This is a genomic window from Aquibacillus saliphilus (assembly GCF_020404745.1).
In the GTDB taxonomy this organism is placed as follows: Bacteria; Bacillota; Bacilli; order Bacillales; family Amphibacillaceae; genus Aquibacillus; species Aquibacillus saliphilus.
In genome coordinates, this window is sequence record NZ_JAIZAP010000012.1 from 1 (window position 1) to 57,671 (window position 57,671).

The following is a 57,671-nucleotide window of genomic DNA, read 5'->3' on the forward strand; positions in this document are numbered from 1 at the left end:
AGTACCTTCTGCCACTAATTATAAGGGTTTTTTTGATTTAATGAATACTATAATCTCCCATAATTTCCATTTAATTGAATTAAATGAACACTTGACATTGTCGTTATCTTTTAATGCAACACTAGTGCGGAAATTATAAAATGGACTGCTGTGGATAAATAATTCCTAAGTTAGCCACGTCCAGCTCCGGCGCCTACCACCTCGAGGTCTTAAGTCAATCCTCTCTGTGGAAAAGAACGCCACGCCGAGGCTTGTCTTAAGCTTGTCGGTGGTGAGCAAGGCGCCTTCGCTTTTGTTCTTAATACTACAAACTACCATTACGAATAATATTCTCCATCATTTCTGTATTCGGGTACCTTACTTCGTTATATTTTTCTATCGTTTTTTCAAAGTCATAACTTACCCGTTCAATGGATGTGCTCATGCTTTTCTTAGTTAGATTAACAATGGCGTAGGAGGCTTTCGTTTGTCCGTCGAATGGCAAACCAACACTACCTAAGTTGATAACTGTTTTCCCATTAATGTAGCGGACATATGGTTTGTGAATATGACCATAAAGGTAAACATCAGCCGATTTTTCGGCCATAAGCTTCGTTTCGATATCTTTGTCTTCTACATCTGGCAAGACGACATCAAACAAACTGGTTGGTGTAGCATGAAAGATGTGAAATGCAGTACCTTCTTCTTCAAATGTAGCTTCTGTAGGCAGGCTTGATAAATAATCAATATCGGATTGTTCTAATTGTGAAGTGGCGAAGTCTCGTTCTTGATTCATTAAATCAAGTGCTTGGTCTGGTACTTCTCCTTTTTGAACGCCTCGTACAATCCATTCGTCTGCGTTCCCCTTCACTACTGTTGTTTTCAAGTTTCGCACCAATTCAATGGAACGTTTTGGTTCTGGACCACGATAGGCAATGTCACCTAATACATAAATTTTATCAATATTCTTTTTGCTTATGTCGTCAAGTACGGCATCTAAAGCATGTGCGTTGCCATGAATATCGGAAATAAACGCTATTTTCATTGTATCTCTCCTTGTCTGCTGTTTTTTTTATCATATCATTTTTTTATGGGCGGGGTTAAGTTAGAAGGGATAATAGAGGGTGATTAACACTTATGAGTATGGAGGTAACAGTTTCTGTCCATTGAACTATTTTCGGGTTAAACGGAGTTCACTGGACAGAAACTCTTATCAAAATTATACCACTTGCTTCTTTGCTTTTATCAATAACACGACATATAACACCATCGACAAAAATACGGATATTGCTGAACCAAGGTAAATGTAACTATAACCAAAAAGATAAGCAACTTGACCAAATGTGATTGCGCCAACACCTACGCCAAGATCGAAAAATGAGAAAAATGTTGCATTCGCCATTCCTTTTCGATTAGACTCAGCTTTTTCTACTGCCCAAGCTTGTAATGCAGGTTGTACGCTACCAAAACCTAAGCCGTACAAAGCTGCTGCTATAAATAAAATCAAAGAATTTGGTAGCCACATTAATAGAAGCATAGCGATAAATATCAACGCTGTACCAGGTAAAAAGACAAAGATATGTCCTTTTACGTCATATATTTTACCCGCGAAAGTTCTAGAAACCATTAAAAATATTGCGAAAATCAGAAAATACATTTCGATTCCACTAATACCTTTAACTGCTGTATAGAGCGGAAGAAATGATGCTAGCCCGCCAAATGTTACTGTAATAAAGAATAATAGGAATGCTGGCTGAATAGCGGTTTTTTCAAAGATATCGAATCTAGGATTAACTGATTTATGTGCAGGCGGCTCTACTTTTTTGTATTTAATAAGTGAAGATAAAATTAGAGCAACTGCTCCAAGTGCGGAACAAATCAAGAAAAGTTGGGGGAAGGATATGTATCCTACTAGTGTCAATCCTAATGCAGGACCAAAAGCTAGTGCTAGGTTACCGGATAATCCAAAGTATCCCATCCCCTCACCGCGACGCTTAGGTGGAATTAAGTCGGTTGCAATTGTTCCTGTAGCTGTTGTTGAGAATCCCCATCCAATACCTTGAACGATACGCATCATAAATAAGAAAGCAATGCTGGGAATGATTGCATAGGATCCAACAGAGATAACGAAAATAGATAACCCTAACATGTAAACAAACTGTCTCCCCTTGGATTCTAAGGAATGTCCAGCATATGGACGAAAAATCAAAGCAGAAAAAGTGAAGATACCTGTAATAACTCCTATTATTTGATCACTGCCTCCTAATTGTTGAACAAATAACGGGATAGTTGGCAATGTCATTTGGAATCCTAAGAAAATAAAAAAGTTTGCCATACAGATGAGGGCAAAGTCTTTTGTCCATATTTTTTCAATTATATAGGGTTTTGCTAATTCTTTTTCCATTATGTAGCGCCCCTTCTCCCTTCGTTACTCGAAGTATATTATACAAAAAATTCCGACTATTGTCATCTAAGGTAGCTTATAAAAAAGAAAGTGCTTTCATCAAATGTTTATTAAAACCCTAATCATAGCTATGTGAGCGAGTCATAATCGTTCTTTAATAATAATAAAATGCTTAAACGTTAGTTATTTTAAAATAGATGAGTAAAAAGGTTGGTAATGAGGTATACGTTTAATAAAGCTTATTAAAAATTAGCACAAAGAGAACAATTGATTAATCTACGAGGAGGTACTGCATGAAATTAAATGTAACTGAGAAGATAATTAAGGAACATTTACTATCTGGCGAAATGTCAGCTGGAAGTGAAATCGGACTTAAAATTGATCAAACACTAACACAAGATGCTACGGGTACGATGGTGATGTTGGAGCTCGAAGCAATGGATTTAGACTATGCAAAAACAGAGGTCTCAGCCCAATATGTTGATCATAATCTGATTCAAGTTGATAGTAAAAATCCAGATGATCACTTATTTTTACAAAGTGCAGCGAAGCGGTTTGGTCTTTATTATAGTCGTCCAGGTAATGGAGTTAGTCATCCTGTACATATGCAAAGATTGGCTAAGCCTGGCAAAACGCTACTTGGTTCTGACAGTCATACATGTGCGAATGGTTCAATGGGAATGTTAGCGATGGGAGCAGGTGGTATTGACGTAGCAATGGCAATTGCAGGTGAACCCTTTTATGTGAAAATGCCGGAAGTTTGGGGTGTGAAGTTAACTGGAGAATTGCCAGATTGGGTAGGAGCAAAGGACGTTATTTTTGAATTGCTACGCCGTCATGATGTAAAGGGTGGTGTTGGTAAGGTAATTGAATATTACGGGCCTGGTTTGAACGATTTGAATGCGATGGATCGACATGTGATTGCTAATATGGGGGCAGAGCTTGGCGCAACAGGAACTGTTTTTCCTTCTGATAAAGAAGTTCGGCGTTTTCTGAAGGAACAAGGCCGAGAAGAAGATTGGATTAAATTGAAAGCTGACAGAGGTGCGAGCTATGCTATCGAAGAAGAAATTAACTTATCAGAATTAGAACCCCTTGTAGCCAAACCGTCCAGTCCTGGAAATGTCGTTCCAGTATCTGAGGTTGCGGGTGAACCAATCTATCAATCTTATATTGGATCGTCTGCCAATCCTGGATTCTTAGACTTTGCAATGGTTGCTGAAATTGTAAAAGGAAAACAAGTTGCAGATGGCGTGTCACTTGATGTTAATCCTACTTCACGACAGATGTTGACTAATTTGGTGCAAGCTGGACATATGGCTAGTTTACTTCAAGCAGGATCACGACTACACCAAGCCGGTTGCAATGGCTGTATCGGTATGGGGCAAGCGCCAGCAACTGGTCGGAATAGCTTAAGGACAACACCACGTAATTTTCCAGGACGTTCTGGGACAAAAGAAGATAGTGTTTTTCTATCTGGACCTGAGGTTGCGGCTGCTTCTGCTTTAACAGGTGTGATTACTGATCCACGAACACTTGAGATGGAATATCCAAAAGTCAAAAGCCCAAGGAATCCAAAGATTGATAATAATCTATTAGATGAACCATTACCACCAGAAGAAGCGAGAAAGGTAGAGTTATATAAAGGGCCAAATATTGCATCTATTCCAGAGATGGATGAACTACCAAATCGTTTAGAAGTACCGATCCTGTTAAAAATGGGAAACAACATATCAACGGATGAAATCTTAGCTGGTGGCGCACGTGTTCTTCCTTTCAGGAGCAATCTACCTGAGATTAGTAAGTTTACTTTCGAGAATATTGATGAAACATACTACGATAAGGGAATGGATACAAAAGACTTAGGTGGTCACGCACTAGTCGGTGGTTTTAACTATGGTCAAGGTTCGAGCCGTGAGCATGCTGCATTAGCACCAAGATTTCTTGGGTTACGTATTGCTTTAGTCAAGGACTTCGCTAGAATCCATTGGCAAAATCTTGTTAATTTTGGCATCTTACCTGTAACATTTATCAATGAAGAAGATTATGACAAATTAGAGCAAGGTGATGTCCTTGAGTTAACTAATTTACGAGAGAAAATTAAGCAAGGTAATCAATTCACTATTACCATTAAAAATAAAGGTGAAAAGATAAATGTCCGCCATGCACTTTCCGGTAGACAAGTTGATATGATGTTGCATGGGGGATTAATTAACTGGATCAAGGAACGTCAGGTTTAAACTGTTGAACAAGAAAGCATCCACTTTGTGATTGTCAAAGTGGATGCTTTCTCAAAAAAAGTATTTAATTTGATTTCTGGTTAATTTTTTCAGCAACCTTATAGGCGTCAACCATTCCCCAAATCCATAAAATAGGAGTAGTAATGAAACCAATAAGAATGAACATCATAGCCCAAGAAATAGCATAAACAATAATAAACCCGATACCTTTACCAATTTGTCCATTGTATATTTGACCTAGTCCAGTAACAAAAAAAGATAAAACCGCTGCTAAGCCGGCACTTTTCATATAGAAACACCTCTTCATCTAAAATAACTTCACATGTATAGTATAGTCCTGAATTTATAATAATTAAAGAGAAGAAATGTTAACTATCGCTTGTATAAAACCAAGGCATAGTTAAATTAGTAATTATTGTTCAGAAGTATTATTAATTTAGTGATTTTTATCACTTTTATAATTAGCGATCTCATTTAAAATAAATGAGAACGAATCTCAAGTAGATTTTAGAAAAGTTTATAAAAATTTCAGCAACAATTTAAAGGAGAATTTACTGATGAAAAAACAAAATTTGAGTGAATATATTGAATTTAGTGAAGAAAGATTTACCAAGCGCGTTGTATTTAAGGAAGGGCAAAGCACAGTTTTTCTACTGAATTTCAAACCTGGACAATCTTTACCTGCTCATAAGCATCCAGGAACGAATGTCTATTTACAACTATTACAGGGAGAGGGCACGTTTACTTTTGATGGTGAGAAAGTTGCAGTTACAAAAGACGATATCCTAGTCGCTGGTGGAGATGAAGAGCTTTCTTTTGCTAACGATGGATCATCAAATGTAAGTCTTTATGTTATGTTAAATAAAATTCCAGATGACAGCTATGCAAAAGATGTTTAAAATAAGCCAATAAAAAAGTGCAAAACGGTTAACTTGTTATTACAAGTTAACCGTTTTTTTGCGTTCATCAAAACCACTGTTAATCCCCTAAAAGTGTTTAATGTATAAAACTGGATGTCATATTGAGGTTTTAAATTTCATATAATTGAAGGCGTGTACAAATGATAACAGTCGGCATAAATGAATTCATTTACAAAAAATAACTTTTAAAGGGGTGGCAGTATGGAGGGTTATGGTCTTATTCTTGTTATTGTTTTTGGGGTTTTATTTGTTATTTTCGCAACTGCTAAGTTAAGGCTTCATCCGTTTATTTCTTTAATAATCGCTTCATTTGCAATCGGGATCATAGCAGGGTTACCGCTTGCGGATGTTGTTGAAGCAGTAAATGGTGGTTTTGGCGGGTTAATGAGTAGCATCGGTCTTGTGATTATCTTTGGTACAATTATTGGAGTTATCCTGGAAAAATCAGGTGCGGCGCTTCGAATGGCGGAGGTTGTACTCCGTTTAGTAGGTGAAAAACGGCCACAACTGGCGATGAGTTTAATTGGTGGAATAGTCAGCATTCCAGTATTCTGTGATTCTGGCTATGTCATTTTGTCATCTTTAAAAAAAGCGCTTGCAAAAAAAGCGAAAGTAACCATTGCCTCGATGGCAATAGCTTTGTCTACAGGCTTATTTGCGACCCATACATTAGTTCCACCAACACCAGGACCGATAGCAGCGGCAGGGAATATCGGGGCTGAAAATTACCTGGGTACGGTTATTTTAATGGGGTTAATTGTTGTTATTCCGGTAATTTTTGCAGGGTATTTATGGGCGATGAAAGTAGGTACTAAAATAAAAGTGGAAGGTGAAGGTGAAGAGGGTACAGGTTTTAGTTACGAAGAGATTGTTAAACAATTTGGCGCAATGCCTACAGCATCAAAGTCATTTGCACCAATTGTTGTCCCGATATTGTTAATTGCGTTCAGCTCTTTTTTAACCTTTATGGAGTTAGTGGGACCGCTAGTTAATGTTTTCTTGTTCTTAGGTTCACCTGTAGTAGCCCTACTAATTGGTGTGTTATTCGCCTTTTTATTGATGCCATCCTATGATGAAGAAACACTTACCAATTGGATAGGTGTCGGTATAAAAGAAGCTGCTCCAATTCTATTAATTACTGGGGCTGGGGGAGCGTTTGGATCGGTTATCAAGGCAACTCCAGTTGCGGAATTTATCCAAGGATTTGCAGACAGTGGTATATTTACTGGAGCGTTGTTCATCTTCATTCCATTCCTGATTGCAGCAGCACTAAAAACTGCACAAGGGTCATCAACTGCAGCACTTGTAATTACGTCAACATTAGTTGCGCCTTTACTGATACAAGTAGGTATAGATGGTGCAGTACCGCTTGCTTTGGTAGTTATGTCTATCGGAGCTGGTGCAATGGTTGTTTCGCATGTTAATGATAGTTATTTCTGGGTTGTTAAAGAATTTAGTGGAATGTCAGTGACGCAAGCATATAAGGCACAAACTGCTGGAACACTTGTTCAAGGCTTAGTTGCGATTATTGTAACGTTCTTACTATGGATGATTTTTGTTTAAAAATAATAAGTAAAAAGAAGACGAACACTGCCTAGTTAAAAAGGTAGTGTTCGTCTGTTTGGAGTCATTCTATTTCTTCTGAAATTAGTCAAACAACACGCTTACTGATTGTTGTTCATAAACACGGATAAGAGCATCACTTAATAGTGGGGCAACTGTAAGTTGCGTAATCTTATCTATTTGTTTTTCTTTGGTCAAAGGGATGCTGTTCGTAACAATTAATTCTTTTAATTGTGATTTTTGAAGTTTTTCGATTGCAAGTCCTGATAACACCGGGTGCGTGCTACAGGCATATACTTCTTTTGCACCATTTTCTAAGAGTGCCCTTGTTCCTGTTGTCACCCTTGTCCCAGTGTCGATAATATCATCAATTAGAATAGCTGTCTTTCCTTCAATTTCACCAACAATATTTATTTCACCAGCAAAATTCTCAGTTGGACTTCGTTTATCAATGATAGCGATAGTCGATTTTAGACGGTCTGCCATTTGGCGAGCACGTTTAACACTACCATGATCGGGAGCGACAACTACGATGTCATCAAAATTCTTTTGAATTAAATAATCAGATAAAAGAGGAATACCAACTAACTGATCGACGGGTATGTTGAAAAATCCTTGAATTTGAGTTGCGTGTAAATCTAATGTAATTACCCGATTAGCACCAGCTGTTTCAATTAAGTCAGCGATTAGCTTGGCTGTAATGGGTTCCCTTGAACGAGCTTTTCTGTCTTGGCGAGCATAACCATAATATGGAATAACAACGTTGATTGTTTCTACTGAAGCGCGTTTTAATGCATCAATCATGATTAATAGTTCCATAATATTTTGATTAACTGGCTCGCTTGTCGATTGAATAACGAATACTTCACAACCACGAACACTTTCTTCGATATTGATCTGTATCTCGCCATCACTAAATGTCTGCACTGAAGATTTCCCAAGCGCAAGTCCCATGTTCGAAGCAATTTCCTCTGCCAGTGCTGGGTTAGAGCTTAATGTGAAGACTTTTAATTTAGAACTTTTATAGTTGTTTGACACGAACAAATCCCTCCAATGTAGCTTGAAAAACTACCTTATCTATTATATTTAGGATAGCATAACTAACGTATTTATGCCCAATCTAATTGTGCAATATTGTGCTATCATCTCAAAAAAAGGTATCCACTTGCAAGTTTTGAAGGAAATCGACGGATTAAAATTTGATGTTAAATTTTTTTACAATGTATTTTAAAACTAAATGTTTTTATTTAATTTGGATTGGGTATTTGTATTATATGTTTAGGAATACTCATTAAGATTTTGTATAGGCTTTTATTAGAAGTTAAATTGAAAGGAAGTGTTATAAATGGGACTTATTATGTATTTAATTGTTGGTGGTTTAATAGGTTGGCTAGCAGGCGTTATTCTTGGAAAGGATCTTCCTGCTGGAATTATCGGAAACATTATTGCTGGTATCATCGGTGCCTGGATAGGTGGAGAGTTACTTGGAAGTATCGGACCGGTACTTGCGGGTATTGCAATTATTCCAGCGTTAATCGGGGCGGTTATTTTTGTTTTCTTACTAAGTCTTGTTGTAAAAGCGATAAAATAATGCGATACGAACCTAAATACTAAAGGCAAGCACTCTGTTGAGGGGTGCTTTTTATTTTTTAGCTATGATTTTTACTTTTGGGAAAATATAAAAATTCATTCAATAATTGATCTAATTCCTGTGACACTTTGACAACTTCTTCATATTGATTTTCTTGGTAATACTGGTACATCTTTAAACGTAGTTTTTCTATTTTGTTTTCTTCATGTTTGACTTCTACCAAGATAAACACTCCAATGCATCTTTTTATCACTCCGGCAACTAATTCCAATAATGATGGTTTAAATTAGTAATCTTTTTAGATATTGTGATTACAACTAATTTAATTAATTTTTAAATCAACTATATGTCCGGACATATTTGTGTGATATTATTCTCGCGTAGTATTTACTAGTTTATACAGTTTAGCACCATGTGTAAACAGACGAAATTCTTCTGTTTTTGTCGAATCATGAGAAATAAACAATGTAACTGTTGCCAAGTTGTAATAAATGTCAATAAAAGAACCCTATCTCCTATAAATTAGGAGATAAGGTTCTTTTATTTTTAGCTTAGGAAATTATAAAATTGGTTTCGTGTGGATAATTTTTTGACAATGTTAGCCGCGTCCAGCTCCGGCGCCTAGCCGGAAATAAGCGGTTTGCTTATTTCGAATGCACACCTCGAGGTCTTAAGTCAATCCTCTCTGTGGCAAAGAACGTCACGCCGAGGCTTGTCTTAAGCTTGTCGGTGGTGAGCAAGGCGCCCTGCGCTTTTGTTCAGTTAGTCGATAAGATTTAATTCTTTTTTGGACCTTGTTCTTTTAAATCTACACTATAGTCAAAAGGTATCGACTGGTTACTTCCTTCTGGAGCAGCGTACCATGTTGTCATATAGTTTGTTCCGCTTTTAAATAGATTTTTTAAGTTTAATGCTTCCTCTTCTGTAATATTGAACGGGTCGATATGCTCTACCTTATATTTACCTTGTTTATTTTCATTTACAAAAGTAACAGAGTAATTTACATATTCTTGTAGTAACTCAGCTTTCGACTGAAGTCCAACTAAAGAAGAACCATCATAATTTATTCCAATTTCCAGAATTTCAATATTATCAACAAACCAGCCAGATTCCGTTGTCCCCCAGTCGGTTAAATAGCGGAATGAAATATGGATTTCCTGACCGGCGTACTCGGAGAGATCGAAGCTTTCTTCTTGCCAGTCTTCAAAGTGTCCAGTGAATCCAGGAACATTTTCTTTGATTTTTGGATATCCTTCGTCAACGACATCGGATCTTGTATTTTCATTTTCTAAACTTGTCCATGATTTACCATCATCAGTAGAAACTTGAACCATACCGAAATCCCATTGTTCTTCAATATCGATAAAATTGTCAAATTGAAGTGTTGCTTCTGAAACACTAGTTAAATCAGCGCTAAAGATTAGATTATTATCAACCTCATCACCATTACCACCCCAATATACTTGGTTGTCAGTGCCTAATGGGTCTTGAACAGATTCCCAGTTAATAGGTAAAGAGCCAATTCCATCAAATGAAATGTTATCAATTTTCTGTTCGAAATCTAGCACTTTATAGTCGGCACCCCATGCTGGAACCCCGTCTTTTTCATATTGCTTTGCTTGTTCAAAGTTAACTGTCGTGCCACGAACTTCTCCGTTTTCAACAGGAAGCTCACGCAAGTTGATTGTATTGAATCCATAAATACCTTTTTTAGCTTTAACATTTTCTGTATCATCAATAAGCAATGCCGTTACAAACTTCTCGTAGACGCTTTGGAAGTCTTCTTTAATGCCAAAGGATTGATAAGCAGCATTATAGCTATCAATTCCATTTAACTCACTCGTAGCCACTTGTCTTATAAATTCTTGTCCAAATTGTTCATAGTTATAAAGAGTGAACAGGTAAACAAGTCCATAATCAGCAATCGTTTCCGGTCCTGTCTCTGCACCAACATGCTCATCCCAATTTACCAGTGAGTTTTCCGGATGATCAAGCAGGAAGTTAATTGAACCAGCATCATGACCATAGCCACCTAAATACTCAGAAAATGTCGACATGCCTTCGTTTAACCATGTTGTTTCATCAGCATCATTATCTGAATGGATTAAGTGTTGTAATTCGTGCATGGTTGTTGAGTAAAAAGTATTTTCTAAGCGTTCTTCCCAGTTATTTGTGTCAATTGTAACTATATTACGATCAATATACATTTCTAGTGTGCTCCAGAAAAATCCAGCTACAAAAAATGGATAGTCAGGATTCGTGTAGTTATCATCCTTAATGTTATCTACTAGCATAATCACTTTGTCGCTACCTTCGTAATAACCAGTCGGCAGTCCAACCATTCCAGGTAGTGGAGATTGGCTACCATCAAGAGAATCAGGAGTACCAAAAAAGGCAGTAGTTTTAGGATAGATGTTTGTATCAAATTCTTCTGTAAGCTTGTCCACTTGTTCTTGAGTTACAACATGTGCAGGTCGTTCGTCACCATCTGGAAAGCTTAAGTCATTGGCAACCCATATTTCTACGTTTTCACCTTCACTACGTAGAGTGAATTCTTTAAAAGCTAAATCTCTATCTAAAAAGAGCTTCGAACCACCATCATAAGTAAATGTACTATCTTCATCCTGACTGTCAGCATCTTCTTGTTCATCAAAATTTACCTCTGAAGCGGCATCTTTGATTCTATTAGCTGCTTGTTTTTGAAACTCCTCATTACTCGATTGTTTATTTAATTCTGCAGTGATATCAAGCTCATCACCATAACGTTCAACATTCCATTTCTCACTTTCTTTTGCTTCTACTTGATAACTTATAGAAGGAGAGAGAAGAGAAAATGATAGAACACTGATAGACGCTAGTGTTACGATCTTTTTTTTCAAAATGTAGACCTCCCAAATTTTTTTCTTTTTAATAGTAAGGCGCGCACCTTACTATTAATTCTATAAGTATTCAGAAAATTAACAATAGTCTAATGGTAATTAATTTACAGATTTATTTTCACTGATATAGGTAAATATAATTATTAATCTAAAAAGGCATTACGTGTATATAGTTGGAGTACGTATATGTTTTTCTCTTGACAGGATATGTTTAGCATCAATTAATTTAGTAGTATTTGATAAGTTTTAACAACTACTAAGGACATTCACCTACTTAACAATCGTTTCATAGAATAGTTTAGATGAACGAACAAAGGGGTTTTTTGTAGTGACTGAAAAGGTAATTAATTATTTTTGTGGTGGAAATACAGCAAAGGGATTCTACGGATTATATGAGTCCAACATGCAAGGGTTGGAGACTATCTATCTCTTAAAGGGTGGACCTGGAACAGGCAAATCAACACTTATTAAAAGGGTTGCAAATGAATGGGGGGAAAAGGGTTATCATTTAGAACTAATACATTGTTCTACGGATAATGATTCGTTAGAGGCCTTGATTATTCCAGAGCTAAAGTTTGGGGTTTTCGATAGTACTTCACCGCATGTGTTAGAACCAACTGCACCTGGAGCTATTGAGCAGTACGTTAATCTTGGATCAGCTTGGGATATAGCTAAATTAAAGGATAAACGGCAAGAAATTATCAATTATCAACAATCTATTCAGGAGATCTATCAAAAATCCTACGCATCTTTCAAAAATGGACTGCAAATACATGATGACCTAGAAGAAATTTATATCCGTGAAATGGATTTTGCTAAAGCGAATCAAGTAACAGTTGACTTAATTGATCAAATTTTTGTTGGTAAACGAAGTAGTGGTCAGGAACAAATCACACGTCATCGTTTCTTTGGAGCTTCGACCCCGGATGGAGTTGTTGATTTTATTCCAAATATTACTGAAGGGCTATTAAAACGGTATTTTATCAAAGGGCGCGCTGGTACGGGAAAATCAACATTACTTAAAAAGGTTGCAACTGCTGGGGAGGAACGAGGCTTTGATGTGGAGATGTATCATTGTGGTTTTGATCCAGATAGCATTGATATGGTCATTATCCGTGAGCTAGGGGTATCCGTATTCGATAGTACAGATCCGCATGAATATTTTCCTGATCGTCACGGAGATGAAATTGTGGATTTATATCAAAAAACGGTTACACCTGGGACAGACGAGAAATATCAAGCTGAGATAACAGATGTTACTAAACGTTATAAACAACGGATGAAGGAAGGTATTTTATATCTACAGGAAGCTAAGAGCCTCCATGATCAATTGGAAAAAATCTATGTTGATGCGGTTAACTTTTCTGTTATAGATGGTTTTTATGAGGATATTAATAAGGCGGTTGAGCAGCAAGAAAAGGAAGTATGATCGGTTCATTCATTGTTGGAAAGGGCTTTTCATAAGTGTTGATGTTTTTAAATGTTCGGAGTTGATAGAAATTGCGACGTAACTTAAATCCTGGTGAGTGCATAATACCTGCCCCGGAAATACACTCAAAAGGACCTTCATAATGCTTATGAAAGTTTAATTTCATCATTTTCACTATCAAAAGGACCTTCATAGTGCTCATGAAAGTTTAAATTCATCATTTTCACTATCAAAATGACCTTCATAACGCTCATGAAAGTCTCTTTTCATCACTTTCACTATTAAAATGACTTTCATAGTGTTTATGAACGTCTCTTTTCATCACTTTCATTATCAAAATGACCTTCATAACGCTGATGAAGGTCTTATTTCATCTCTTTCACACTCAAAAGGACCTTCATACTCGATAAACAGCTTATGGATCACTTTGATTCATTATCCAAGTGTATTTCTCAGTCACCTTGTAAACAACCTCTCTGGGTACCCGCCACGTACTTTCCAGTATGACGTGGTATGTTACGTCGGAGTCTATAGGTTTTGTGTCTTAAACTATTGTTCTACATGAGTAGTAAATCTCGAGTAACTTCGATACAATTAATGGGGAAAAAATTTAAAAGGGGTTGTCGGATAAAATGAACACTAATAAATGGATAGATATATCTCAACCACTGACAAACCAGGTTGCGCATTGGCCTGAAGATACGCCTTTTACTTATCAATTAACAGCATCAATGGCAGAAACAGGATCAGTTAATATTGGACAGATGACAACAAGTCTACATATAGGGACACACGTTGATGCACCTTTTCACTTTTTAGATAACGGAAAAAAGATAGTCGATATTGATGTCAATTATTATGTTGGACGAGCAAAGGTGATTGATGTATCAGATAAGGATGTAATTGACCGCAGCGTTTTAAGTGAATTTTCGCTAGTTGGCGTGGAACGGTTGCTGCTAAAGACGTCGCTACCTAGTAATCCAGAGCAATTTCCGAATGAAATTACTAAATTAGATTCAGAAATAGCTGTCTATTTGGCTGAAAATGGTATCAAGCTACTTGGAGTGAATATGCCTTCTGTCGATCCACTCGATAGTAAAAAGCTATTGACTCATCATTCGTTACATCAGCATGGTATTCATATATTAGAAAATGTTGTCTTAGATGAAATTGCTGAGGGAGATTATAATTTAATAGCTCTGCCACTTAAAATTGTTGAAGGGGATGGCAGTCCGGTCAGAGCAGTCATTCAACCATTATAGAATTGTGATGTAACTCTCCGGCGGATAGTAGATACTCTTTGTCCATAATAAAGTAATTTGTGATTTATTATGGCTTAGTCTCCTTTTAGGATATTTGTACTATCTACAATTTTCACTTTAAGCAACTATCGATTGAAAACTAACTTTGAGGAAATTATTTCATATAAGTAAAGTCACACCTCTTTCGTGATTTATCTCACGTTGTGATCAGTTGAATCGCAGTATAGTTAAGTTACAACTTAAGGAGGTAAATAAAAATGACTACTTTTACTATAAATGATACACCGGCAGATATTGTTAAGGTTTTCCCGAAATCTAGTGATTTGTTTAAGAAAAATAGGATTGATTTTTGTTGCGGAGGAGATAAACCACTTGTCGAGGTGTTTTCTGAAAAAAATATAAGCGATGATCTAATCATGAGTGAACTAAATGAATCCTATCAAGATTGGAAAAATAAAGGTAATGTGGAAACAAACTGGGACAAAATCTCAAACACAGAATTGGTTGATCACGTTGTTCATACACATCATGCCTACTTAAATGAAGAATTGCCTGCATTAGGTCAATTTGTTACGAAGATTTATCGTGTACATGGTGGCAGTCATCCACATTTAGTCAATCTTCACAAGCTTTATAATACGTTCAAAATGGAACTGGAATCACATATGGTCAAAGAAGAACTAGACTTGTTCCCGTTAATTAAAGAATATGATATTAATCCGAGTCCGGAATTATTGGAGAAAATTCAGGCAGTAAATAGTGCAATGGAAGACGAGCACGATTCAGCAGGAGACCTTCTTAAGCAAATGCATGATATTACAGATGGTTTCGAACCACCAGCTGATGCGTGTAATTCATATCGAATTACATACGCCCGTCTAACCGAATTAGAATCAGACACTTTCCAGCACATTCATTTAGAAAACAATATTCTATTTAAAAAATTAGCTTAATCATTTCAAAATAGCTATTTCCGCCATTAGGGTATAGCTTGATATTATGAAATTGACTCAGCAAAATTAATCTATTACAGAAGGTTACTGGCAACGTGCTAGTAACCTTTTGTTTTGGTGTTTAATGATTTATTTGTTCGTTCAAACTAGAAATACTCTATATGAAAGTAAAGCATATTTTTTCTAAACTAAAGCCAAATTAAGTAAATAGAAAAAAGCTTGAGGAGGCAATGATATGGATTTGAATGTAACACAAAAATTGATCAAGGATCATTTAGTCTATGGTGAGATGACCCCTGGGGAAGAGATTGGACTAAAAATCGATCAAACATTAACTCAGGATGCGACAGGTACGATGGTCATGTTAGAACTAGAAGCAATGGAATTAGACTATGCCAAAACAGAAGCATCTGCGCAATATGTCGACCATAACTTAATTCAAGTAGATAGTAAAAATCCAGATGATCATTTATTTTTGCAAAGTGCTACACGGCGTTTCGGCCTACACTATAGCCGTCCTGGTAATGGTGTTAGTCATCCTGTTCACATGCAACGGTTAGCTAAGCCTGGCAAGACATTACTTGGTTCTGACAGCCATACGTGTGCAAATGGTTGTATGGGAATGCTAGCAATGGGAGCTGGTGGAATTGATGTAGCGATGGCGATAGCCGGTGAACCATTTTACGTTAAAATGCCTAAAGTATGGGGCGTGAAATTAAGTGGTGAAATGCCAGATTGGGTTAGCGCTAAAGATGTCATTTTTGAATTACTCCGTCGTCACGATGTAAAAGGTGGTGTCGGGCGCGTAATTGAATATTATGGTCCTGGTTTAGAGAATTTAACGGCGATGGACCGTCATGTGATTGCAAATATGGGGGCAGAACTTGGTGCAACAGGAACAGTCTTTCCTTCTGATAAGGAAATAAAACGATTTTTAAAGGATCAAGACAGAGAAGACGATTGGACAGAATTAAAGGCAGACAGAGGGGCGAAATATGATTTAGAAGAAGAAATAAACTTATCAAAGCTTGAGCCACTGGTTGCTAAACCTTCTAGTCCAGGTAATGTTGTTCCAGTAAGCGAGCTTTCGGGTGAACCTATTTATCAATCCTATGTTGGATCATCAGCCAATCCAGGTTACCGTGATTTTGCGATAGCTGCTGAAATTGTAAAAGGAAAGATGATTGCTGATGGCCTTTCTTTTGATATTAATCCGACATCACGTCAGATGTTGACTGATTTGGTGAAGGAAGGACATATTGCTAGTCTTTTACAAGCTGGAGCCAGGTTGCATCAAGCAGGTTGCAATGGGTGTATTGGTATGGGACAGGCGCCTGCGACTGGTCGTAATAGTCTGCGGACAACACCGCGCAACTTTCCTGGACGTTCAGGAACAAAAGAAGACAGTGTTTTTTTGTGTAGCCCTGAGACTGCAGCAGCTTCTGCGTTGAGGGGAGTAATCACAGATCCACGTACACTAGATATGGATTATCCTAAAATAAAGAACCCAAACAAACCAACAATTGATGTGAATTTATTGGAAGAGCCGTTACCACTTGAAAGAGCTCGTGAAGTCGAGTTATATAAAGGCCCAAATATTGCATCCATTCCTGACATGGATGAACTACCGGATAGACTCGAGGTGCCGATTTTACTTAAAATGGGGGATAACATTTCTACAGACGAAATATTAGCTGGAGGTGCACGTGTGCTACCTTTTAGGAGTAATTTACCTGAAATTAGTAAGTTTACCTTCGAAATTATAGATGAGAATTATTATGATAAAGGAATGGCTAGTCGCAACTTGGGTGGACATGCTGTTGTTGGTGGTTTTAATTATGGACAAGGATCGAGTCGTGAACACGCGGCTCTTGCACCAAGATATCTTGGTTTACGTGTTGCTTTGGTGAAAGACTTTGCACGTATTCATTGGCAAAACCTAGTTAATTTTGGGATTTTGCCAATAACTTTTGTAAATGAAGGGGGTTACTCAAAACTAGATCAAGGTGATGTGTTAGTGTTCACGGACCTTAGAAAGAAAATCCAGCAAGGCAACGAATTTACTATTAGTGTGCAAGGGAAAAATCAAGAAATAACAGTCAAACACGCGCTATCGGGAAGACAGATTGAAATGGTATTAAAAGGCGGATTAATTAACTGGGTGAAGGACCGTCAAAAAAATCGTGCTTAAATTGTAAGTCGCCTCTGACTCAGGGGGGCAGGACTAATTTAAAAAAGGAGAAAACTTAAAATGGTGGATCGCAATAACGTATGTATTGCATGTGAGGGAACTGGAATGCTTGCTGATGATGAGGAATGGCAATATAAATGTACCATTTGCAAAGGAGATGGACATTTTTATCCAGGAGACAGTCCAGAGCCAGCTAGTCCTATCAATGTAGACGAAAACAACCGGTTATTAGATTAAGTAGTAAAAAGGAAGAGGCTAAACGATAAGTTTTGGCCTCTTTTAGTGAATAGAATCTAATTACCTGGTTTCAATAACTTATATGAAGTTTTCCATATCGTAATTGCAAAAATAACAGGAGGAAGAGGATATCGTATTGCGTTAAATAAAGATACTTCAGGGCACGCACTGGATGGTACCTCTTCTTGGATAAGTGGAATATTAATTGCTTATGCTGGATACACAGGATCTTCGTTAACAGCATTACTATTATTTTTTCTATTATATCAAGGGTTCATTTGAGGAGTGTAAGGAACAACCAGACAAGCAATAGGTACTGTTGTAGTCAAATTCAACTGTATTCTAGTAAGAGTAGAACTTATTAGCGCACGGAAAAAAGCTAATCTGCTTTTCTTCGCCTCTGTTGTGTAGGACGTATGTAGTAAATATTAAAGTTGTTAAACTAAAGTATAAATAAACTAGTGAAGAAATAGGCAAATGCCGTGTCCAGTAAATCTCTTTCTCATATGGTAAAAGTGTCTACCATAAAAGGAGTGAATAAAATTGACTAACAATCAATTGCATGCCAGTCGAGGAGATAAAACACTTGATACACTGCCACCTGGAGTGTATGTATATACGAGTGAATTGCCAGAAATGATCGAAGAAAAACAACCAAGTTATTCAATTCAGATGGAACCGGTTTGGTTGAATCATTTATTAATGCACTTAGATGAAAATCTTCAAGTCGTGACTGTTAATGGAGCACTTGAGGGAACGTTAACTGGTGCTGCAATAGATCACCTTCAGTTAACAATCCAAGGAATAGACTATCATATTAGGTATCCACATATTATTTATTTTAGAAAAGCCTAGTACGGGATAATCAAAGTAGCTAGAAATCGTATGTAACGTTCGACTTCTAGCTACTTTGATTATCAAAAAAATAAAATAAAAATCTGATTTATCGACGGTGGAACCGGATACATATTAATGGTTTAATAATAGTAACTACTAGTTTAAAAGGAGTGCTACTATGAATATCGTTATTGCACCAGATTCATATAAAGGAAGTCTTACTTCCATTGATGCAGCAACTATAATGAAGCGAGCTGTCTCTGAAGTGGGGGGGCATAACGGGGTAATTAAACCAATGGCAGATGGTGGGGAAGGTACTGTCGAATCCCTGTTAGTTGCATCGCCTAGCGGAGTTCGTGTACCTATCCAATGTACAGGTCCACTTGGTAATAAAATAGAAACCTACTATGCAACTATTGACAAGACAACTGCTCTGATTGAATGCGCAAATATAGCGGGATTAGTTCAAGTACCAAGAGAAAAAAGAAACCCTGATCTAACGACTTCCTACGGACTAGGTGAAGTGATAATTGATGCAATTAATAATGGTTGTACCTCGATTATCATTGGTTTAGGAGGAAGTGCTACCAATGATGGCGGACAAGGCATGCTTCAAGCGCTAGGTATGAAAGCTTGGGACAAGTCGGGAATAGAAATTGGCCCTTTTGGTCGTGATCTATTATCTATGAGTAAAGTTAGCTTTAAAAATTTACACTCTAAACTGTCTAAAATAAATATCCGTGTTGCATGCGATGTTGAAAATCCGTTATCTGGCCAGGAAGGTGCAAGTGCAATCTATGGTCCTCAAAAGGGAGCAACAGAGCAACAAATTCTAATGTATGATGAAGCTTTAGACAACTTTAGTAATCTAGTTGAAAAAGAAATTGGTAGAGACGATAAACAAGTGCCAGGAGCGGGCGCAGCTGGTGGTCTAGGTTTTGCCTTATTAACACTTGGAGCAAAGTTAGAGTCAGGCGCAAAACTTATAGCAGATGCTATGGATTTGGAGCAATCTATTATAAATGCAGATTTAGTAATTACGGGTGAAGGGCAAAGCGATGAACAAACTTTATTTGGTAAGGCCCCGAGCTATGTAGCAAGTTTAGCAAATAAACACCAGGTTCCAGTAATTCTGATTTCTGGAAGTCTAGGTGGAAATAGTGATCAACTTAGAGAAGTATTTGCAGGTTGTTTTTCTATTATTGATCGACCTCTTTCCTTACAACAGTGTATCGATCAAGCGGATGAATTACTTTATGACAAGACAAAACACGTGATTCATTTGATTGATTCAGTGTCTAATTTTAACTAGTTACGGATATATTGAAAATCTACTTCTAGTACAACTAGTACTGGGGTAGATTTTTTTTACTATAAAAGTGTAATAAATAAAAATTCTTGTTCGTAAACTGTATGGTGATAGCTTTCTCCTAAGAATGTACGTCATGATTGTAAGCGATTACACTATTTGCGAGGAGGAATGTTTATGAAGTATGAGGCACCTAACCAACCGGGGGCAGTTGTAGAATTTAGGGAACAGTATGATAATTTTATCGGTGGGGAATGGGTAGCACCAGTAAATGGACGCTATTTTGATAATGTTAGTCCTGTAACTGGACAGGTGTTTTGTCAGGTTGCTAGATCATCTAAAGAGGATGTGGAACTAGCACTTGATGCTGCTCATGATGCAAAACAAAGCTGGGGTAAAACTTCACCTACAGAAAGAGCGATTATCTTAAATAAAATCGCTGATCGGATGGAGGAAAACCTAGAACTCCTAGCTGTTGCCGAAACGTGGGATAACGGTAAAGCTGTCCGCGAGACTTTGAATGCGGATATTCCATTAGCAATTGATCATTTTCGCTATTTTGCTGGTGCCATTCGTGCCCAAGAAGGCAGTCTAAGTCAGTTAGATGACGATACTGTTGCGTATCATTTTCATGAACCATTAGGTGTTGTTGGGCAAATTATTCCATGGAATTTCCCGATATTAATGGCAACATGGAAATTAGCACCTGCATTAGCAGCTGGAAATGCGGTCGTGTTAAAACCAGCAGAGCAAACACCTGCATCTATTCATGTGTTAATGGAGCTAATTGCTGATTTAGTTCCAAAAGGAGTATTAAACATTGTAAATGGCTTTGGTCTTGAGGCAGGTAAACCATTGGCATCTAGTAGCCGTGTAGCAAAAATTGCATTCACAGGTGAAACAACAACAGGTCGCTTAATTATGCAATATGCATCCGAAAATATCATTCCAGTAACATTAGAGCTCGGAGGAAAGTCGCCAAATATCTTTTTCAAGGATGTAATGGACCAAGATGATGACTTCTTAGATAAAGCGATTGAAGGCTTTGTTATGTTTGCTTTAAATCAAGGGGAAGTCTGTACGTGTCCTTCTCGTGCTTTAATTCATGAATCAATCTATGATGAATTTATTGAAAGAGCAATCCAGCGAGTCGAACAGATTAAAATTGGAAACCCGCTTGATACAGATACGATGATGGGGGCGCAAGCTTCATTAGAGCAGATGGAGAAAATCACTTCGTATTTAGACATCGGGAAACAAGAAGGTGCAGAGGTTTTAATTGGTGGGGGAAGAAATAGTCTTGAGGGTGACTTGCAGAATGGATATTATGTAAAACCTACTATTTTTAAAGGAACGAATGAGATGAGGATTTTTCAAGAAGAAATATTCGGACCAGTTCTCTCGGTAACTACGTTTAAAGATGATCAAGATGCGCTTGCTATCGCCAATGATACACTATATGGTCTTGGTGCAGGTGTATGGTCAAGAAGTGTTCATACTGCTTACCGGTTCGGAAGAGAAATAGAGGTTGGCAGAGTATGGACCAATTGTTATCATGCATATCCTGCACATGCAGCTTTTGGAGGTTATAAAAAATCTGGTATTGGTAGGGAGAATCATCTAATGATGCTATCTCATTATCAACAAACGAAAAACTTACTTGTCAGTTATGGTACCGATGCGATGGGATTCTTTTAAGTACTCAAGTTAATACGGAACTTGAAAGGGTGTGTGAGATGGTTGAAAGAGTTACTGTAACCGGCGAAGCCATTCAATTAATCGAACACTTAAAACAGATACATGGCCAATTAATGTTTCATCAATCAGGAGGCTGCTGTGATGGCAGCTCACCAATGTGTTATCCAAGAAAGGAATTTAGAGTTGGAGACTCAGATGTTTTGTTAGGATGGATATCAGAGACCCCTTTTTATATGTCTAAGGATCAGTATCAATACTGGAAACATACACAATTGATTATTGATGTGGTTGATGGTAGAGGAGGAATGTTTTCGTTAGAAGGTCCAGAGGGTAAACGATTTTTGACGAGATCTAGGGTATTCACCGATGAAGAAAAAGAATGGCTTGCTGAAAAAGAATAAATGGTACCGGAGTTAGGTTTCTAGCCTGACTCCTTTTTAATTAATTTTTCTATCATTCTTAAGAACTATACTATTTCTATTATTTAACAGTTTTTTTTATAAAACCGTCCAATTTTATTGTTAATCTGTTAAAATGTATATATTGTTTTATATATTAAACATATATTGTAAACGCATACATTAGTTTGGAGGTTAGAAATATGTCTAATCATTTGCGAGGGAATCTTGGTATATTTAGAACTCTAGCATTTATTCTCCTTATTGTGATATTAATAGGGCTTTTTTTATTGGTTGATTCAACAGACGAAAAAGAGGAGGAGCAACCAATTGAATCTTCTTCGGGTATAGATATTATTTATTGATACTTCTAGTGTAAAATCAATCGCTTTAACTTTTTAAAATGATTGATTACAATGATAAGTAAGAAATTTAATTGGCAATGGAGGGGAAGTTATGTTTGATTCCTTGAAGAAGTTATTCAGCCCTAAAAAATGTCATATCTGTCATGAAAAAGCGGTGAAGCCCGAGCCTTATATAGATGATCAAGGGAATAATGTGGTTGTTTGTTATAAATGCGTACCGTATGCGGAGAGACGTGCGCTAAGAAAAAATAATTAATGAAAAATAAAACCCCCTTCTACATTTAATTAGCAGAAGGGGGTTTTTGTTTGTCTAGGATATTATAAAATGGTCTGCTCTGTGGATAATTAATTACTAAGTTAGCCACGTCCAGCTCCAGCGCCAAGCCCCTCGAGGTCCCTGAGTCAAGCATCTTTGTGGCAAAAATCGCCACATAGATGCTTGACTTAAGCTTGTCGGGGCTAACAAGGCGCCTGCGCTTTTGTTCGTAATTACTTTATCAACCAGTATTACGCAAACCTGCTGCGATACCATTAATTGTAAGTAAAACTTCTTTCAATAGTTCCTCAGACTTTTCGTCTTTTTCAGTCATTTGGCGTAGCTCAGTGATAAGCTCTGCCTGGAACAAGTTTAATGGATCAACAAAAGGATTACGAAGCCTAACAGACTCTTTGATTGCTGGCTTGTTGTCTAGTAATTCAGATTGACCAGTTATTTTTAAAACTACTTCTTTTGTTAAATAATACTCTTCAGTAATTTGGCCGAAAATCCGGTCTCTAATTGTTTCATCCTGAACCATCATTGCGTATTCCTTAGCGGTAGCTAAGTCGGCTTTTGTTAAAGCCATCTGTAAATTGTTAATGGTTGATTGGAAGAAAGGCCATGATTCATACATATCTTGAAATAACTTCCAGTCTCCGTGTTTATCAGCAAATTTCTGTAAGCCAGTTCCGGCTGCGAACCATGCTGGTAATAATTGTCTACTCTGGGTCCACGCAAATACCCATGGAATTGCCCGTAAATCTTCAAACTTACTACTACCTTTTCTACTCATCGGCCTTGAACCAATGTTTAGATCGCCTAGTTCATGAAGCGGAGTAGCTTCATTAAAGTAAGTTATAAATCCTGGATCTTCAAAAATAAGTGATTGATATTTCTCTAAAGCATAATCAGAAACCTCATCCATTGCCTTTTCAGCACCTGAAGTTGGCTGTTTCTTATCGTCTGAATCGTTCGTTATTCCCATAATTGCGGTCATCATCGTTGTTGTTGCTTGCTCTAAACTACGATAGGCAATGTCAGGTAACAAGTATCTAGAAGAGAGTACTTCACCTTGTTCGGTAATTTTCACACCATCACCTAGAGTGACAGGTGGTTGCGATAGCAGACTAGTATATAACGGACCGCCACCGCGACCTAATGATCCACCACGACCATGGAAATATTTTAGTTTAATACCATGACGAGATGCGATATCGTGTATCTTTTCCTGGGCTGTGTATAATTCCCAATTTGCTGTTAATGCTCCTCCATCTTTACTACTGTCTGAATAACCAAGCATGATTTCTTGTAAATCTTTGCGAGCAGACAAATGTTTACGATAAAGTGGAATATTAAATAATTTTTCAATCATTTCTGGACCGTTTTTCAAATCTTCAATTGTTTCAAGAAGTGGTGCAACATGTATCTTACTCTTGACTGTTCCATCTGGATAGACGCGATATAAGCCAGCTTCTTTTGCAAGTACAAGCACTTCTAATAAATCACTGACAGACCGTGTCATACTAATTAGATATACTTCAATGGCTCGCTCTCCAAATGTGTCATGAGCTCTTTTAATCATGCGGAACGTATTCATTAATTCCTGGGTATCATCTGAAAATTTATCGTAAATAGAAATCATTGGTCTTGGATCGTCTAGAACCGATGTTAAGACTTCAATTTTTTCATCTTCAGTTAAGCTCTTATAGTCTGGCACAATATTAACTGAATGGAGCACCTCAGTGAGTGCGGATTCATGTTCTCCACTATGATTACGTATGTCTAGAGATGCTAAATGGAATCCAAATAATTCTACTTGACGGATAATTTTTCTGAGTAGTTTAATTGGATTTTGTACAGGGTGATGGTTTGCGATACTATTTTGTATCATATAAAGATCAGCTAAAAGTTCTTCAGCAGTCTGATAACCTTTACTTGAATCACTTGTTGCAAACTCAAGTTTCTTAAGCATAAAGGTTAACTTCGTTCGATAAGGCTCATCTTCTTTCTTTAACGTTTCTATATTCAACAATTTCTTTTCACTTTCAATTGATTTTAAAAGCTCATCACTAACTTGAACCGCTTTTGAAGAATGGCTTAATAGGCCTTTTAATTTCTCTAAGGATTCCTTGTATTTCTTTAAAACTAATTCCCTATGTGTTTCTAATGTCTCCCATGTTGTAGTAGCTTTTACATTTGGGTTACCATCACGGTCCCCGCCAATCCATGAGCCGAAACTTAGGAATGAAGGAACGTTGAAACGTTGCTGATATTTCTCGAATAAAAGATCTTCTAAATCTTGATGGATTCTAGGTAAAACATCAAACAATACTTTGTCAAAATAATATAGTCCGTTTGAGACTTCCTTCATAACGGAGGGCTTTTTCTCTCTAATTTCAGCAGTTTGCCAAAGAATAGTAATTTCATTTGCGATTGTTTCATCAATAACTTTCTTTTCATACCTTGTATAGGCATAATCATATGATTTTAACAAGCCGGCAATGCGTTGGTGCATTTGTAAAATGGTCCGTCTCGTTGCTTCTGTAGGGTGTGCAGTAATCACTAGCTCTAAAGATAGAGTTTCAAGTAATTCAGTAACCTTTTCAGGTGTAATGTTATTTTCAAGTAACTGGGTCACACCGGCTTCTAGTGATCCCGGTTGAATAAGTGTTGTGTCCTGTGCTTGGTATTCTCTACGGCGCCGACTACGATAGTTTTGTTCTGCAATATTTACTAAGTGTAAATAAACAGAGAACGCTCTAATCACATCTTGTCTAATTGGAGGTTCAATCAAATCTATTTCCGTTTGTATTTGCTTATAAGCATCTGGATCATTCGTTTCTCTAATTGTTTGAGAGAGCACTCGAACCTTTTTAACCTTTTCTACTAAAAATTCTCCACCTTGTTCAAGTAGTACGCTATCTAGCAGTTGTCCTAGGTATTCCATGTCTCTATGAAGTGATAAGTTTGTATTTGTTTCTTCAATTTTTGTATCCAAATTGAGCCACATCCTTTCAAATTTCTATCATATTAGATTTGTAGATTTAAGTAATCACTTTAAAATCACATGGATCGAAAAAAGATGATTAGGCCGTTATCGGTGTAGTCGGTTTTTAGACTATCATCTTGAGAAACTTATTTCATCTTAACATGTTTTAGAATTTTTAATAAACTTTTTGATGTTAATTATCTCGATGTTATATTGATGACCATTGATTAATGCCAAATAGATATAATTTAGTTGCTGTTAGTAGTCCAGTCTCTGGAAGTAGTATTTTCGGAAAATAGGTTTAAAAGAGGAGTAAAGTCCTTATATCATAGGTTTGCTGGTATTGTAGTTAGATATGTATGAGAAAATCACTTGTTTATTTTACCAAGTTTAATTTTTCAACGTTATATTTCGGGTTGAGGTGAATAATTATTAAAATAAGGTGAATTTTGTCGGATTTGGGTAGAATAAATCTAAAATTGGGGTGAATAACTGGAAATTTGAGGCGAATAAAACCAAAATTGGTCAGAATTAACAAGTCTATAACCTTTAGAATAAAAATTCTAGACTGGTAAATGCTAAAAGTACTAAGTTTAGGAGGTGCTTCGATGGTTAAAAAGAAAAGAAATCAAAGTGAAGCGTATTATGATCATTATTCTGATCCAAAGAAACCAAAAGAGACTGCGGATGCTAAAGAATTATCGAAATTTTATAATAAGAATACTACAATTCCAATTGATGTTTCTAAATTTGATAAGTAATTGCAAAAACCCTCGAGGTATTAACCTTGAGGGTTTTTTACCTTCGCAGTACTTAAAGAACAAAGTTCATAAAAAAAGGCCTGAATTAGACCTTTTCAGTAGGTGGTAGCCCATGAGTATGGATTATCTCAACCAATCAGAAAACGTACCTGTGCCTTGGCAACTGGGACATTGGAAGGAGTGATTGTAGAAGTGTTCATACGCAAAAGTTTCTATTCCTCTCCCGTTGCAATCAGGACACTTTCCTTGGCCTCGCATTTTTTCAACTTTTTTCTCATATCTACTATTTGACCACTCATTTAGAGAATTTAAAATGCCCATAACGCGAAACTCACCTCGTTTCATTTTTCCTTATTATGTGAAAAATAAAACGATCTATACAAAAAGCTTTGCGGTTTTATAGAAAACCGTATTAAGTGATTACTTATTAACACTTTGAGGGTGTACGCTAGATACAATGTCTAACTCAGCAGCTCTTGCATTCAATTGCACCTGTTCTGGATTTTTACAACCGGGAATTACACTGGTAACTGCGGAATGTTTTAAACACCAGGCTAGTGACCAGGATGCCATTTTAACACCTTCTGGTACTTCGTTCTGAGCTATTTCTTCAACTAATTGTAACTTCCTCCGTGTTTCATCAGAATTATGTCTCGACCTTACGTCATTCTCATTAAAGACTGCCCCAGGCTTGTACTTGCCGGTTAAATAACCACTTGCTAGTGGTACTCGAGCTAAGACGCCAAGGTTTTGTTGTTGGGCTGATGGAAATACAGCTTCTTCAGGTGTAAGATCTAAACGATTGTACACTACTTGAATAGCTTTAACATTTATCTCGCTTGATTTATCTGTTTGATAAACGTAATCATTGCCTTTAAGTGAAATCCCTAAGTGACGGATTTTCCCCGCTTGCACTTGCTTATCTAGCATTGTCCATAGTGCGTCATTATTGAATTCTTCATCGGTACAAGAGTGCGCTTGATAGAGGTCGATGTAATCAGTTTGGAGTGTTTTTAGAGATTTATCTAATTGTTTTAGAACTTTGTTTTCGTTCCAATGCCTCGTTCGTTCAAAATTATCATGGAAATGATGTCCGAATTTCGTTGCGACAATCCAATCTTCTCTATTATTCCGGTTTAAATAGTCTCCAATAAATGCCTCTGATAAATGATCGCCGTAGCACTCAGCTGTATCAATCAAATTTATGCCTTCATTTTTTGCCATATCTAAAATTTCATCTACTTGTTTTTGAGTAAAGTCTTTGCCCCATTCACCGCCAAATTGCCAAGTTCCTAGACCTACCACGGAAACATCTAAATCTGTCTTGCCAAGTTTCCTATATTTCATTTGAATCACCTCAGAGATTGCATATTTTGTGTGTTATTACTCTATTCATGTAGTTTGTCCCGATATACAAGAATCATTTATGGGTAATAATAGTAATTCTAATCATAATACAGAGCATCCCAGCAAGAGCTTTTTACTATTGACACATAACTGTCAGAACTTTATTGCGAAATTGTGAAATGATGAACAATATACTTTTTAAACATAATAAACGTGTTATTCTGTAAATGTAGAAAAGATAGTAAAGAAATCAAACTAAACTTGTGAATCAATGAACAAACAAAATATAAAAAAACAGGGAGTGGATGAACATGTTTGTAAATTATCTTCGTAACAACAATGTGGTGGCAGGTATCTTGGCAATTATTAGAATATATATAGGTTATTCTTGGTTAACATCTGGATGGGGTAAGGTTACCGGTGGATTTGATGCAAGTGGATTTATTCAAGGTTCGATTGCAAAAGCAAGTGGGGAACACCCTGCAGTACAAGGTTGGTGGGCAGCGTTTTTAGAAAGTGTTGCATTACCAGGAGCAGGAGTCTTTAGTTTCTTAGTAGCATATGGAGAAGTACTTGTAGGGATTGCACTTATTCTTGGACTATTTACTAACTTCGCAGCTTTGATGGGTATTGCAATGAATTTCGCATTTTTGTTCAGTGGTACTGTTAGCACAAATGGTCAAATGATTCTTTTAACAGCGTTCTTACTAGTGGCAGGTTATAACGCCGGGAAATTTGGTTTAGATAGATATGTAATCCCATTTTTACGCAAGCAAATAGGTAATAGAAAAGAGACAACTAGAACTATCCCGAAAGAGGCATGAAAAGAGGAGCTCGACAATCATTGATTGTCGAGCTTTTTCGTATCTATAGAGTTCAGTCCGGACTATTTCTGAAAATAAAAAGTGAGCATCCATATTGAATGCTCAGAAGGGGGGACAATCTATTAATCAGTTTCCTTACTGATATTAGAGTTATCCAATATCGAGTAATTGTTCCATACCTTGAGTGTAACATTATATTGACAACTTTGTAATCGTTTTCATTATATAATACTATATAAGAGAAATATATCCTACTAAAGTACTAATTAAATTTTTTAGATCAATAATATAAATTGAATAATTTCGTGGAGGAATATTGTTACCACTATATGAAACTTTTAATCAAATTTGACTGTTTACTAATAAATTGTTAGCTAGTCTCATATTTTAAGAATATAAGACTAGCTAAGAAAGTCAGGTGGTACCTTGAATAAACAAAAAGTTATAGCGATTATATTTGTAATTGTAATTATTACCTGTACGGTTTTCATTTTTAGTATGATTTTCTTTTCACCAGCTCAACGAGCAAAAGGTATCATCGATGATTTTTATCAGTATGAACAAGAAGGTATGTTTGCGAAATCATGGGACCTTTTTCATTCAGAAATGAAGAGGAAATTTGATAAAAGTGATTACCTTCAAGATCGACCACACGTTTTTATGAATCATTTTGGAGTTACTACGTTTTCATTTGTGCTTAGTGATGTTGATAAATTGAGTAATTGGAAGGTAGAAAAAGATGCAAAGCCATTAACGACCGTTTATAAAGTGGCGGTAACGCAAACTTATAAAGGTAAATATGGGAATTTTCAGTTAACACAGGAAGTTTTTGCTACGAAGGAGGAGGGAGACTGGAAGGTGTTGTGGAATTATAATAAGTAAAGGCTTGTTTGTAGATCAGTAACTGTAAGAATATTTTAAAACTTGAACTTATAAGTATAGTAAAATTTTGAATAGGCTTACATAAATGGTGTTGAAGTGTATTTAAGTTGCAAAAGGAGTAATCATATATATTCAGATAACCTATCGTCAATGGTTTATCTGAACGAACGCATGGAATAATCATTTATTTTACTTATTTATTTTGTTTTTTTATCAAAAAGAAAATAAACGAAAGTAAATGTTGAAAAAAGCCAAAAAATATAATAAAATGAAAGTTGTTCATCAAAACGTATGCCTGTAGAAATAGAAAGGGGATTTGCATAAATGAAAATAGGTATCGGTAGTGACCACAATGGATTTGAATTTAAAGAAGAGATAAAGAGGTTTGTAGAAGAGTATGGTCACGAAGTTGTAGATTATGGATGCCATTCTTGTGAGGCGGTTGATTATCCAGATGTAGCATTTGATGTTGCGGATGCGATAAGTAAGGAAAAAATAGAACGAGGTATTTTAATTTGTGGAACTGGTATTGGAGTAGCAATTGCGGCTGGAAAATATCCAGGAATCCGAGCGGCACTAACTCATGATACTTATTCAGCAGAAAGAGCCCAACTTAGTAATCATGCTCAAATCATTACAATGGGCGCCCAAATCATTGGTACTGAAGTTGGAAAAAAAGTAGTAGAAGCTTACTTGAATTCTCATTGGACGGGTGGATCTGAACGGAAGGTTAATAAAATTATCCAAAAAGAAAATGAATTTATCGATAAATAATAACAATAGAACCAATTTCAGAATTACCTTATGCAGCAATTGTCATCAGTATTATAAATTGACTAAAAAACATAGAAAATAAGTGTAGTTAATAAGTGAATATCTATATCAATGATTGTTTCCGTAACGATTGTGGTAGGGGGTTGGAGAGCTGATTAACACCGCTTATTTCGAATAAAAATCAAGCACCACACGGACTCGTTCCTTCGTATTAATGGTAGCTTGATTTTCATTTTTTGATTTTTTAACTAAGAAGATGCGTTGATAACATTAATATCTAGTGTGGAAAGTTCAGAGGAAATACCGCTCTTTATTGCAGTGTCAGTTATAATTGTATTAACTTGATTCGTTTTCGCAAAAATCGCACTAGAAATGGTGCCGATTTTGGTATGATCAATCAATGCGATCACAACTTTAGCTTTTTTAATTAATTCCTTTTTTAACTGTACTTCGTATAAATTAAAATCGGTAAATCCTGCATCAGGCGTAAAACCATTTGCGGATGTAAACATTAAGTCGATATTGACTTGTTCTAATATACTTAGTCCTAATGTACCTTCGAGAGAGGATGAACCTTTTGTCAGCATTCCTCCAATGAGGATGACAGTGATATTGGGATTTTCGTTCAATTCTAATGCTGTTTTCACGCCACTAGTTATTACTGTTAATCGAATGTTTTTTTGTCTTAATAGATAGGCTAATTCCATAGTTGTAGAACTTGCGTCGAGTAAGATACATTGTTTCTCTTCAATAAAACTTAAAGCTTTTTCTGCGATCAGTCGCTTTTCTTGTTGATTTCTTCTGGCGCGAGCTGAATAACTTGTTTCGTTGTTTGCGTCATTAAGAATTGCTCCACCATGCGTTCTAGTTAAAAGTCCCTCTTCTTCCATTTGATTAAGGTCTGAACGTAATGTGGCTTCTGATACTCCGATATTTGAAGCTAGTTCCTTGACAGTTAAGCGTTGCTTATCGTGTAATAGATTCATTATTTTGCTTCTTCTTTCTGAAACAAACATTTTCATTTATTTGCACATCCTTATATATTGTGTTTTATCTTAATATAGAACAGTTATAGGTCATTATCAACACATTTTGGAAAAACAATCAACTTATTTGACTATAATTGCTGTTATTCTTCTTCCTATATTACTCGGACTCAACAATGTATATTTTCGAAATGAAAATATTGTTGACAAAATGCAAGTAAATGATAAAATTAAAATGTAAAATGACAGATTCAAGTTTTTAACGGAAAAGTAAATTGTGAACAATTGATCATGAATGTTTAAATTTTGAAAGCGTTATTATAGTGGTTATTATAGTGGTTATTATACTTAAGGGGGAATTAACATGACAATTAAGTTTGGATGTCAAGGATCAACTTGGGTTTTAGATTACGATGTTGAAGCTGATATGTTGGACAAAATTATGGATGATATTGATAAAGGTGGTTTTAAAGGGCTCGATATGCAAGTTTCTTTATTAGGTAGATATAGAGATTCGCCAGAACGTCTAAAAGAAGAGCTGGATAAGCGAGGATTAGAATTAGCATCCTTAACTTTGCCGTTCAGTTTCGAAGGTGGTAAAGAATCGCCGAAAGAAAGAGAAGATGCAGATTATTATATGAATTTTTTAAAAAAATTCCCAGGTGCTAAAATGAATGTGCCTTCACGAGTCGGGCAAAACCGAGATAATTTATTGCGAAGACAAAAAGAAATAATTAAAGGTGCTAATGAGCTTGGAAAAAGAGCACATGAGAATGGAATTATTACTTCGCTCCATCCTATTTCATACAAAACTTCTTATTGGAGATTTAGAGAAGACTATGAATTACTTCTGGACGGATTAGATCCTAAATATATGGGATACACACCTGATGTTGGGCATATAATTTTTGGTGGAATGGATCCTGTTGAGATTATAAAAGAATATTTACCGCTTATCAAACATGTTCACTTTAAAGATGCGACAAAAAACTGTGAGTGGATGAAGATGGGTGAAGGGGATATCGATTTTAGAGGATGTGTACAGGCACTTGTTGATGGTGGCTATGATGATTGGATTATGGTTGAAGAAGAAACGCCGGAAGCACAGTCAAATACGACGCATGTTATTTCTGAAATTGGTGGATATGTGAAGAAGAATTTGAATCCGATTATTGGTAAGTAATATAGCTACTAAAAGGAGTGTAACGATTGAAAAAGTTAATAAATAGTCCGGAAAATGTAGTTGAAGAAATGATTGAGGGTTATGTTAAAGCGCATCCGTCTCATGTGAGGCGACTGGCTGAAAATGATCGAGCGTTAGTTACGGCAAAAGAAACAGCTGAAGGAAAAGTTGGAATACTAATCGGCGGTGGTTCAGGGCATGAACCTGCTTTTATGGGCTATGTTGGTGATGGTATGGCTGACGGTGTTGCCGTTGGTAATATTTTTGCATCACCACCACCAGCACCAATATTAGAAGTGACAAAAGCAGTAAATAAAGGTGCGGGCGTACTCTACCTTTATGGGAATTACGCTGGCGATGTCATGAACTTTGGTATGGCTTCGGATTTGGCTGATATGGAGGATATTCAAGTTGAAATGGTGCTTGCATCAGATGATGTAGCGTCAGCACCTAAGGCGGAGAAAGAAAAACGTCGCGGGATTGCTGGGGAATTCTTCGTATATAAAACTGCCGGTGCAGCAGCGGATTTCGGATATAATTTAGAAGACGTTGCGAATATAGCTAAAAAAACAAATGAAAACACACGTTCAATGGGTGTTGGGCTTAGTCCTTGTTCATTACCACAAACGGGTGAACCAAGCTTTGAACTAGGTGAAAATGAGATGGAAGTTGGTTTAGGTCACCACGGGGAACCGGGACTTAGAAAAGCTCCAATCGATACTGCAGACAATGTTGCAGACGAACTTCTTAACAGTATTCTTCTTGATATTGAATTAAATGAAGGTGATGATGTAGCGGTTCTTGTCAATGGACTAGGATCAACGCCGCGTATGGAACTTTACATTATGTTTAGAAGAGTTGAGCAAGTTTTAAAGGAAAAAGGAATTAATATCTATCGTTCTTATGTTGGTGATTATATTACATCACTTGAAATGGGTGGAGCATCAATAACGCTTACTAAATTAGATGACGAAATGAAAAAAATGATTGATCATCCTGTAGATTGTCCTATGTTCGTTCAGAAATAAGGGGGATACAAATGAATTTTACAGCAAAAGAATTAATAAATTATTTTAAACAAGTAGTCGAAGTAATGGAGAATGAAAAAAATTACCTGTGTGAGCTTGATCGCAAATTAGGTGATGGTGATCATGGAGTTACGATGTCAATCGGTTGGCAAGCAGTCAATAAAAAGTTAACGAACGAATTAGAAAATGAGACGGATTGCGGAAAGATAAGTTCTGAGGTAGGAATGACATTTTTGAATGCAGTCGGCTCTTCGGTTGGTCCTCTATATGCAACGGGATTAATAAAAGGGGCGAAAGTCGTTAAAGGTAAATCTGTCCTCAATGATTCAGATCTTGCTGAGTTCTGGATTGCCTTTGCCAATGGGATCAAGGAGCGCGGAAAAGCGGAAGTTGGCGACAAAACAATTGTTGATACACTGGCTCCTGCAGCAAAAACATTAGAAGAAAATTTTGCTGAATCTGGAGATTTTCTAAGTGCATTTAATGAAGCAGTTAAATCTGGTGAAGAAGGAATGAAATCTACTACAGATCTTATTTCTAGACTGGGTCGTTCGAGTCGTTTAGGTGAGAGGTCAAAGGGTGCACAGGATCCAGGTGCTACGTCTGCATACATGATGTTGTCTACGTTTCTTACCGTAGTAAAGATGCGTTCCGAGTAATATTCTAAAGCAGTATGCTATTGATTATTTTTAATTTAAATAATAATAGGTTGTCTTAAGGTTGAATGTTGACTTGGGGCGGCCTTTTTCTGTTACTCTTAAAGGATGACGGATATCGCTTAATTGATGGGTAACTGATTAGTATTGAAAGATTATGTCAAACAAATCGTCTCACTTCTGCTTATATTAAAAAAACAGCCGTCTACAAAGTAAGGGTCTTTGTAAACGGCTGTTTTAATATACATCCCTTATTTTCTTACAGTTTTCCGCCTTTAGGTGTTTGGTGATTAGCCATTCTTTCAAAAAAGTCAATGATAAAAGAATGGTCCTTCTTACCATTACCATTAGCGATTTGAGAGCTAAAAACTTCTTTTACAAGGTTTGTAACTGGTAATGGTACACCGATTGCATTTGCTGATGATTGAACATTGCCTAAATCCTTATAATTAATTTCAATCCGACCACCAGGTTCAAAGTTTCTGTCGATTATTTGAGGCATTTTAGCATCCATAACAGCGCTACCTGCTAACCCTCCACTAATGGCTTCGTACATTTTGTTTAAATCAATACCTGATTTACTTGCGAATACACTAGCTTCAGATAACGCGGCGAGGTTTATGCTAACAATAATTTGATTTGCTAATTTAGTTGCAGAACCAGCACCATTAGCCCCGACATGAACGATATTTTCTCCCATCGACTGGAATAATGGTAAAACTTGATTGTAATGTTCTTCATTTCCGCCTGCCATAATAGAAAGCTTTCCTTCAATTGCCATTGGTTCACCACCGCTAACAGGTGCATCGATCATATGTATTCCGTATTCTTGGAGTCTATTAGCGAAGGATTTTGTATCCTCTGGAGATAGAGAACTCATATCAATAATAATTGTGTCTGGTTTACCGTTTTCAGCTAAACCATCATCAGCGAATAACACTTGTGAAACATGCTTTGCTGCAGGAAGCATAGTAAATATAACGTCACATTTTTCAGCGATTTCCTTATTTGTATTGCAAGCATGTCCGCCTAAATTAACTAATTCATTAACTGCATCTCTATTTAAATCAAGTAAATATGTTTCGAATCCATCTTTAATTAAATGGCCAGCCATAGGTTTCCCCATAATTCCCAATCCAACAAATCCTACTTTCATCTTTAATTACCTCCATTTATGTAATAGTTGTTTTTTTCTTACTTCTTACTTCTTACTTCTTATTTCATTTTATATTAAAAATAAAATTATGTACACCAAATCAATTGATTTATTTACAAATGACAGTAAAAATTGTTAATTACTGAAAGTTATAACGATATAATACGATATTATTTGATAATTAATAATAGAATATGAAAATAAATAATATGGATGAAAACCGCATAAAATTAGGGTTTTATAGCGATTTATGTTACTTAACGGCTTATATAATGCGGTTTTAGCTGGATTATCCTCTTGACTTATACACAATCTGACACTATTATTATAATTAGTTAGTATATTCGATGAGTAAACTTTTCATTAAATAATTATTTACTTTTTAACTGCATATTGAAAACATATGTAATTAAATGAAAGTAAATGGTTATTCATGCTAATCTATTCGTTTTTGATTTGGTTAATTCAAGAAAATTGAAAACGCTTTAAGTAGAGGGGTTTGTTGGGGGTTTTCTAAAATAACCTCACAAGAAAGGTAATTCGTCTATATACTTTTTAAAAAATTAAAATAAAAAAGGGGTGAAAAGATGAAAAAACTTCAGTTAGCAGTAATCAGTTTTTTCATGATGGCAATTGTCATAGGGTTAGCAGCTTGTGGCCAAGATGAACAAGGTGCAGGTGATCAAGATAGTCAATCTAGTCAAGGTCAAGAGCAAGTTGAACTTGATCTATGGCACTTTGATCCAGGTGCAAGGGAAGAAGTTTATAAGGAAGCAATACAACGTTTCGAAGAAAAAAATCCAAACGTTACAGTTAATGATTTATTAATACCAAATGATGATTATAAACAACGCGTGGTTGTCTCCATGTCTGGTGGAAATCCTCCTGATGTTTTCACAAGTTGGGGTGGTGGCTGGTTAGAAGAATTTGTTGATTCTGACCAAGTTAGAGATTTGACTGATGAGGATATTGACTATGACAGTTTTGTCGACGTTGCCCTTAATAATTCTACGTATGATGACAAAGTATTCGGATTACCATTAGGTATTTCAACCTACTCTTTTTACTATAACAAAGAAATTTTTGAAGAACATGGGTTAGAGGTTCCGGAGACTTATGATGAGTTTCTTAATATCATTGAAGTCTTGAAAGAAAATGATATCTATCCACTAGCTCTAGCAAATCAGCCGAAGTGGCCAGGTGCCTTTTATCTAATGTACTTTGCTGATCGCTTAGGTGGAGAAGAAGTATTCCAAGATGCTTACCGCAGAAATGGCGGAGGATTTGATGATGAGGCTTATGTACAAGCAGGTGAGTATATTCAAGATTTAGTTGGTAAAGATGCTTTCAACCCTGGTTTTAATGGTGTGCCTTATGATTCAGGTCAAGGTAGACAATTGATGTACACAGGTGATGCAGCTATGATGCTAATGACAACAGGATTTGTAAATAATGTTCGTCAAGAATTTCCTGAATTTGAAGAAAAAATGGGTGTGTTTCCATTCCCTACAATTGAAGAGGGTACTGGTGATCCTACCAATATTGCTGCTGGAGTTTCTCCGGTTTGGTCAATAGCTAAAGACACAGAACACCCAGAGTTAACACTTGAGTTAATTAAAGAATTGACAAGTGTAGAAACTGCTCAAGGTTACCTGAATAAGTCTGGAACGCCAGTTGCTGTTAAAGGTGTAGAAGTTGAAGATGAATATGTAACAATATTTACAGATTGGATCAATCAAGCGAACTCTATTCAGTTCCCTTATGATCAAACACTACCACCAGAATTAGCAGAGCTTCATAAAAACACGACATATGAATTATTCGGTGAATCAATAACACCAGAAAAAGCTGCTGATGCAATGGAAGAAAAAGCACAGGAGATATTAGAATAATGAATTAATTAGGAGAAAGCTAGCTACCCTAGCTAGCTTTCTCCTAATTTATAAACTAAGGGCATAAAGAAAGGTGGATATGTAATGTCAACTGACAGCAATGTAGCCTTAGAAATACAAAAACAAGCCACAGAAGCACATAAAAGGCAAAACAGAAAAAAGTCTCTATCCATTTTCCTGTTTCTTGTACCAGCAGTAATCATTTATTTGATTTTCATTCTCTATCCAATTATTGCAACTTTTAATTATAGTTTACTAGATTGGAATGGAATGGGTGAACAAGTATTTATAGGTCTCGATAATTTTAAAGCATTATTTACAGACCCAGCTTTTTGGCTTGCGTTAAGAAATAACATGTATCTTGTTTTAGTGTCTATATTTGTACAAGTTCCACTTGGGTTGCTTATGGCACTAGTAATACTTAGTAGTATTAGAGGGAAAAGAGCGTTAAATGTTCTATACTTTCTACCATATTTAATGTCAGCTGTCGCTATCGGGTTATTGTGGGTGTTTATGTTTGACCCAGCTAAAGGTCCGATTAATAATGTGTTAAATATGTTTGGATTTGAATCGATAAGTTGGCTGGCTTCAAACAATATTGCGATAATTTCTGTTTTAATCGTATTAGTATGGCAATTTGCTCCTTTTTATATGATTTTATTTAAGGCATCAATGGTTGGTATTCCGGAAGAGCTATATGAAGCTGCTGAGATTGATGGAGCAAACGGAATGCAAAAGTTTCTCAATATTACATTCCCTTCTTTAATGCCTACAATTGTAACCTCTTCTATTCTCGCGGTAGTTGGTTCACTTAAAACATTTGATGTGTTCTATATCATGGTTGGAGGAAGTTCAGGTGGTTCAACTGAAATATTAGGAACGTATATGTACAGACAAACCTTTGTTAACTTCAATATGGGCTACGGTAGTGCGATATCGGCAGTAATGTTTGTTATTGCATTAGCTAGTGTAATTATTATTTTATTTAGTGATTCACAACGAAAGAAGAGAGGGGATTTAGCATGAAACTAGGTAAAAAAATCTTACTCTATGTATTGGCAATAAGTCTACTTCTATTTACTAGTTATCCATTTTTATATATGGTCTCTACCTCGTTTAAGAGTATGGGCGGTTTTTTTGAAAATCCTTTCTCTGTTTTTCCGAAGTCGTTTACATTAGAGCAATTCACCTCTGTATTTGAAATGGGTCTAGTAACTTATTTCATAAACAGTGTTCTTATTACAGTAGTTTCTGTTGTATTAGTTGTCTTTATTTCTGCACTTGCCAGTTATCCATTGAGCAGAATGAAATTTCGTTTAAATCGTCCAATTTTTGTCCTGTTTCTTGTTGGGATGATGATACCGATTCACGCAACATTAATTCCGATATTTGTTATGTCGAATGAACTTGGCTTTTATGATACATTGCTTTCATTATTAGGCCCATACGTAGCCTTTGCATTGCCGATTTCAATCTTTATTATGACGCAATTTATGTCAGAGATTCCTGTTGAACTAGAAGAAGCTGCTAAACTCGATGGTGCAGGTAATTGGATGATATTTTCGAAAATAATGTTTCCGAATATGATACCAGCAATATCGACAGTAGTAATTTATAATTTTGTTCATATCTGGAATGAGTTTATATTTGCTTTGATTTTAATCAAAAGTCCAGAAAATATGACATTACCAATTGGACTTCAAAAATTCTATGGTGAATTTTCGGTTAATGTACCTGGTTTAATGGCTGCACTTACGCTAGCTAGTATCCCAGTAATCGCCATATTTATTATAGCGCAAGAACGAGTAGTAAGTGGATTAACTAGTGGATCTGTAAAAGGATAACTTGATTTTATAGGTTTGCAAATTATAATCTGTTCTGTTAGGGATAATTGCTCAATTCTAATAAATTGATTAATTATCCCTTTTGAATACAATTGTAGCAAATGTTTTCTGTGAGAGGAGGAATAAGCCTTAGAACTTCCAGTGTGTCTATTTTTTTCAGACCATCTGAAAGCGATAAATCATCTGCTAAAAAGTAAGCTTTCCCCCAAGAAAGCTAGAGAGTTATCTAACCCGAGTGCGTTTTTTGAAAAAGCTTGAACCAATAGGCGAGGTGTTAGATATGAAAGATTCTAGCCTACGTTCTAATGTGCGCTTTTTCTAAGATGTACCTGTCAAAATAGCAATCAATTTCGTGATTTATAGCGGAATATCGGCTTTACTTCTTCTTGTTATTACTAACTTTTTAGCTTAATATAATAGTTAGTATATTGGACGAACAAAGATTTTTTAGATTTGTGTAAGCGTTGGCATAAAGGCGATTTATAATGAAAATACGAAGGGATGATTTATTATGAGTAAAATTAATAATCCAGTACTACCAGGATATCATCCTGATCCCTCCATTTTAAGGGTCGGAGATGATTATTACATTGCTGTTTCCACATTTGAATGGTTTCCAGGAGTGCAAATTCACCATTCAAAAGATATGGTTAATTGGAGACTTCTTACATATCCGTTAACGCGCACATCGCAATTAAATATGATAGGAAACATCAATTCAGGGGGAGTATGGGCTCCGGCTCTAAGTTACTCCGATGGATTATTTTATTTGATTTATACCGATGTAAAAAGTAGAGAAGGGGCATTTAAAGATACCCATAACTACTTGGTAACTGCTGAAAATATTGAAGGTCCGTGGTCTGAACCCGTCTATTTAAATAGTAGTGGTTTTGATCCATCGCTATTCCATGATGAGGACGGTACAAAGTGGTTGCTGAATATGATTTGGGATCACCGTAAAGGGACGAATTCTTTTGCAGGTATCGCGCTTCAAGAGTATTCAATAGAAGAAAAGAGATTAGTTGGTCCAATTAAAAACATTTTTAAAGGTTCTGAAATAGCTTTAACAGAAGCACCACATCTTTATAAAAGGAACGGTTATTATTATTTAGTGACGGCTGAGGGTGGGACATGGTACACCCATGCTGTAACCGTTGCTCGTTCAACATCACTTGATGGCCCTTATGAAATTGATCCAACTAATCCAATTCTAACATCAGATCAAAGTGATTTGAGTCAGTTGCAAAAGGCTGGTCATGGTAGCTTTGTAGAAACGCAAGATGGTGAATGGTATATAGCTCACCTTTGTGGACGTCCTGTTGTTGATAAAAAATGCATTTTGGGTCGAGAAACTGCCATCCAAAAATGTTATTGGACAGAAGATGATTGGATCAGAGTAGAAGGTGGAAATCATCCGAGAATGGAAGTAGAAGCACCTAACCTTCCGCAACACCCATTCGAACAGGAAAGTAATTATGATGATTTTAACGATGAAACATTGAAAAAGTATTGGAATTCACTAAGAAGGCAATTTTCAGAAGATTGGTTATCATTATCTGATCGACCTGGTTATTTGAGACTGAAGGGCGGAGAATCGATGAATTCATATCATCATCAAAGTCTTTTAGCTAGAAGGTTAGAAAACTTTCAGGTTGAGTTAGAAACATCTGTTGAATTTGAACCAGAAAACTTTCAACAAATGGCAGGATTAATTGCCTACTATGATACAGATGACTATGTCTACCTTAGAGTCACAGATCATGAAGAGCGTGGTAAGTGTCTTGGTATTATTGAAACAAAGCATGGTAAGTACGATGAATTGTTAAAAGAGGACATTTCACTTTCAGCTGATTCTGTCAAATTAAAAGCAACAATAGATAATCAGTGGCTTCAATTTTTTTATTGTGAAAATGGAGACCAGTGGCAACAAATTGGCGGAAAGATAGATATAAGTCACCTCTCTGATGACGATGCCGATTATATTCGCTTTACTGGTACGTTTGTAGGTGTTTGTGCACAGGATCTAAGCGGGCAAGCATTGCATGCCGATTTTGATTATTTTAAGTATCTAGAACAAGAATAATTTCGTTATTAACTTAACTAGTACACAAATGAATAACCTAATGAGTTTGCTCGTGTGCTTTTTACATTTAGTTGTTTTGGAACCGTATATATATATACGGTTCCAATTTTAAAAGTGTAATCGATTATAAATTTTGATTGTGTTTTCTTATAAATGTGGCGCTGAATAAGCACTAATGTAAATAATTACTTTTTGGGTGCATCGGCATAGAAATCGCTAGCGATAAGATTTGAATAAATTTTATCTATATTTATCAGAAAATACTAAACATTATGTTTAGCTTGTGGATGAATGGTATATATCTGTTTTTTTCATTTAATTATTCATCTGCAAAAAGGAAATATACTTTAAATGTCGAAAGTACATATATGTGTAAAATTCACATTAAAAAGTGAGAAAATCCTATAATAATAATCAAATAAACTATCCAGATGAGGAGTTGTTTCTATGAAAAAGGCCTTAATTTTCCAAGGTGGATGGCAAGGGCATGAACCAAAAGATGTAGCTGAAATTCTATCAGGTATTCTTAAAGAAGAAAATTTTGAAGTGAAAATTACGGATACACTTACTACGTTGGAAGAGGACGATTTAACCTCTTATGATTTAATTGTACCTAATTGGACTCAAGGAACGATTACTAAAGAACAGTTACAACCATTGCTAAAAGCAGTTGAAGCTGGTACAGGCTTGGCAGGCTTGCATGGTGGAATGGGAGATTCATTCCGGTGGGAGGTAGATTATCAATTTATGGTAGGTGGACAATGGGTTGCTCATCCAGGAAACGATGGAATTACTTACCAGGTTAATATACTAGATCTGGATCATCCATTAACAAAAGGAGTGAAAGACTTTACTGTTGTTTCGGAACAATACTATATGCATGTTGATCCAGTTGTAAAGGTACATGCTACTACTAGATTCCCAGTCGCGGATGGTCCACATAAAGCAAATGGAGAAGTAGATATGCCTGTTATTTGGACCAAAAAATGGGGTGAAGGAAAGGTTTACTATAACTGTTTAGGCCATGTCGCAGAAATTGTTCGTATGCCAGAGGTAATCGAATTAATGCGTAAGGGAATGGTATGGGCAACTAGATAATTACAGGAATTGAGGTAAAAAATAGATGACAAAACTAAATGTTGGGATTATTGGCTGTGGTAACATAAGTGGAATTTATTTTAAAACGTCAAAACTGTTTGACGTCTATGATATTGTAGCCTGTGCTGATTTGGACTTAGAACGGGCAAAAAAGAGAGCTGAGGAATTCGATATACCTAATGCTTATACCACCGATGAACTGTTAGCTGATCAAAGCATTGATTTGGTGATTAATTTAACCATTCCAGCTGTCCATGCGAAGGTTGCGCTAGCTGCTCTAGAGTCTGGTAAACATGTGTACGGAGAAAAACCTCTTGCTGTGACTCGCGAAGAGGGACAACAAGTTTTACGAGTCGCAAAGGAAAAAGGGTTGATGGTAGGAAATGCACCGGACACGTTTTTAGGTGCTGGATTGCAAACAAGTCGAAAATTAATTGATGATGGTTGGATTGGTGAACCTATTTCTGTAACCGCATTCATGATGAATCATGGACATGAGGGATGGCACCCAGACCCGGATTTTTATTATCAGAAGGGTGGCGGCCCTATGTTTGATATGGGTCCTTATTACTTAACTGCTCTAGTTTCGTTGATGGGACCAGTCAAACGTGTGACAGGTACTACTAATATCACATTTCCTGAACGAACAATTACTAGTAAACAAAAGTATGGACAAAAAATTCAGGTTCAGACGCCAACCCAGATTAATGGTGTACTAGATTTTGAGAGTGGTGCGGTGGGTTCAATTATTACTAGTTTTGATACCTGGCATCATAAATTACCTAATATAGAAATACATGGTACAGAGGGAAGTCTAAGTGTTCCAGATCCTAATAATTTTGGTGGACCGGTATATGTTAGAAGACGTGATCATGATAGTTGGAGTGAAATGCCGCTAACGCATGGTTTTAGTGAAAATAGTCGGGGGTTAGGTGTTGCGGATATGGCGGCTGCCATCCTTAAAGGTGAAACGCCTAGAGCAAATGGGGATTTATCCTACCATGTCCTCGAGCTAATGCATGGATTTCATGATGCTTCTGACACTAATCGGCATTACGAACTTACTAGTAAATGTGAACAACCACCGATGCTACCGGTGGGGATTAACCAAGATAATTTTAGTGATTTGATTAAATTTTAAAAAATATGAGGAGTGTTTTGATGAAACTAGGTGTATTTGCTGTTTTGTTTGGTGACCGGACGTTAGAGGAAGCTCTAGATGTTATTGCGGAAACAGGCTTGGATTCAGTGGAAATAGGTACTGGTGGTTATCCTGGAGAAGCCCACTGTAACCCAGTTGAACTGTTAGCAGATGAATCGAAATTGCAAGCATTTAAAAAGGCAATTGATGATCGCGGGTTAACAATAAGTGCGTTAAGCTGCCATGGAAACCCGTTACATCCTAACTTAGAAATATCAGAAAAACATCATCAACAGTTTGAAAATACTGTTCGCTTAGCATCTAAACTAGGTGTGGAAACTGTTATTACTTTTTCAGGTTGTCCTGGTGAATCAGAACATTCCAGATTTCCAGTATGGGTAACGTGCCCGTGGCCAGAAGATCATGCTGAAGTTTTACAGTGGCAGTGGAAAGAACGTGTTCTTCCATATTGGACAGAGCAAAGTAAATTTTTAAGAGAACATGGAGTTAGGGTAGCAATTGAACCACATCCAGGATTTGTTGTTTACAACAATGAAACAGCTTTAAGGTTAAGAACGGAATGTGGTGACAATATCGGCGTTAACTTTGACCCAAGTCATTTGTTTTGGCAGCAAATGGATCCTGTTGCAAGTATTAAAGAAATTGCAAAGCATGATGCATTATACCATTTCCATGCCAAGGACACTGCGTTTGATGATCAAAATACGGCAGTCAATGGTGTTTTAGATACAAAACCGTATAGCGATGAACTAAATCGTTCGTGGATTTTCCGTACGATTGGCTATGGTCACGGGGAAGAGACGTGGCGCAAAATTATTAGCGCCCTTCAATTAGTAGGCTATAAGGGGGCGGTTAGTATTGAACATGAAGACAGTTTAATGTCTGTCGATGAAGGTTTTCAAAAAGGTGCCGCATTACTTAAGAATGTACTTATTAAGGAAAAGGTTGGTGAAATGTGGTGGGCGTAACCCAAAAAGAAATCCGGATAGGGATGATAGGATATCAGTTTATGGGAAAGGCTCATAGCCATGCATATCGTGATTTGCCTTTTTTCTTTGATCCTAAGATTAAACCGATATTAAAAGTAGTTTCTGGTCGAAATGAAGAGGCAGTTAAAGAAGCCGCTGAAAAAATGGGGTGGGAATCCTATGAAACTGACTGGAGAAAGGTAATTGAACGTGATGATATTGATGTGATTGATATCGTTACACCAAATCATACCCATGCGGAAATTGCAATCGCTGCAGCAGAAGCGGGTAAACATATTATTACCGAAAAACCATTAGCCTTAACAATTGAGGAAGCAGAACAAATGTATGAGGCTGTCAAAAAACATAAGGTAAAACATATGATTTGCCATAACTATCGATATGTTCCCGCAGTGCAATTTACTAAAAAATTAATTGAAGAAGGTCGGTTAGGTAGAATCTATCATTTTAGAGCAAATTATTTGCAAGACTTCATTATGGATCCAGAGTTTCCGCTTGTCTGGCGTCTAAAGAAAGAAGTGTCTGGTTCTGGAGCGCTTGGAGATATTGGTGCCCACAGTATTGATTTAGCGCGCTTCTTGGTAGGTGAATTTAAGGAGCTTGTTGGAACAACAGAAACATTTATTAAGCAACGACCAATTGGTGAAATGGCTGGTGGTCTAAAGGGGAAAACTGGAGGAAAAGAGCTAGGAGAAGTCACGGTTGATGATGCCGTAGCCTTTATTGCTCGATTTGAATCGGGTGCACTAGGAACCTTCGAAGCATCTAGGTTTGCCGGTGGAAATCGTAACAAGAATCGGTTCGAAATTAATGGCGAAAAAGGCTCTGTTCGATGGGACATGGAGAATATGAATAATTTAGAGGTGTATTTTGATGATGACGAGCCTGGTTTACAAGGTTTCCGGCTAATTAATTGTACGGAAGAGTATCATCCGTATGCTGGAAATTATTGGCCTGCAGGTCACATCATTGGTTACGAGCATACCTTTATTCATTTAATTCATGAATTCTTGAACGGTATTGCAGAAGACTATCAACCAACTCCAAACTTTGAAGATGGTGTTAAGAATCAGAAAGTATTGCAAGCGATTGAGAAGTCTTCAGAGACAAGACAGTGGGTTGAACTATAATAGTTTTAAAAAATACATGTGTGGAGCAGGGGAAGATTTCATAGTATCTTCCGCTGTTTTTTTCTTGTGAATTCAGGAATAAATATAAAATGTTAATTTATGATTTAAACCTTAAAATTAATCAAAACATCGGTAGTCTGTCAAATTCATTACTTATTGTCGAACCATATTGTTTATTTACGAAAAATAACGCATTTATTCTAAAGTTGTACGTACATTTACGATTGTAATACTTCCTCATATCTTTTATAATAAATATATTGCTAGTGTTACTTTAATTAGAGAAACCAATTTACTTGGTTTACTGTTATTGATTTACATAAATTACTTTATTTCATTATATTGGGGGAAACTTACATGAGTCTTGATGTGAAAAATGCGATTCAAAATGGCAAAACAGTACTTGGTATTGAACTTGGTTCAACCCGAATTAAAGCAGTTCTCATTGGAGAAGATAATGCACCAATTGCATCTGGTAGTCATGACTGGGAAAACAGCTATGTGAACAATATCTGGACCTACAACGTAGAGGATATTTGGAAGGGTTTACAAGATAGTTATCAAAAAATGGCCAACGATGTTAAACGGCAATATGGAGTCACGATAAAATCAGTAGGTGCAATTGGTTTTAGTGCAATGATGCATGGCTATATGGCTTTTGACAAAGATGGAGAGCTTCTAGTACCTTTCCGTACTTGGCGAAACAATATTACCGAACAGGCTTCGAAAGAATTGACTGAACTATATAACCACAATATTCCTCAAAGATGGAGTATTGCTCATTTGTATCAGGCAATTTTGAACCAGGAAGAACATATTGCTGATATTAGCTTTCAGACAACGTTAGCTGGTTATATCCATTGGAAACTGACAGGGCAGAAGGTTCTAGGAGTTGGTGAAGCTTCTGGAGTATTTCCAATTGACCTAGATACCAAGAATTACAATCAAACAATGATCAATCAGTTCAATGAATTAATCGCACCTAAAAATCTACCGTGGAAACTTGAAGATATTATGCCAGAGGTTTTAGTGGCAGGTGAAAACGCTGGTGTCCTTACACAAGAAGGTGCAAAACTTCTGGATGTAACAGGAGAACTTGAGTCTGGTATTAAACTTTGTCCGCCTGAGGGTGATGCAGGTACTGGTATGGTTGCAACGAATAGTATAGCGAAACGTACTGGTAATGTTTCTGCTGGTACTTCCGCATTTGCGATGGTTGTACTGGAAAGTAATTTGTCTAAGGTACACCCAGAAATTGATCTTGTTACCACGCCAACAGGTAATCTGGTAGCGATGGCTCACTCTAATAACTGTTCTTCAGATCTTAACGCATGGGTCGGATTATTTGAGGAATTTTCAAAAACAATGGGTATTGATGTGGATACAAATAAGTTATATGAAACTTTATTTAAACAAGCCCTAAAAGGAGACCCGGATGGCGGTGGTCTATTATCGTATGGATATCTTTCAGGTGAACACATGACCCATTTTGAAGAAGGCCGTCCATTGTTTGTTCGTTCTTCAGACAGCAATTTCAATCTCGCGAATTTCATGCGTGTCCATTTATTTTCGGCATTTGGCGCAATGAAACTAGGTATGGATATTCTGATCAAAGAAGAAAAAGTGAAATTGGATGAAATTTTAGGTCACGGTGGCCTATTTAAGACAGAAGGTGTAGGGCAAGGTTTCTTGGCCGCTGCCTTTAATGTGCCTGTTTCTGTTATGGAAACTGCAGGAGAAGGCGGAGCATGGGGTATCGCCCTACTTGCATCTTATATGACTAACAAAGCGAATGATGAAACGTTGGAAGAGTATTTAAACAAAACAGTATTCGCTGATAAAGAGGGTAAAACTGTGTCCCCAGATCCTAAGGATGTAGAGGGTTTTGAAAAATTTATGGAACGTTATACCCAGGGGCTTGCAATTGAAAGAGCCGCAGTAGAAAATAGTAAATAAATAGCTAGCAATTCATAACGCGATACGGGATTTGTATGTCTCTTGTCGCGTTTTTTTGTTCCAATTCAACCAAATTTCCAAGTGATTTAATAGTTAATAAGGGGATATCTAATGAAGTTAGATGGATTATACTTTTTGTGCATCCCCTTATTTAACTGCAAAACAACTACAGTTTAATGTCCACTTCTAAAAAATTCTCAATTGTAAAAGCCGCAACTCCTAAAGCAGTGGAGTGTGTGGTAAGTTGTGAATAATCAATTTTTAAATCATTTTGATGTTGCTTTAGAGTATGTTTATCTATTCTATTTTTCAAGGAAGATTTAATCCATTTTTCTGATGACGACATTCTGTTACCAATAATAATCTGATTAGGATTAAACGTATTAACAATATTTGTAATACCTACTCCTAAATAATCCCCATTTTCCTCGAATAATCTAAGAACTTTCTCGTCATTTTGTTCTGCAAGAAGGTTTAATGTTTGTAATGTTAATTCCTCGCCCGTAGGAGGCTGAATCTTTAATTTTTCTGCCCTTCTTAACAGTGCTTGCTCAGATGCATACAATTCCCAGCAACCGTTATTGCCACATCGACATTCTAAACCGTTTATCTCTATTGTCATATGTCCTGATTCACCAGAAAAACCATTGTTTCCTTTATAAAGTTTCCCGTTTAAAATCAGACCTACACCAATACCTACGCCAACACTAACGTAAATAATATCCTCAAACTTTTGACCAATTCCAAACTTTTTCTCGCCATATGCACCTGCATTCGCTTCGTTTTCAATGATTACAGGTATTTCGTATTGTTTTTCGATAACTTGTTTAAGATGAATTCGTTTCCAATTTAAGTTAGGTGCGAATAAGATTTCTCCTTCCTTACTGACAATACCAGGAACACCAATACCAATACCAACTACCCCGTAAGGACTTGGTGGTGCAGAAGAAGTTAAAACATCAATGATTTTAAATAACTGATCAACAATCTCTTGATAGGAGAACTCTTCATAATTCACTTTTTTTTCATTTATAATGTTGCCATTAAGATCTGTTAAGATACCAAGTAAGTAATTCACACCTAAATCAATACCAATCGAGAAGCCTGCCAATTGATTGAAAAGGAGCATAACGGGTCTTCTGCCACCACTAGATTCACCAGGTCCAGATTCATCAATTAATTGTTCTGTAATTAACTCACTAACTAGAGATGATACAGTACCTTTGTTTAAACCTGTTTTCTGGGCAACATCTGCCCGTGAAATAGGTGCTTTTTCTTTAACTTTTTCTAGCACTAACGTTTTATTTTCTTTTTTAACAACATGTTGATTCCATGTTTGATTCATTTACAATCAACTCGCTCTCAGGATAAATTCAATAATATTCTGTAAAATTCATTTTATCATAAACTTTGTTTATCCACTAGACAAACTTGAAAGTCGTTGTTATAATAAATGCATAGCTTGATAATTTAGTTAGTTTTACAAATTAATAATAAAATGGAGGAATTTTTTATGGTTTACTTTGAAAACGTTAACAAGATAAAGTATGAAGGTCCAAATTCTAATAATCCTTTTGCATTTAAATTTTACAATCCAGAGGAAGTAATTAACGGAAAAACAATGGAAGAATATCTACGTTATGGTGTTGCATATTGGCATACATTTACGCAAGATTTAACAGATCCATTTGGAGCTGGAACTGCAATCCGTCCTTGGCACCAATACACTGGAATGGATTTAGCAAAAGCGCGTGTTGAAGCATCTTTTGAGTTTTTCGAAAAACTAGGTGTACCATATTTCTGTTTCCATGATATTGATATTGCACCAGAAGGTAGCACATTAAAAGAATCAAATCAAAACCTTGATGTTATTGTTAGCATGATAAAAGATTACATGAAGGATAGTAAAGTGAAATTGCTTTGGAACACTGCTAATAATTTCACAAATCCAATGTTCGTTCACGGTGCTGCTTCTTCTAGTAATGCAGATGTGTATGCTTATGCTGCAGCAAAAGTGAAAAAGCAATTAGAAATTGGTAAAGAGCTTGGTGGAGAGAATTATGTGTTCTGGGGTGGTCGTGAAGGTTACGAGACTCTATTAAACACAGACATGAAACTAGAGCAAGATAATCTTGGACGTTTCTTCCACATGGCAGTAGACTATGCGAAAGAAATTGGCTTTGATGCTCAGTTCCTAATTGAACCAAAACCAAAAGAGCCTACAACACACCAGTATGACTTTGATGTTGCAACTGGACATGCATTCTTACAAAACTATGGTTTAGAAAAACATTTCAAATTTAACATTGAAGCGAACCATGCTACACTAGCTGGTCATACATTTGAACACGAGCTTCGCTATGCCAGGGTTAACGGACTTTTAGGGTCTGTAGATGCTAACCAAGGTGACCCACTACTTGGTTGGGATACAGACGAATTCCCGACAGACTTGTATTCAACTACATTAGCTATGTATGAAATCATTAAAAATGGTGGACTTGGGGCTGGTGGATTGAACTTCGATGCGAAAGTAAGAAGAGGTTCATTTGAGACAGATGATTTATTCCACGCACACATTGCTGGTATGGATTCATTTGCAGTAGGCTACAAAGTTGCTAACCAACTAATTGAAGATAAAGTATTTGAAAACCTTATGGAAGATCGTTATAAGAGCTATACAAGTGGCGTTGGTTTAGATATTGTTGAAGGAAAAACAGACTTCAAAAAACTAGAAGAACATGCACTTGGGTTAACTGAGATAACAAACAAATCTGGTCGCTTAGAAAGTATTAAAGCAACAATTAACCAGTATCTATTAAGAGCTTACGCTGGAAAGTAAGTAGAAATAACTGACCTTAGTGGTTGATAATCTCATTGTCAGCGTCCAAATCACCCACACTTATAAGAAACATAAGTGTGGGTAGTGGTCGTTGAGGAATCTAGTGTTAATTTATGAAAAGAGGTGCTCTGATGAAATATGTAATTGGTGTCGATCTTGGAACAAGTGCTGTCAAGCTTCTACTTGTGAATAAGAATGGAGAGGTAGCGCATGAAGTTTCTAAATCCTATCCTCTAATTCAAGAGAAAACAGGTTACAGCGAACAAGATCCCGAGGAATGGGTAAGTCAAACTACTGCCGGAATTGCTGAACTTATTGAAACATTTGATGGAGAAATAAATGATATCGAAGGATTGAGTTTTTCTGGACAAATGCATGGTTTAGTTTTACTAGATGAGAACAATGACGTTCTCCGCAACGCTATTTTATGGAATGATACGCGCACGACTAAACAGTGTCAGGATATTTATGATCAGGTTGGTAAGGAAAAATTTATTTCTATTACAAAAAACTTGGCGTTAGAAGGATTTACGTTACCCAAAATATTATGGGTGAAGGAAAATGAACCAGACACCTATCAAAAAGCTAAGACATTTGTACTTCCTAAGGACTACTTGCGCTACCGTATTACTGGGAAGCTGCAAATGGAGTACTCGGATGCTGCTGGAACTAGCTTGTTAGATGTAGGTTCAAAAAAGTGGAGCAAAGAAATATGTGACCTACTTGGTATTGATATTTCAATTTGTGCACCACTAGTTAACTCACATGACAATGTCGGTAAAATAACTGCTGATTTTTCTAACCAAACTGGTCTTGTGGCAACAACAGATGTATTTGCTGGTGGAGCCGATAATGCATGTGGGGCAATAGGCTCAGGCATTCTTTCACCTGGAAAGACATTCGCAAGTATTGGTACTTCAGGAGTTGTGCTTTCCTATGAGGAAAATGGTGATAAAGATTACGAGGGTAAAGTCCACTACTTTAACCATAGTGCACCAAATGCCTACTATACGATGGGTGTAACGTTGTCTGCAGGACATAGTTTGAACTGGTTTAAAAATACTTTTGCAGAAGATGAAGACTTCGATACACTACTGAATGAAGTGGGAACTGTACCTGTAGGATCTAATGGGCTATTGTTCACTCCATATCTTGTTGGCGAAAGAACGCCACATGCAGACTCGTCGATACGAGCAAGCTTCATCGGGATGGATAGCTCACATAAGAGAAAAGATTTTGCTCGTTCTGTATTAGAAGGAATCACGTTTTCTTTAAATGAGTCAATTGATATCTTTAGAAAAAGTGGTAAAACAATTGACACGATTTATTCAATCGGTGGCGGTGCAAAAAATGAAGAATGGTTGCAAATGCAGGCAGATATTTTCGATGCCAAAATTGTAAAACTAACTAGTGAACAAGGACCGGGAATGGGCGCAGCGATGTTAGCAGCATTTGGTTCTGGATGGTTTTCTTCACTTGAGGAATGCGCAGATGCATTTTTAACAGAAGCTGAAGTCTATCAACCAAATAAAGAAAATGTAGAAAAGTATGAAAAACTGTTTAAAGTTTATAAGCAAGTTTATGTTCAAACCGCGGATTTGAACAAACAGTTGATGGACTTTAGAAATTAAACGCTTCTACTAAGTGAAAGACGATCAACAAGAAAAAATGTAGATGTATAATTAGGAGGTAGATTGGATTAATTGGATTAATCTAATTTGCCTCCTCTTTCTACTAATATAGCAACGCATATTTTTCATTAAAATTTGTAAGGTTTTACATATTGCATAGAAAATAGGTGTTCTTAAATATAATTTTAGGAGCACTTATTTTTCTCATTCATTTACTTTTTACAAAATATAAGTGAGTCAATTTATAGAGAAAATATTTAGTATAGTTTATTTCTAATCTGGTGCACTAGATTATTAAGGTAACAATTTATTTTTCATGGTAAACTCTAAATAAGATTTTGTCGAATAGTGAATAAAAGTGATTAAAGAAGGATTGACTTATATTGTTATCTTTATTTAGAAAATGGAATACGTTACGTAATCAAATATTGATTGTATTTGTATTTGTTATGCTTATCGTATTAGTTATAGTAGGAATTTTGACTTATAACCGTGTATCAATGATATTGAAGGATAATGCAGAAGAACAAATGGAGCAGGTTGCAATTGAAACAAGTGGTCGTTTTGAATCACTCTATGAGCAAATAAATTTATCAACAAAGCAGATTGCAACAAATGGGAGTGTACAAGAGCTTTTATTAGGTGAATTCTCGGGAATTCAGGCAACATTCAATCAAAGGCAATCATTAATGGATATTGTTAATACACTTCATGCCAATGCGGATGGAGTTTATGCTGTAGAATTATATACGAAAAATTACCGTAAAATTGTCCCGCTTGGTGATGAATATTTAACAACTCAGGTCAATCCGGAATATGTGAGCGAGGCTCATCGCAAGAAAGGAAGATTAGTCTGGATTGGAGAAGATGCAGTAGATTCTGACTATTATTTAGCCCTTAGGCGTGTAAGTCTAATGAATCATGATTTTACAAATGGTGGTTATTTATTAGTCCGTATTAATAAAAACTATTTTCAACTTAACGATGCCACAAAGTCTGAAGCTAACGAATATACTGTTTTAGTTGATAAAAATTCAAATCCGATTGTTTCAAACTATACTGGTGATATAGACGATGTCTTATCTAATGAACGAGATACAATCCAGATTAATGGTGAAGATTATATGTTAACTAGACAGACTTCTAGTATCACTGACTGGACATTAGTTATTCTATCTCCGGTTAGCGCGCTAACCCAAGGGATTTCAGTAGTAAGAACGGTCATTATTGTTTCAGGGATTGTTGGTATTGTTATTTTCGTTATTTTCTCTTTCTTTTTATCAACAATAATTACACGTCCTATTATTAAATTAACCTCAGCCATGAGACAGGCAAGTGAAGGAATTCTGACAGTGAATCCTGAGAGTTCATCAACAAATGAAATTAATGAATTAAATAATACGTACAATCAGTTAGTTGAAGAAACAAATCATTTAATCCAAATGGTGTATGAAAAAGAGTTAACGCGGAGTAGAACAGAATTGAAAGCTTTACAGGCCCAGATAAATCCACACTTTTTGTTTAATACTTTAGATGCATTTTATTGGTCGTTAGAGGAGAAGGAGGAAGAGGAACTCGCTGAACTTGTACTTGCGATGTCGGAACTGTTTAGGTACACAATAACACATATCAATAAAGGAGAATGGGTTAGTATTAAAGAAGAAATGGAACATATTGAAAGATATATGCAAATAATGAAATTGCGTTTCGGAAACCGACTTGGATGGAAACAAGTTCTTCCTAGCGAATGGGAGTCGGTTCAAATTCCAAAACTATTGATTCAACCACTTGTAGAAAATGCAGTTCTGCATGGTGCGGGTAACACGGTTAATCCGTGCATGGTGTCAATCATTGTCGAGGAATCTGAAAATAAAGGTTATTTAAAGATTAAAGTGACAGATGACGGACCGGGAATGGACCCTGAAAAAATTGAATGGCTCTATAGATCAATTAGTGAAGGTGGGGTTTCTTCTGTTAAAGGGAATGGTATCGCAATCACAAACGTTCAAAAAAGACTTCAGTTGTACTATCAAGATGAACAGTTAGACGGGTTAGTCATTAAGAGCACGATGAATATAGGGACAAGTGTCTCTTTTGAAATACCGATTAATGGGGGTAAAATGGATGAATCAGAAAACAATCTTAGTCGTGGATGATGAACCAAGGATAAGGCAGGGGTTTAAAAAAACATTGGAACAATGGTCCGATGGTAAACATGTAATTTTGAGTGCTGCGGGTGGAGCGGAAGCGATTGAAATAGTCCGCTCCAATAAAATTAACCTGATGCTTACCGATATTCGCATGCCTGAAGTTACTGGATTAAAATTACTAGAAACATTAAAAGAACATAATAGAAATCCTGTCGTAATCATTGTATCAGCCTACTCAGAATTCTCATATGCACAAGAAGCACTTAGACTAGGAGTCGTAAATTATTTACTTAAACCCGTTAGTAAACAAAAATTAGTTGAGGCAGTAGAACAAGCCTTACAGGTTGAGCAAAGACAAACAAGGACTGGCATGATTGAAAAAGTAGCAGACGGTAAGCTCATTGATATAAATTATGAGGAAAGCTATTCAAATTATACGAATTCAATTAAAGATGCATTGCTTTATATTGATGGAAATTTCAGTGAAGAGCTTACATTAAAACAAGTTGCAGATCATGTTCATTTAAACGCCAGTTACTTTAGTGCCTTATTTAAGGAGCAAACAAATTTGACATTTAGCGAGTATCTAACAAGAACCCGACTTCAATATGCCAAGAATCTTCTAATAACATCAACCCTACCAGTTACCGAAATAGCTGAAAGAGTGGGCTATAATACATCGAAGTACTTCATAAAACTGTTCAAGCAATACGAAGGATTGACTCCAAGCAGTTATCGTAAAGGGAATGAAAGCGATTTCTAAAGATAGTAGTATTTTACCCAATCATAGTTACCTTACGCCCCCTTAAATGTGATGATAAACTAAGGTTGTAGTTAAGACATCATATAGGGGGTAATTATATTGAATAAGAAAGCGTTTCCGTTTATTTTAGGATTGATTGCAATATTAATGATAGCGCTAGCAGGTTGTGCTAGTGGTTCAGAAGATGACGGAGCTAGTGGATCTGATGATTCAGATAATGAAAGCGGTTCAGATGTAGAAGAAAAAACTATTAATTTTATGCACTTATGGCCTGAAGGAAGTTCAAGGCAGCACCATTTAATCGTTAATGACATTATTGCAGAGTATGAAGAAGCAAATCCAGGAATTACAGTTGAAACAGAAATTCTTGGTAATGAGCAGTACAAAGAAAAATTAAAGGTACTATCTTCTTCCAATGAACTACCTGATGTTGGTATGACTTGGGCAGCTGGATTCTTAGACCCATATGTTGGTGGAGATATGTTTGCACCTTTAGATGACATTATTGAAAACGATCACAGTGATTCATTCGTACCTGGTACAGCAGAAGCTTATGCTATTGATGGCACAACTTATGGTTTACCACTTGAGTTAAACATTACTCCAGTTATGTACAATAAAGCTATTTTTGAAGAGCACGGTGTAGAAATACCAGAAACTTTTGAAGAGCTAAAGGCAGCTGTTCAAACTTTTGTTGATAATGACGTTATTCCAATTACTCTAGGTAACAAGGATAGCTGGACTGGTTCTATGTGGTACATGTATTTAGCTGATCGTATTGGTGGAGCAGAAACTCTTACTAATGCAATCAATCGTTCTGGTAGCTTTGAAGATCCTGCTTTAGTTGAGGCAGCAGCAAAAGTTCAAGAGCTAGTTGATATGGGTGGATTTGTAAAAGGCTATAACGGTTTGGCAAATGATGAAGCAAAAGGTTACTTTATTAACGAGCAAGCAGCTATGTATCTAATGGCAACATGGGATCTTCCTCAGTGGACTACTGATGAAAACAATCCACAGGAATTCAGAGATAATGTTGGATATTTCAAATTCCCTACTGTTGATGGAAAAGGGGATAAGAATAGTTATGTAGGTGGCCCTGGTGTTGGATTGTTTGTAGCAGAAGATTCACCAGTAAAAGATGAAGCGAAAGATTTTGTATCATTTTTTGTTGAGAAATGGGGAGAGCAAGCTGTATCAAATGCAGGTGTAATCCCAGCAACTAAAGTGGATACAGAAAATGTGGAACTTCCAGACATGTATATTGACGTTCTAAATGATCTTAACGAAGCATCAAACATTACACTTTATGCAGATGTTCAAATGAGTGCTAGTGTTGCACAAGTGCACTTAAATATGATTCAAGCATTGTTTGGCGGCGAAGTTTCTCCAGAGGAATTTGCTAAAGAACAAGAAGACGCACTTGCAGCTGAAGAAGAGTAATAATAAATAGATATAAAATTGGAAAGGGCATATCTTATATCTCTGATATGCCCTTCACCTTTTAGGTGAAGCTTCCAGTTTTCTCATCTTCCTACTGAAGGTTATAAGGTGGGAAAACTGGAAGCTGAAAATTCAATTCGCTTTCGAACTGCCATTACTTTGATTACTGCACTTTAACAGTCGATACCAAAGGTGGATTTAAAATTCAACACGAGTTTTTTGACTTATCATAAGGAAGGAGAGGGAATTTATGAAACAAGTAATGTCAAATAAATTAATCATCGCAATGTACACTTTACCTGCTCTAATTCTAATTCTTGCTCTTGTCTATGTACCGATTGTTATGACAGGATACTACGGACTAATGGAATGGGATGGAATTGGCGCGAAGACGTTCATTGGACTTGAAAACTATATTGGTCTAATGCAGGATGCCAAGTTCTGGGATAGTGCATACCACTCCTTTTTATTAGCGGCATTTTCAACATTAAGTTTAGTGGGGTATTTAGTTATTTCCCTCGTATTAGCAAACAAACTTAAGGGATCAGAGTTATTAAGAAAAATTTACTTAATTCCAATGTTATTATCTTCAGTGGCTATTGCTCAACTTTGGTTGAAGATTTATGATCCAAACAATGGAATGTTAAATAGTTTACTAGAAATATTCGGAGTTGAGAATACTCCAACCTGGCTTGCTGATCCAAAGCTTGTTCTAATTTCAATTTTTATTGCAATTATATGGCAGTACGCTGGTTTCTACATTATTATTTATTCAGCTGCTCTAAAAGGTATTCCTGAATCGCTAGTAGAAGCTGCGAGAATAGATGGAGCAAATCCTATACAAATTGCTTATAAAGTTAAACTACCACTGATTGCTGGTGTAATAAAGGTAACTATCGTTCTTGCTATAGTAGGTTCATTAAAATACTTCGATTTAATCTATGTAATGACTGGTGGAGGACCAAACGGAGCTAGTGAAGTACTAGCGTCGTATATGTATAAAGAGGCTTTCGCTAGCTATAACTTTGGATATGGTAGTGCGGTTGGTTTCGCTTTATTAGTAATTTGTTTAATTATTACATGGTTAGTTCGCAAATTAACAGCTTCTAATGAAGAAATTCAATACTAAAAGGAGGGGCTAATATGACAAAGTCAAATTCATCTTTAAAAACAAAAAATAAATCATACAACAATAGTTTAGGAAATCGAATTGGATTAGGCCTCCTCTATTTAGTATTAGGGGCAGTCGCTCTATTCCAAATTTATCCGCTCGTTTGGCTCTTCTTCTTTTCTTTGAAGACCAACGCAGAAGTGTTTGGTACATCTCCATTTGCTTTGCCAAAAGACCCACAATGGGGCAACTACTTGAAGGCATGGGTAGATGGCGGTGTCGGTGCTTACTTCTTTAATAGTGTTTGGGTAACAGTAACAGCTGTTATTCTTACCGTACTTTTTGCTAGTTTTGTTACATTTGCAATTACTCGGATGGATTGGAAACTAAACAAGTTAGTACTTGGACTATTCATGGTAGGATTGATGGTACCGATTCACTCCGCCTTGATTCCGTTATTTTCATTTTTCCTAGATTTAAACC

Annotated in this window: 50 protein-coding genes (1 of these 50 running past the window's edge); 39 read left to right on the top strand and 11 right to left on the bottom strand. The window is 36.4% G+C overall.

Annotated elements, in window-relative coordinates:
• Positions 1-304: 304 nt before the first annotated feature.
• Positions 305-1,024: a metallophosphoesterase family protein gene (locus tag LD272_RS13015; RefSeq protein WP_226037043.1), complete on the bottom strand. Its 720-nt coding sequence runs from the start codon at positions 1,022-1,024 to the stop codon at positions 305-307.
• Between the two features lie 174 nt (positions 1,025-1,198).
• Positions 1,199-2,383: an MFS transporter gene (locus LD272_RS13020; RefSeq protein ID WP_226037044.1), complete on the bottom strand. Its 1,185-nt coding sequence runs from the start codon at positions 2,381-2,383 to the stop codon at positions 1,199-1,201.
• A 293-nt stretch (positions 2,384-2,676) separates the two neighbouring features.
• Here LD272_RS13020 and LD272_RS13025 point away from each other — a divergent pair, with 293 nt between their 5' ends.
• Entirely contained in the window at positions 2,677-4,623 is a 1,947-nt protein-coding gene (locus tag LD272_RS13025) for an aconitate hydratase (RefSeq protein WP_226037045.1), read from the top strand.
• 64 nt (positions 4,624-4,687) lie between these two features.
• Here the strand turns inward: LD272_RS13025 and LD272_RS13030 are convergent, their stop codons facing one another.
• Positions 4,688-4,912: a DUF5683 domain-containing protein gene (locus tag LD272_RS13030; RefSeq protein WP_226037046.1), complete on the bottom strand. Its 225-nt coding sequence runs from the start codon at positions 4,910-4,912 to the stop codon at positions 4,688-4,690.
• A gap of 268 nt (positions 4,913-5,180) precedes the next feature.
• Here LD272_RS13030 and LD272_RS13035 point away from each other — a divergent pair, with 268 nt between their 5' ends.
• Positions 5,181-5,522, top strand: coding sequence for a cupin domain-containing protein (locus LD272_RS13035; protein WP_226037047.1), 342 nt, complete (start codon positions 5,181-5,183; stop codon positions 5,520-5,522).
• A gap of 222 nt (positions 5,523-5,744) precedes the next feature.
• Positions 5,745-7,106 carry a GntP family permease gene (locus tag LD272_RS13040; protein ID WP_226037048.1) on the top strand — a complete coding sequence of 454 codons (1,362 nt, stop codon included), beginning with the start codon at positions 5,745-5,747 and terminating at the stop codon, positions 7,104-7,106.
• Between the two features lie 84 nt (positions 7,107-7,190).
• On the opposite strand, the gene LD272_RS13045 is transcribed toward LD272_RS13040, so the two are convergent.
• Complete coding sequence (locus LD272_RS13045) at positions 7,191-8,144, bottom strand: ribose-phosphate diphosphokinase (protein ID WP_226037049.1); 954 nt, start codon at positions 8,142-8,144, stop codon at positions 7,191-7,193.
• Positions 8,145-8,451: 307 nt separating this feature from the next.
• On the opposite strand from LD272_RS13045, the gene LD272_RS13050 reads away from it, so the two are divergent.
• Positions 8,452-8,697, top strand: coding sequence for a GlsB/YeaQ/YmgE family stress response membrane protein (locus LD272_RS13050; protein ID WP_226037050.1), 246 nt, complete (start codon positions 8,452-8,454; stop codon positions 8,695-8,697).
• 58 nt (positions 8,698-8,755) lie between these two features.
• On the opposite strand, the gene LD272_RS13055 is transcribed toward LD272_RS13050, so the two are convergent.
• Together LD272_RS13055 and LD272_RS13060 are read right to left on the bottom strand one after the other, a co-directional pair.
• Entirely contained in the window at positions 8,756-8,920 is a 165-nt protein-coding gene (locus tag LD272_RS13055) for an aspartyl-phosphate phosphatase Spo0E family protein (RefSeq protein ID WP_226037051.1), read from the bottom strand.
• 553 nt (positions 8,921-9,473) lie between these two features.
• A complete protein-coding gene (locus LD272_RS13060) occupies positions 9,474-11,576 on the bottom strand; it encodes a choice-of-anchor J domain-containing protein (RefSeq protein ID WP_226037052.1) in 2,103 nt (700 codons plus the stop codon).
• Between the two features lie 328 nt (positions 11,577-11,904).
• Here LD272_RS13060 and LD272_RS13065 point away from each other — a divergent pair, with 328 nt between their 5' ends.
• The 12 genes from LD272_RS13065 to LD272_RS13120 all read left to right on the top strand — a co-directional run bounded on the left by LD272_RS13065 (position 11,905) and on the right by LD272_RS13120 (position 22,511).
• Positions 11,905-13,005: a PRK06851 family protein gene (locus tag LD272_RS13065; RefSeq protein ID WP_226037053.1), complete on the top strand. Its 1,101-nt coding sequence runs from the start codon at positions 11,905-11,907 to the stop codon at positions 13,003-13,005.
• A 632-nt stretch (positions 13,006-13,637) separates the two neighbouring features.
• On the top strand, positions 13,638-14,267 hold the full coding sequence (kynB, locus tag LD272_RS13070) for an arylformamidase (protein WP_226037054.1): 630 nt from the start codon (positions 13,638-13,640) through the stop codon (positions 14,265-14,267).
• Between the two features lie 257 nt (positions 14,268-14,524).
• Entirely contained in the window at positions 14,525-15,220 is a 696-nt protein-coding gene (gene ric / locus LD272_RS13075) for an iron-sulfur cluster repair di-iron protein (protein ID WP_226037055.1), read from the top strand.
• Between the two features lie 235 nt (positions 15,221-15,455).
• The gene (locus LD272_RS13080; RefSeq protein ID WP_226037056.1) at positions 15,456-17,411 is read left to right on the top strand and encodes an aconitate hydratase; all 1,956 of its coding nucleotides are present in this window, start codon (positions 15,456-15,458) and stop codon (positions 17,409-17,411) included.
• A 60-nt stretch (positions 17,412-17,471) separates the two neighbouring features.
• Positions 17,472-17,648, top strand: coding sequence for a hypothetical protein (locus LD272_RS13085; protein WP_226037057.1), 177 nt, complete (start codon positions 17,472-17,474; stop codon positions 17,646-17,648).
• A 96-nt stretch (positions 17,649-17,744) separates the two neighbouring features.
• A complete protein-coding gene (locus LD272_RS21640; RefSeq protein WP_226037158.1) occupies positions 17,745-17,930 on the top strand; it encodes a M50 family metallopeptidase in 186 nt (61 codons plus the stop codon).
• 261 nt (positions 17,931-18,191) lie between these two features.
• Positions 18,192-18,503 (top strand): DUF2642 domain-containing protein, encoded by a 312-nt coding sequence (locus tag LD272_RS13095; RefSeq protein WP_226037058.1) that lies wholly within the window; start codon positions 18,192-18,194, stop codon positions 18,501-18,503.
• Between the two features lie 160 nt (positions 18,504-18,663).
• Positions 18,664-19,797, top strand: coding sequence for a glycerate kinase (locus LD272_RS13100; protein WP_226037059.1), 1,134 nt, complete (start codon positions 18,664-18,666; stop codon positions 19,795-19,797).
• A 174-nt stretch (positions 19,798-19,971) separates the two neighbouring features.
• On the top strand, positions 19,972-21,492 hold the full coding sequence (gene adh / locus LD272_RS13105; RefSeq protein ID WP_226037060.1) for an aldehyde dehydrogenase: 1,521 nt from the start codon (positions 19,972-19,974) through the stop codon (positions 21,490-21,492).
• 38 nt (positions 21,493-21,530) lie between these two features.
• Positions 21,531-21,893: a DUF779 domain-containing protein gene (locus LD272_RS13110; RefSeq protein ID WP_226037061.1), complete on the top strand. Its 363-nt coding sequence runs from the start codon at positions 21,531-21,533 to the stop codon at positions 21,891-21,893.
• Positions 21,894-22,093: 200 nt separating this feature from the next.
• On the top strand, positions 22,094-22,255 hold the full coding sequence (locus tag LD272_RS13115) for a hypothetical protein (RefSeq protein WP_226037062.1): 162 nt from the start codon (positions 22,094-22,096) through the stop codon (positions 22,253-22,255).
• 91 nt (positions 22,256-22,346) lie between these two features.
• Positions 22,347-22,511, top strand: a complete 165-nt coding sequence (locus LD272_RS13120) for a hypothetical protein (protein WP_226037063.1) — start codon at positions 22,347-22,349, stop codon at positions 22,509-22,511.
• 241 nt (positions 22,512-22,752) lie between these two features.
• On the opposite strand, the gene ppc is transcribed toward LD272_RS13120, so the two are convergent.
• Positions 22,753-25,461 (bottom strand): phosphoenolpyruvate carboxylase, encoded by a 2,709-nt coding sequence (gene ppc / locus LD272_RS13125; protein ID WP_226037159.1) that lies wholly within the window; start codon positions 25,459-25,461, stop codon positions 22,753-22,755.
• A 650-nt stretch (positions 25,462-26,111) separates the two neighbouring features.
• Between ppc and LD272_RS13130 the strand changes: the two genes are divergently transcribed.
• Positions 26,112-26,264, top strand: coding sequence for a hypothetical protein (locus tag LD272_RS13130; protein WP_226037064.1), 153 nt, complete (start codon positions 26,112-26,114; stop codon positions 26,262-26,264).
• A gap of 420 nt (positions 26,265-26,684) precedes the next feature.
• Here the strand turns inward: LD272_RS13130 and LD272_RS13135 are convergent, their stop codons facing one another.
• Positions 26,685-27,611, bottom strand: coding sequence for an aldo/keto reductase (locus LD272_RS13135; RefSeq protein ID WP_226037065.1), 927 nt, complete (start codon positions 27,609-27,611; stop codon positions 26,685-26,687).
• 311 nt (positions 27,612-27,922) lie between these two features.
• Between LD272_RS13135 and LD272_RS13140 the strand changes: the two genes are divergently transcribed.
• From LD272_RS13140 to rpiB, 3 genes are all read left to right on the top strand, one after another.
• Positions 27,923-28,435 carry a DoxX family protein gene (locus LD272_RS13140; RefSeq protein ID WP_226037066.1) on the top strand — a complete coding sequence of 171 codons (513 nt, stop codon included), beginning with the start codon at positions 27,923-27,925 and terminating at the stop codon, positions 28,433-28,435.
• 426 nt (positions 28,436-28,861) lie between these two features.
• Complete coding sequence (locus tag LD272_RS13145) at positions 28,862-29,317, top strand: hypothetical protein (protein WP_226037067.1); 456 nt, start codon at positions 28,862-28,864, stop codon at positions 29,315-29,317.
• 324 nt (positions 29,318-29,641) lie between these two features.
• Entirely contained in the window at positions 29,642-30,091 is a 450-nt protein-coding gene (rpiB, locus tag LD272_RS13150; RefSeq protein WP_226037068.1) for a ribose 5-phosphate isomerase B, read from the top strand.
• A 248-nt stretch (positions 30,092-30,339) separates the two neighbouring features.
• Here the strand turns inward: rpiB and LD272_RS13155 are convergent, their stop codons facing one another.
• Positions 30,340-31,113, bottom strand: coding sequence for a DeoR/GlpR family DNA-binding transcription regulator (locus LD272_RS13155; protein WP_226037069.1), 774 nt, complete (start codon positions 31,111-31,113; stop codon positions 30,340-30,342).
• Positions 31,114-31,441: 328 nt separating this feature from the next.
• On the opposite strand from LD272_RS13155, the gene LD272_RS13160 reads away from it, so the two are divergent.
• From LD272_RS13160 to dhaL, 3 genes are read left to right on the top strand one after another with little or no spacing between them, the layout of a single operon-like run.
• Entirely contained in the window at positions 31,442-32,260 is an 819-nt protein-coding gene (locus LD272_RS13160) for a sugar phosphate isomerase/epimerase family protein (RefSeq protein WP_226037070.1), read from the top strand.
• Positions 32,261-32,286: 26 nt separating this feature from the next.
• Positions 32,287-33,288 (top strand): dihydroxyacetone kinase subunit DhaK, encoded by a 1,002-nt coding sequence (gene dhaK / locus LD272_RS13165; protein WP_226037071.1) that lies wholly within the window; start codon positions 32,287-32,289, stop codon positions 33,286-33,288.
• An 11-nt stretch (positions 33,289-33,299) separates the two neighbouring features.
• Positions 33,300-33,947 (top strand): dihydroxyacetone kinase subunit DhaL, encoded by a 648-nt coding sequence (dhaL, locus tag LD272_RS13170; RefSeq protein WP_226037072.1) that lies wholly within the window; start codon positions 33,300-33,302, stop codon positions 33,945-33,947.
• A 256-nt stretch (positions 33,948-34,203) separates the two neighbouring features.
• On the opposite strand, the gene LD272_RS13175 is transcribed toward dhaL, so the two are convergent.
• Positions 34,204-35,100 carry a 2-hydroxy-3-oxopropionate reductase gene (locus LD272_RS13175; protein WP_226037073.1) on the bottom strand — a complete coding sequence of 299 codons (897 nt, stop codon included), beginning with the start codon at positions 35,098-35,100 and terminating at the stop codon, positions 34,204-34,206.
• A gap of 587 nt (positions 35,101-35,687) precedes the next feature.
• On the opposite strand from LD272_RS13175, the gene LD272_RS13180 reads away from it, so the two are divergent.
• The 9 genes from LD272_RS13180 to LD272_RS13220 all read left to right on the top strand — a co-directional run bounded on the left by LD272_RS13180 (position 35,688) and on the right by LD272_RS13220 (position 47,254).
• A complete protein-coding gene (locus tag LD272_RS13180) occupies positions 35,688-36,992 on the top strand; it encodes an extracellular solute-binding protein (protein ID WP_226037074.1) in 1,305 nt (434 codons plus the stop codon).
• Positions 36,993-37,076: 84 nt separating this feature from the next.
• Positions 37,077-38,018 carry a carbohydrate ABC transporter permease gene (locus LD272_RS13185; protein ID WP_226037075.1) on the top strand — a complete coding sequence of 314 codons (942 nt, stop codon included), beginning with the start codon at positions 37,077-37,079 and terminating at the stop codon, positions 38,016-38,018.
• Complete coding sequence (locus tag LD272_RS13190) at positions 38,015-38,836, top strand: carbohydrate ABC transporter permease (RefSeq protein WP_226037076.1); 822 nt, start codon at positions 38,015-38,017, stop codon at positions 38,834-38,836. Before LD272_RS13185 ends, LD272_RS13190 begins: the two co-directional genes overlap by 4 nt.
• Before the next feature lie 511 nt (positions 38,837-39,347).
• On the top strand, positions 39,348-40,919 hold the full coding sequence (locus LD272_RS13195; RefSeq protein WP_226037077.1) for a glycoside hydrolase family 43 protein: 1,572 nt from the start codon (positions 39,348-39,350) through the stop codon (positions 40,917-40,919).
• 447 nt (positions 40,920-41,366) lie between these two features.
• Positions 41,367-42,017 (top strand): ThuA domain-containing protein, encoded by a 651-nt coding sequence (locus LD272_RS13200; protein ID WP_226037078.1) that lies wholly within the window; start codon positions 41,367-41,369, stop codon positions 42,015-42,017.
• A gap of 25 nt (positions 42,018-42,042) precedes the next feature.
• On the top strand, positions 42,043-43,158 hold the full coding sequence (locus LD272_RS13205; protein ID WP_226037079.1) for a Gfo/Idh/MocA family protein: 1,116 nt from the start codon (positions 42,043-42,045) through the stop codon (positions 43,156-43,158).
• A gap of 20 nt (positions 43,159-43,178) precedes the next feature.
• Positions 43,179-44,147 carry a sugar phosphate isomerase/epimerase family protein gene (locus LD272_RS13210; RefSeq protein WP_226037080.1) on the top strand — a complete coding sequence of 323 codons (969 nt, stop codon included), beginning with the start codon at positions 43,179-43,181 and terminating at the stop codon, positions 44,145-44,147.
• Between the two features lie 23 nt (positions 44,148-44,170).
• Entirely contained in the window at positions 44,171-45,298 is a 1,128-nt protein-coding gene (locus tag LD272_RS13215) for a Gfo/Idh/MocA family protein (RefSeq protein WP_226037160.1), read from the top strand.
• A 357-nt stretch (positions 45,299-45,655) separates the two neighbouring features.
• Positions 45,656-47,254, top strand: a complete 1,599-nt coding sequence (locus LD272_RS13220; protein ID WP_226037081.1) for a xylulokinase — start codon at positions 45,656-45,658, stop codon at positions 47,252-47,254.
• Between the two features lie 166 nt (positions 47,255-47,420).
• On the opposite strand, the gene LD272_RS13225 is transcribed toward LD272_RS13220, so the two are convergent.
• On the bottom strand, positions 47,421-48,599 hold the full coding sequence (locus LD272_RS13225; RefSeq protein ID WP_226037082.1) for an ROK family transcriptional regulator: 1,179 nt from the start codon (positions 48,597-48,599) through the stop codon (positions 47,421-47,423).
• 168 nt (positions 48,600-48,767) lie between these two features.
• Here LD272_RS13225 and xylA point away from each other — a divergent pair, with 168 nt between their 5' ends.
• From xylA to LD272_RS13260, 7 genes are all read left to right on the top strand, one after another.
• A complete protein-coding gene (xylA, locus tag LD272_RS13230) occupies positions 48,768-50,093 on the top strand; it encodes a xylose isomerase (RefSeq protein ID WP_226037083.1) in 1,326 nt (441 codons plus the stop codon).
• Between the two features lie 131 nt (positions 50,094-50,224).
• Complete coding sequence (xylB, locus tag LD272_RS13235; protein WP_226037084.1) at positions 50,225-51,724, top strand: xylulokinase; 1,500 nt, start codon at positions 50,225-50,227, stop codon at positions 51,722-51,724.
• 383 nt (positions 51,725-52,107) lie between these two features.
• The gene (locus tag LD272_RS13240) at positions 52,108-53,880 is read left to right on the top strand and encodes a sensor histidine kinase (RefSeq protein ID WP_226037085.1); all 1,773 of its coding nucleotides are present in this window, start codon (positions 52,108-52,110) and stop codon (positions 53,878-53,880) included.
• Positions 53,849-54,637 (top strand): response regulator transcription factor, encoded by a 789-nt coding sequence (locus tag LD272_RS13245; RefSeq protein WP_226037086.1) that lies wholly within the window; start codon positions 53,849-53,851, stop codon positions 54,635-54,637. Before LD272_RS13240 ends, LD272_RS13245 begins: the two co-directional genes overlap by 32 nt.
• 96 nt (positions 54,638-54,733) lie before the next feature.
• Positions 54,734-56,077, top strand: coding sequence for an extracellular solute-binding protein (locus LD272_RS13250; RefSeq protein WP_439647402.1), 1,344 nt, complete (start codon positions 54,734-54,736; stop codon positions 56,075-56,077).
• 250 nt (positions 56,078-56,327) lie between these two features.
• Entirely contained in the window at positions 56,328-57,206 is an 879-nt protein-coding gene (locus LD272_RS13255; protein ID WP_226037087.1) for a carbohydrate ABC transporter permease, read from the top strand.
• 14 nt (positions 57,207-57,220) lie between these two features.
• Positions 57,221-57,671: the 5' portion of a carbohydrate ABC transporter permease gene (locus LD272_RS13260; protein ID WP_226037088.1), read on the top strand. Its footprint extends 431 nt past the window's final position; only the first 451 of its 882 coding nucleotides appear in the window; its start codon is at positions 57,221-57,223; its stop codon lies beyond the right edge, outside the window.

Coding starts and splice junctions, on each gene's coding strand:
- LD272_RS13015 (WP_226037043.1), bottom strand. CDS start 1,024: ATGAAAATAGCGTTTATTTCCGATATTCATGGCAACGCACATGCTTTA.
- LD272_RS13020 (WP_226037044.1), bottom strand. CDS start 2,383: ATGGAAAAAGAATTAGCAAAACCCTATATAATTGAAAAAATATGGACA.
- LD272_RS13025 (WP_226037045.1), top strand. CDS start 2,677: ATGAAATTAAATGTAACTGAGAAGATAATTAAGGAACATTTACTATCT.
- LD272_RS13030 (WP_226037046.1), bottom strand. CDS start 4,912: ATGAAAAGTGCCGGCTTAGCAGCGGTTTTATCTTTTTTTGTTACTGGA.
- LD272_RS13035 (WP_226037047.1), top strand. CDS start 5,181: ATGAAAAAACAAAATTTGAGTGAATATATTGAATTTAGTGAAGAAAGA.
- LD272_RS13040 (WP_226037048.1), top strand. CDS start 5,745: ATGGAGGGTTATGGTCTTATTCTTGTTATTGTTTTTGGGGTTTTATTT.
- LD272_RS13050 (WP_226037050.1), top strand. CDS start 8,452: ATGGGACTTATTATGTATTTAATTGTTGGTGGTTTAATAGGTTGGCTA.
- kynB (WP_226037054.1), top strand. CDS start 13,638: ATGAACACTAATAAATGGATAGATATATCTCAACCACTGACAAACCAG.
- ric (WP_226037055.1), top strand. CDS start 14,525: ATGACTACTTTTACTATAAATGATACACCGGCAGATATTGTTAAGGTT.
- LD272_RS13080 (WP_226037056.1), top strand. CDS start 15,456: ATGGATTTGAATGTAACACAAAAATTGATCAAGGATCATTTAGTCTAT.
- LD272_RS13085 (WP_226037057.1), top strand. CDS start 17,472: ATGGTGGATCGCAATAACGTATGTATTGCATGTGAGGGAACTGGAATG.
- LD272_RS13100 (WP_226037059.1), top strand. CDS start 18,664: ATGAATATCGTTATTGCACCAGATTCATATAAAGGAAGTCTTACTTCC.
- adh (WP_226037060.1), top strand. CDS start 19,972: ATGAAGTATGAGGCACCTAACCAACCGGGGGCAGTTGTAGAATTTAGG.
- LD272_RS13110 (WP_226037061.1), top strand. CDS start 21,531: ATGGTTGAAAGAGTTACTGTAACCGGCGAAGCCATTCAATTAATCGAA.
- LD272_RS13115 (WP_226037062.1), top strand. CDS start 22,094: ATGTCTAATCATTTGCGAGGGAATCTTGGTATATTTAGAACTCTAGCA.
- LD272_RS13120 (WP_226037063.1), top strand. CDS start 22,347: ATGTTTGATTCCTTGAAGAAGTTATTCAGCCCTAAAAAATGTCATATC.
- ppc (WP_226037159.1), bottom strand. CDS start 25,461: ATGGAATACCTAGGACAACTGCTAGATAGCGTACTACTTGAACAAGGT.
- LD272_RS13130 (WP_226037064.1), top strand. CDS start 26,112: ATGGTTAAAAAGAAAAGAAATCAAAGTGAAGCGTATTATGATCATTAT.
- LD272_RS13135 (WP_226037065.1), bottom strand. CDS start 27,611: ATGAAATATAGGAAACTTGGCAAGACAGATTTAGATGTTTCCGTGGTA.
- LD272_RS13140 (WP_226037066.1), top strand. CDS start 27,923: ATGTTTGTAAATTATCTTCGTAACAACAATGTGGTGGCAGGTATCTTG.
- rpiB (WP_226037068.1), top strand. CDS start 29,642: ATGAAAATAGGTATCGGTAGTGACCACAATGGATTTGAATTTAAAGAA.
- LD272_RS13155 (WP_226037069.1), bottom strand. CDS start 31,113: ATGAAAATGTTTGTTTCAGAAAGAAGAAGCAAAATAATGAATCTATTA.
- LD272_RS13160 (WP_226037070.1), top strand. CDS start 31,442: ATGACAATTAAGTTTGGATGTCAAGGATCAACTTGGGTTTTAGATTAC.
- dhaL (WP_226037072.1), top strand. CDS start 33,300: ATGAATTTTACAGCAAAAGAATTAATAAATTATTTTAAACAAGTAGTC.
- LD272_RS13175 (WP_226037073.1), bottom strand. CDS start 35,100: ATGAAAGTAGGATTTGTTGGATTGGGAATTATGGGGAAACCTATGGCT.
- LD272_RS13180 (WP_226037074.1), top strand. CDS start 35,688: ATGAAAAAACTTCAGTTAGCAGTAATCAGTTTTTTCATGATGGCAATT.
- LD272_RS13185 (WP_226037075.1), top strand. CDS start 37,077: ATGTCAACTGACAGCAATGTAGCCTTAGAAATACAAAAACAAGCCACA.
- LD272_RS13190 (WP_226037076.1), top strand. CDS start 38,015: ATGAAACTAGGTAAAAAAATCTTACTCTATGTATTGGCAATAAGTCTA.
- LD272_RS13195 (WP_226037077.1), top strand. CDS start 39,348: ATGAGTAAAATTAATAATCCAGTACTACCAGGATATCATCCTGATCCC.
- LD272_RS13200 (WP_226037078.1), top strand. CDS start 41,367: ATGAAAAAGGCCTTAATTTTCCAAGGTGGATGGCAAGGGCATGAACCA.
- LD272_RS13205 (WP_226037079.1), top strand. CDS start 42,043: ATGACAAAACTAAATGTTGGGATTATTGGCTGTGGTAACATAAGTGGA.
- LD272_RS13210 (WP_226037080.1), top strand. CDS start 43,179: ATGAAACTAGGTGTATTTGCTGTTTTGTTTGGTGACCGGACGTTAGAG.
- LD272_RS13215 (WP_226037160.1), top strand. CDS start 44,171: ATGATAGGATATCAGTTTATGGGAAAGGCTCATAGCCATGCATATCGT.
- LD272_RS13220 (WP_226037081.1), top strand. CDS start 45,656: ATGAGTCTTGATGTGAAAAATGCGATTCAAAATGGCAAAACAGTACTT.
- LD272_RS13225 (WP_226037082.1), bottom strand. CDS start 48,599: ATGAATCAAACATGGAATCAACATGTTGTTAAAAAAGAAAATAAAACG.
- xylA (WP_226037083.1), top strand. CDS start 48,768: ATGGTTTACTTTGAAAACGTTAACAAGATAAAGTATGAAGGTCCAAAT.
- xylB (WP_226037084.1), top strand. CDS start 50,225: ATGAAATATGTAATTGGTGTCGATCTTGGAACAAGTGCTGTCAAGCTT.
- LD272_RS13245 (WP_226037086.1), top strand. CDS start 53,849: ATGAATCAGAAAACAATCTTAGTCGTGGATGATGAACCAAGGATAAGG.
- LD272_RS13255 (WP_226037087.1), top strand. CDS start 56,328: ATGAAACAAGTAATGTCAAATAAATTAATCATCGCAATGTACACTTTA.